The sequence below is a fragment of the Acinetobacter sp. 226 genome (genome assembly GCF_048147925.1).
Classification (GTDB): Bacteria; Pseudomonadota; Gammaproteobacteria; order Pseudomonadales; family Moraxellaceae; genus Acinetobacter; species Acinetobacter pecorum.
The window spans coordinates 57,672-115,187 of the sequence record NZ_JAYWYX010000002.1 but is presented as its reverse complement, the minus strand read 5'-3'; the positions used below and the strand labels follow the sequence as shown (position 1 = coordinate 115,187).

Annotated in this window: 55 protein-coding genes, 8 tRNA genes and 1 pseudogene (1 of these 64 cut by a window edge); 26 read left to right on the top strand and 38 right to left on the bottom strand. The window is 41.8% G+C overall.

Annotated elements, in window-relative coordinates:
- From cysS to VXP95_RS01325, 4 genes are all read left to right on the top strand, one after another.
- On the top strand, positions 1-117 hold the end of the coding sequence (gene cysS, locus VXP95_RS01340; protein ID WP_416681053.1) for a cysteine--tRNA ligase. Its footprint begins 1,305 nt before the window's first position; only the last 117 of its 1,422 coding nucleotides appear in the window; its start codon lies beyond the left edge, outside the window; the stop codon is at positions 115-117.
- A gap of 62 nt (positions 118-179) precedes the next feature.
- Positions 180-255: transfer RNA gene (locus tag VXP95_RS01335), tRNA-Gly, on the top strand.
- A gap of 190 nt (positions 256-445) precedes the next feature.
- On the top strand, positions 446-1,234 hold the full coding sequence (locus tag VXP95_RS01330; RefSeq protein WP_416681052.1) for a hypothetical protein: 789 nt from the start codon (positions 446-448) through the stop codon (positions 1,232-1,234).
- Positions 1,235-1,327: 93 nt separating this feature from the next.
- On the top strand, positions 1,328-2,305 hold the full coding sequence (locus VXP95_RS01325; RefSeq protein ID WP_416681051.1) for a fatty acid desaturase family protein: 978 nt from the start codon (positions 1,328-1,330) through the stop codon (positions 2,303-2,305).
- Positions 2,306-2,336: 31 nt separating this feature from the next.
- Here VXP95_RS01325 and VXP95_RS01320 read toward each other — a convergent pair whose 3' ends face one another.
- Entirely contained in the window at positions 2,337-3,278 is a 942-nt protein-coding gene (locus VXP95_RS01320; RefSeq protein WP_064095962.1) for a cation diffusion facilitator family transporter, read from the bottom strand.
- A gap of 131 nt (positions 3,279-3,409) precedes the next feature.
- Positions 3,410-4,051, bottom strand: coding sequence for a glutathione transferase (gene yfcF, locus VXP95_RS01315; RefSeq protein WP_416711233.1), 642 nt, complete (start codon positions 4,049-4,051; stop codon positions 3,410-3,412).
- Positions 4,052-4,291: 240 nt separating this feature from the next.
- Between yfcF and VXP95_RS01310 the strand changes: the two genes are divergently transcribed.
- Positions 4,292-5,011, top strand: a complete 720-nt coding sequence (locus VXP95_RS01310) for a glutamine amidotransferase (RefSeq protein ID WP_064095960.1) — start codon at positions 4,292-4,294, stop codon at positions 5,009-5,011.
- Positions 5,012-5,058: 47 nt separating this feature from the next.
- Positions 5,059-5,691: a LysE family transporter gene (locus VXP95_RS01305; protein ID WP_064096168.1), complete on the top strand. Its 633-nt coding sequence runs from the start codon at positions 5,059-5,061 to the stop codon at positions 5,689-5,691.
- A gap of 59 nt (positions 5,692-5,750) precedes the next feature.
- Here VXP95_RS01305 and VXP95_RS01300 read toward each other — a convergent pair whose 3' ends face one another.
- From VXP95_RS01300 to VXP95_RS01280, 5 genes are all read right to left on the bottom strand, one after another.
- On the bottom strand, positions 5,751-6,341 hold the full coding sequence (locus tag VXP95_RS01300; protein ID WP_064095959.1) for a YceI family protein: 591 nt from the start codon (positions 6,339-6,341) through the stop codon (positions 5,751-5,753).
- Positions 6,342-6,470: 129 nt separating this feature from the next.
- Positions 6,471-6,926 carry a GNAT family N-acetyltransferase gene (locus VXP95_RS01295; RefSeq protein WP_144723929.1) on the bottom strand — a complete coding sequence of 152 codons (456 nt, stop codon included), beginning with the start codon at positions 6,924-6,926 and terminating at the stop codon, positions 6,471-6,473.
- A gap of 174 nt (positions 6,927-7,100) precedes the next feature.
- Positions 7,101-7,316 (bottom strand): hypothetical protein, encoded by a 216-nt coding sequence (locus VXP95_RS01290; protein ID WP_064095957.1) that lies wholly within the window; start codon positions 7,314-7,316, stop codon positions 7,101-7,103.
- A 134-nt stretch (positions 7,317-7,450) separates the two neighbouring features.
- Positions 7,451-9,439, bottom strand: a complete 1,989-nt coding sequence (gene tkt, locus VXP95_RS01285) for a transketolase (RefSeq protein WP_064102010.1) — start codon at positions 9,437-9,439, stop codon at positions 7,451-7,453.
- Positions 9,440-9,882: 443 nt separating this feature from the next.
- The gene (locus VXP95_RS01280; RefSeq protein WP_064095955.1) at positions 9,883-10,266 is read right to left on the bottom strand and encodes a prepilin-type N-terminal cleavage/methylation domain-containing protein; all 384 of its coding nucleotides are present in this window, start codon (positions 10,264-10,266) and stop codon (positions 9,883-9,885) included.
- Between the two features lie 469 nt (positions 10,267-10,735).
- Between VXP95_RS01280 and metK the strand changes: the two genes are divergently transcribed.
- The 3 genes from metK to VXP95_RS01265 all read left to right on the top strand — a co-directional run bounded on the left by metK (position 10,736) and on the right by VXP95_RS01265 (position 13,962).
- Entirely contained in the window at positions 10,736-11,902 is a 1,167-nt protein-coding gene (gene metK, locus VXP95_RS01275) for a methionine adenosyltransferase (protein ID WP_005246700.1), read from the top strand.
- A 228-nt stretch (positions 11,903-12,130) separates the two neighbouring features.
- On the top strand, positions 12,131-12,475 hold the full coding sequence (locus tag VXP95_RS01270) for a hypothetical protein (RefSeq protein ID WP_144723927.1): 345 nt from the start codon (positions 12,131-12,133) through the stop codon (positions 12,473-12,475).
- A gap of 275 nt (positions 12,476-12,750) precedes the next feature.
- Positions 12,751-13,962: a YeeE/YedE family protein gene (locus tag VXP95_RS01265; RefSeq protein WP_416711231.1), complete on the top strand. Its 1,212-nt coding sequence runs from the start codon at positions 12,751-12,753 to the stop codon at positions 13,960-13,962.
- Between the two features lie 56 nt (positions 13,963-14,018).
- Here the strand turns inward: VXP95_RS01265 and VXP95_RS01260 are convergent, their stop codons facing one another.
- From VXP95_RS01260 to VXP95_RS01250, 3 genes are all read right to left on the bottom strand, one after another.
- Positions 14,019-14,528, bottom strand: a complete 510-nt coding sequence (locus tag VXP95_RS01260; protein ID WP_064102008.1) for a hypothetical protein — start codon at positions 14,526-14,528, stop codon at positions 14,019-14,021.
- Between the two features lie 63 nt (positions 14,529-14,591).
- Positions 14,592-15,371, bottom strand: a complete 780-nt coding sequence (locus VXP95_RS01255) for a TIGR03915 family putative DNA repair protein (RefSeq protein ID WP_416682276.1) — start codon at positions 15,369-15,371, stop codon at positions 14,592-14,594.
- The gene (locus tag VXP95_RS01250) at positions 15,371-16,630 is read right to left on the bottom strand and encodes a putative DNA modification/repair radical SAM protein (protein WP_416711230.1); all 1,260 of its coding nucleotides are present in this window, start codon (positions 16,628-16,630) and stop codon (positions 15,371-15,373) included. The genes VXP95_RS01255 and VXP95_RS01250 overlap by 1 nt, the downstream gene beginning before the upstream one ends.
- A 207-nt stretch (positions 16,631-16,837) precedes the next feature.
- Here VXP95_RS01250 and VXP95_RS01245 point away from each other — a divergent pair, with 207 nt between their 5' ends.
- Positions 16,838-17,881 carry an NAD(P)H-dependent flavin oxidoreductase gene (locus VXP95_RS01245; RefSeq protein WP_064095949.1) on the top strand — a complete coding sequence of 348 codons (1,044 nt, stop codon included), beginning with the start codon at positions 16,838-16,840 and terminating at the stop codon, positions 17,879-17,881.
- Positions 17,882-17,940: 59 nt separating this feature from the next.
- Here the strand turns inward: VXP95_RS01245 and VXP95_RS01240 are convergent, their stop codons facing one another.
- Both VXP95_RS01240 and dusB read right to left on the bottom strand, forming a co-directional pair.
- Positions 17,941-18,618 carry a hypothetical protein gene (locus tag VXP95_RS01240; RefSeq protein ID WP_064095948.1) on the bottom strand — a complete coding sequence of 226 codons (678 nt, stop codon included), beginning with the start codon at positions 18,616-18,618 and terminating at the stop codon, positions 17,941-17,943.
- A gap of 251 nt (positions 18,619-18,869) precedes the next feature.
- Positions 18,870-19,895 carry a tRNA dihydrouridine synthase DusB gene (dusB, locus tag VXP95_RS01235; protein WP_416711229.1) on the bottom strand — a complete coding sequence of 342 codons (1,026 nt, stop codon included), beginning with the start codon at positions 19,893-19,895 and terminating at the stop codon, positions 18,870-18,872.
- Between the two features lie 80 nt (positions 19,896-19,975).
- Here dusB and VXP95_RS01230 point away from each other — a divergent pair, with 80 nt between their 5' ends.
- Positions 19,976-21,184, top strand: coding sequence for a DUF1615 family protein (locus VXP95_RS01230; protein WP_416711227.1), 1,209 nt, complete (start codon positions 19,976-19,978; stop codon positions 21,182-21,184).
- Complete coding sequence (locus VXP95_RS01225) at positions 21,151-21,804, top strand: HAD family hydrolase (protein WP_416711226.1); 654 nt, start codon at positions 21,151-21,153, stop codon at positions 21,802-21,804. The genes VXP95_RS01230 and VXP95_RS01225 overlap by 34 nt, the downstream gene beginning before the upstream one ends.
- A gap of 194 nt (positions 21,805-21,998) precedes the next feature.
- Here VXP95_RS01225 and VXP95_RS01220 read toward each other — a convergent pair whose 3' ends face one another.
- Both VXP95_RS01220 and VXP95_RS01215 read right to left on the bottom strand, forming a co-directional pair.
- On the bottom strand, positions 21,999-23,093 hold the full coding sequence (locus tag VXP95_RS01220; protein ID WP_004646650.1) for a fatty acid desaturase family protein: 1,095 nt from the start codon (positions 23,091-23,093) through the stop codon (positions 21,999-22,001).
- A 14-nt stretch (positions 23,094-23,107) separates the two neighbouring features.
- Positions 23,108-24,172 carry a flavin reductase family protein gene (locus VXP95_RS01215; protein WP_416711224.1) on the bottom strand — a complete coding sequence of 355 codons (1,065 nt, stop codon included), beginning with the start codon at positions 24,170-24,172 and terminating at the stop codon, positions 23,108-23,110.
- Positions 24,173-24,322: 150 nt separating this feature from the next.
- On the opposite strand from VXP95_RS01215, the gene fabR reads away from it, so the two are divergent.
- Positions 24,323-25,003 (top strand): HTH-type transcriptional repressor FabR, encoded by a 681-nt coding sequence (gene fabR / locus VXP95_RS01210; RefSeq protein ID WP_144723920.1) that lies wholly within the window; start codon positions 24,323-24,325, stop codon positions 25,001-25,003.
- A 60-nt stretch (positions 25,004-25,063) separates the two neighbouring features.
- On the opposite strand, the gene VXP95_RS01205 is transcribed toward fabR, so the two are convergent.
- From VXP95_RS01205 to VXP95_RS01185, 5 genes are all read right to left on the bottom strand, one after another.
- On the bottom strand, positions 25,064-25,864 hold the full coding sequence (locus tag VXP95_RS01205) for an alpha/beta fold hydrolase (protein ID WP_416682265.1): 801 nt from the start codon (positions 25,862-25,864) through the stop codon (positions 25,064-25,066).
- A 137-nt stretch (positions 25,865-26,001) separates the two neighbouring features.
- Positions 26,002-26,268 (bottom strand): PAAR domain-containing protein, encoded by a 267-nt coding sequence (locus VXP95_RS01200; RefSeq protein WP_064101962.1) that lies wholly within the window; start codon positions 26,266-26,268, stop codon positions 26,002-26,004.
- A gap of 140 nt (positions 26,269-26,408) precedes the next feature.
- Positions 26,409-29,246, bottom strand: a complete 2,838-nt coding sequence (rapA, locus tag VXP95_RS01195; RefSeq protein ID WP_416711223.1) for an RNA polymerase-associated protein RapA — start codon at positions 29,244-29,246, stop codon at positions 26,409-26,411.
- 143 nt (positions 29,247-29,389) lie between these two features.
- Positions 29,390-30,034, bottom strand: coding sequence for an RluA family pseudouridine synthase (locus VXP95_RS01190; RefSeq protein ID WP_416682261.1), 645 nt, complete (start codon positions 30,032-30,034; stop codon positions 29,390-29,392).
- 133 nt (positions 30,035-30,167) lie between these two features.
- Complete coding sequence (locus tag VXP95_RS01185) at positions 30,168-30,875, bottom strand: phosphopantetheine-binding protein (RefSeq protein WP_416682260.1); 708 nt, start codon at positions 30,873-30,875, stop codon at positions 30,168-30,170.
- 161 nt (positions 30,876-31,036) lie between these two features.
- Between VXP95_RS01185 and VXP95_RS01180 the strand changes: the two genes are divergently transcribed.
- Both VXP95_RS01180 and VXP95_RS01175 read left to right on the top strand, forming a co-directional pair.
- On the top strand, positions 31,037-31,654 hold the full coding sequence (locus tag VXP95_RS01180; RefSeq protein ID WP_416682258.1) for a trimeric intracellular cation channel family protein: 618 nt from the start codon (positions 31,037-31,039) through the stop codon (positions 31,652-31,654).
- A 439-nt stretch (positions 31,655-32,093) separates the two neighbouring features.
- Positions 32,094-32,822 carry an N-acetyltransferase gene (locus tag VXP95_RS01175; RefSeq protein ID WP_416682256.1) on the top strand — a complete coding sequence of 243 codons (729 nt, stop codon included), beginning with the start codon at positions 32,094-32,096 and terminating at the stop codon, positions 32,820-32,822.
- 268 nt (positions 32,823-33,090) lie between these two features.
- Here the strand turns inward: VXP95_RS01175 and VXP95_RS01170 are convergent, their stop codons facing one another.
- The 4 genes from VXP95_RS01170 to VXP95_RS01155 form a co-directional block, all read right to left on the bottom strand.
- Positions 33,091-33,507 (bottom strand): GlcG/HbpS family heme-binding protein, encoded by a 417-nt coding sequence (locus VXP95_RS01170; protein WP_144724420.1) that lies wholly within the window; start codon positions 33,505-33,507, stop codon positions 33,091-33,093.
- Positions 33,508-33,637: 130 nt separating this feature from the next.
- Positions 33,638-34,939 (bottom strand): glutamate-1-semialdehyde 2,1-aminomutase, encoded by a 1,302-nt coding sequence (gene hemL, locus VXP95_RS01165; protein WP_416682254.1) that lies wholly within the window; start codon positions 34,937-34,939, stop codon positions 33,638-33,640.
- A gap of 38 nt (positions 34,940-34,977) precedes the next feature.
- On the bottom strand, positions 34,978-35,598 hold the full coding sequence (thiE, locus tag VXP95_RS01160; RefSeq protein ID WP_064095883.1) for a thiamine phosphate synthase: 621 nt from the start codon (positions 35,596-35,598) through the stop codon (positions 34,978-34,980).
- Between the two features lie 573 nt (positions 35,599-36,171).
- On the bottom strand, positions 36,172-36,555 hold the full coding sequence (locus VXP95_RS01155; protein WP_416682252.1) for an Mpo1-like protein: 384 nt from the start codon (positions 36,553-36,555) through the stop codon (positions 36,172-36,174).
- Between the two features lie 327 nt (positions 36,556-36,882).
- On the opposite strand from VXP95_RS01155, the gene VXP95_RS01150 reads away from it, so the two are divergent.
- Together VXP95_RS01150 and VXP95_RS01145 are read left to right on the top strand one after the other, a co-directional pair.
- Positions 36,883-38,340 (top strand): CYTH domain-containing protein, encoded by a 1,458-nt coding sequence (locus tag VXP95_RS01150; RefSeq protein ID WP_416705287.1) that lies wholly within the window; start codon positions 36,883-36,885, stop codon positions 38,338-38,340.
- Positions 38,341-38,481: 141 nt separating this feature from the next.
- Entirely contained in the window at positions 38,482-39,936 is a 1,455-nt protein-coding gene (locus tag VXP95_RS01145; protein ID WP_416682250.1) for a CHAD domain-containing protein, read from the top strand.
- Between the two features lie 19 nt (positions 39,937-39,955).
- Here VXP95_RS01145 and VXP95_RS01140 read toward each other — a convergent pair whose 3' ends face one another.
- Positions 39,956-40,588, bottom strand: a complete 633-nt coding sequence (locus VXP95_RS01140; protein WP_064102159.1) for a hypothetical protein — start codon at positions 40,586-40,588, stop codon at positions 39,956-39,958.
- Between the two features lie 111 nt (positions 40,589-40,699).
- On the opposite strand from VXP95_RS01140, the gene VXP95_RS01135 reads away from it, so the two are divergent.
- From VXP95_RS01135 to VXP95_RS01125, 3 genes are all read left to right on the top strand, one after another.
- Entirely contained in the window at positions 40,700-41,089 is a 390-nt protein-coding gene (locus tag VXP95_RS01135; RefSeq protein ID WP_064101958.1) for a DUF3144 domain-containing protein, read from the top strand.
- A 118-nt stretch (positions 41,090-41,207) separates the two neighbouring features.
- Positions 41,208-42,272: an amidohydrolase family protein gene (locus VXP95_RS01130; protein WP_416711222.1), complete on the top strand. Its 1,065-nt coding sequence runs from the start codon at positions 41,208-41,210 to the stop codon at positions 42,270-42,272.
- Between the two features lie 12 nt (positions 42,273-42,284).
- Entirely contained in the window at positions 42,285-42,551 is a 267-nt protein-coding gene (locus VXP95_RS01125; protein WP_416682247.1) for a hypothetical protein, read from the top strand.
- Positions 42,552-42,609: 58 nt separating this feature from the next.
- Here the strand turns inward: VXP95_RS01125 and VXP95_RS01120 are convergent, their stop codons facing one another.
- Together VXP95_RS01120 and VXP95_RS01115 are read right to left on the bottom strand one after the other, a co-directional pair.
- On the bottom strand, positions 42,610-45,381 hold the full coding sequence (locus VXP95_RS01120; RefSeq protein WP_416682245.1) for a M16 family metallopeptidase: 2,772 nt from the start codon (positions 45,379-45,381) through the stop codon (positions 42,610-42,612).
- A 135-nt stretch (positions 45,382-45,516) separates the two neighbouring features.
- Positions 45,517-46,338, bottom strand: a complete 822-nt coding sequence (locus VXP95_RS01115) for a PhzF family phenazine biosynthesis protein (protein ID WP_416711221.1) — start codon at positions 46,336-46,338, stop codon at positions 45,517-45,519.
- A gap of 118 nt (positions 46,339-46,456) precedes the next feature.
- On the opposite strand from VXP95_RS01115, the gene VXP95_RS01110 reads away from it, so the two are divergent.
- The 3 genes from VXP95_RS01110 (at position 46,457) to VXP95_RS01100 (ending at position 48,598) form a co-directional block, all read left to right on the top strand.
- Entirely contained in the window at positions 46,457-47,044 is a 588-nt protein-coding gene (locus VXP95_RS01110) for a flavin reductase family protein (RefSeq protein ID WP_416682242.1), read from the top strand.
- A gap of 125 nt (positions 47,045-47,169) precedes the next feature.
- Positions 47,170-47,904 (top strand): hydroxyacylglutathione hydrolase, encoded by a 735-nt coding sequence (gloB, locus tag VXP95_RS01105; protein ID WP_416682240.1) that lies wholly within the window; start codon positions 47,170-47,172, stop codon positions 47,902-47,904.
- Between the two features lie 250 nt (positions 47,905-48,154).
- Positions 48,155-48,598, top strand: a complete 444-nt coding sequence (locus VXP95_RS01100; protein WP_416711220.1) for a GNAT family N-acetyltransferase — start codon at positions 48,155-48,157, stop codon at positions 48,596-48,598.
- Between the two features lie 125 nt (positions 48,599-48,723).
- On the opposite strand, the gene VXP95_RS01095 is transcribed toward VXP95_RS01100, so the two are convergent.
- Together VXP95_RS01095 and VXP95_RS01090 are read right to left on the bottom strand one after the other, a co-directional pair.
- Positions 48,724-49,107 carry a VOC family protein gene (locus VXP95_RS01095; RefSeq protein WP_416682236.1) on the bottom strand — a complete coding sequence of 128 codons (384 nt, stop codon included), beginning with the start codon at positions 49,105-49,107 and terminating at the stop codon, positions 48,724-48,726.
- 343 nt (positions 49,108-49,450) lie between these two features.
- The gene (locus tag VXP95_RS01090; protein ID WP_416682235.1) at positions 49,451-49,723 is read right to left on the bottom strand and encodes a hypothetical protein; all 273 of its coding nucleotides are present in this window, start codon (positions 49,721-49,723) and stop codon (positions 49,451-49,453) included.
- Between the two features lie 433 nt (positions 49,724-50,156).
- Between VXP95_RS01090 and VXP95_RS01085 the strand changes: the two genes are divergently transcribed.
- Positions 50,157-50,360, top strand: a complete 204-nt coding sequence (locus tag VXP95_RS01085; RefSeq protein ID WP_004280022.1) for a hypothetical protein — start codon at positions 50,157-50,159, stop codon at positions 50,358-50,360.
- A 151-nt stretch (positions 50,361-50,511) separates the two neighbouring features.
- Here the strand turns inward: VXP95_RS01085 and VXP95_RS01080 are convergent.
- The 9 genes from VXP95_RS01080 to VXP95_RS01040 form a co-directional block, all read right to left on the bottom strand.
- A tRNA-Leu gene (locus VXP95_RS01080) sits at positions 50,512-50,596 on the bottom strand.
- A gap of 39 nt (positions 50,597-50,635) precedes the next feature.
- A tRNA-Trp gene (locus VXP95_RS01075) sits at positions 50,636-50,709 on the bottom strand.
- Between the two features lie 35 nt (positions 50,710-50,744).
- Positions 50,745-50,829, bottom strand: a tRNA-Leu gene (locus VXP95_RS01070).
- A 387-nt stretch (positions 50,830-51,216) separates the two neighbouring features.
- Positions 51,217-51,302, bottom strand: a tRNA-Leu gene (locus VXP95_RS01065).
- A gap of 395 nt (positions 51,303-51,697) precedes the next feature.
- A tRNA-Leu gene (locus VXP95_RS01060) sits at positions 51,698-51,782 on the bottom strand.
- A 39-nt stretch (positions 51,783-51,821) separates the two neighbouring features.
- Positions 51,822-51,895, bottom strand: a tRNA-Trp gene (locus tag VXP95_RS01055).
- A 35-nt stretch (positions 51,896-51,930) separates the two neighbouring features.
- A tRNA-Leu gene (locus VXP95_RS01050) sits at positions 51,931-52,015 on the bottom strand.
- Positions 52,016-52,122: 107 nt separating this feature from the next.
- Positions 52,123-52,944: a protein kinase domain-containing protein gene (locus tag VXP95_RS01045; protein WP_416681865.1), complete on the bottom strand. Its 822-nt coding sequence runs from the start codon at positions 52,942-52,944 to the stop codon at positions 52,123-52,125.
- The gene (locus VXP95_RS01040; RefSeq protein ID WP_064101782.1) at positions 52,931-54,442 is read right to left on the bottom strand and encodes a DUF3336 domain-containing protein; all 1,512 of its coding nucleotides are present in this window, start codon (positions 54,440-54,442) and stop codon (positions 52,931-52,933) included. Before VXP95_RS01040 ends, VXP95_RS01045 begins: the two co-directional genes overlap by 14 nt.
- A gap of 189 nt (positions 54,443-54,631) precedes the next feature.
- Here VXP95_RS01040 and VXP95_RS01035 point away from each other — a divergent pair, with 189 nt between their 5' ends.
- Together VXP95_RS01035 and VXP95_RS01030 are read left to right on the top strand one after the other, a co-directional pair.
- Entirely contained in the window at positions 54,632-55,504 is an 873-nt protein-coding gene (locus VXP95_RS01035; protein ID WP_064095869.1) for an ATP-binding protein, read from the top strand.
- Positions 55,494-55,906 (top strand): annotated as a pseudogene (locus VXP95_RS01030) (DUF6176 family protein). The gene VXP95_RS01035 and the pseudogene VXP95_RS01030 overlap by 11 nt, the downstream one beginning before the upstream one ends.
- Positions 55,907-56,002: 96 nt before the next feature.
- Here the strand turns inward: VXP95_RS01030 and VXP95_RS01025 are convergent.
- Complete coding sequence (locus tag VXP95_RS01025; protein ID WP_416711217.1) at positions 56,003-57,040, bottom strand: hypothetical protein; 1,038 nt, start codon at positions 57,038-57,040, stop codon at positions 56,003-56,005.
- Positions 57,041-57,516 lie beyond the last annotated feature (476 nt).

Here is a 57,516-nt window from a genome sequence, read left to right as displayed (position 1 = left end):
GATGCCAAGAAAGCCAAAGAATTCGCCCGTGCGGATGAGATTCGTCAATCTTTACTTGATCAAGGTGTTGTTCTTGAGGATACCCGTCAAGGTACGGTCTGGCGACGTGCTGATTAATTAATCAAACAGATTTATAGAGAGTTGACACTGCTGTGGAATTCTCTATAATTCACCTCATTGCGGGAATAGCTCAGTTGGTAGAGCATAACCTTGCCAAGGTTGGGGTCGGGAGTTCGAGTCTCCTTTCCCGCTCCAGAATACGAAAAACCCTTATCGAAAGATAAGGGTTTTTTTATTAAATTCTAAAAATTTTGATTGATAAAAAGTATCTCTAAAAATCACGTCTTAGCTACTTTCACCCCGACATTTTTTGGGTAATTCACAACAAAGTGCTATTGTAAATAAACTTCAAAACTTTCAATTCTTTTAATTACGATATCGTTTCATGACTTATAAACTGAATGCACGTCATCTTGTTTTAGACCTTCTCTACGCTTCGAAAGACTCAGCCCTCTCTATTAGGCGGATATTAACGGCTGCTGAATTATTAGGCATATCTGAGAATGGCATACGCGTCGCTGTGGCCCGATTAAATCAGGAAAATGTCATTCAATCTGTAGAGCGCGGTGTGTATCAGTTGCTAGAAAAAAAGTTCGATACTTCTTTTATCAGTTTAAACAAACAACCCTATATACAAACTGTGACCACATGGAATGGAAAATATGTACTGGTCTATACGGGTACTTTAGGGCGCGTAGATCGTACGTCATTATCTAGAAGGGAAAAAGCGCTGCATTATTATGGTTTTCAGGAATTGGAACAAAATGTTTTTATTCGTCCAGATAATTTAACACTGAGTCTAAGCACATTAAAAACAGCTGTAATCCGGTTTGGATTAGATGCTGATGCACGTTTTTTCCAAGTCAGTCAGCTGGAAAGTGAAACTGAAGTTCGTGATTTATGGGATATCGAAGCGCTACATCAGACCTATCATGTAGTACAGCATGATATCAACGCCTGGTTTGAGAATTACCAAAATCTGACTTTAGCAGAGGCTGCAAAAAGTGCCTTTTATCTAGGTAAGTCTGCCCTATTTAGTTTACGTGCTGACCCTTTGCTTCCTGCAGAATGGATAGATACCGAGGCTCGACAACAATTTGAGCTCGCAGTCCGCAAAATAGAAAAACAGGGACAACTTTTATGGCAACACTATTTTAAAGACCAAGGGCTCTAAATTATTTCTTTTTTATACACAAAAATAAATTGACTGTAATATTTCATCCAAATATATTGAATATAGTAATAAGAACTAAATATAGGCAGAAGAATGAACAGCAAGGTCAGTGTCACAGAACTTTTTAGTCGTGATGAAATTAAAGAACTCACCACGACCTCAGACTTGCACGGTGTCTGGGCAGTAGGTTCGACATGGACCGTAATTGTCATGACCTTTGGCACGGTCGCCTATAGCTGGGAATATTTACCTACGTGGGGGAAAGTCCTGATGTGCGCGCTGGCATTGGCCATTCTTGCGGGACGCCAGCTTGCGATGGCTATTTTGATGCATGATGCCTCACATCATAGCCTGTTCAAAACCAAATGGTTGAACACTCATTTGACCGACTGGCTCTGTGCACGCCCGATCTGGAATGATGTCAGCAAGTATCGTCCTTATCATCTGAAACATCATGCTAAAACCTCGCAGCCAGATGATCCTGACTTGGGGTTGGTAAAAAATTTCCCCATTACTCAAAGCTCACTATTCAGGAAATTCTTTCGTGACCTGAATGGGCAATCTGGACTTAAGTTCCTTACAGGTCGAGTATTAATGGATCTTGAATTACTGGAATGGAGTGTTTCCAATGACCCCAAGCCAATTCCGCGTGGTGATCGCAGCAATTTAGAGTTAGCAAAGAATCTGTTTAAGAATAGTTCCGGTATGCTCATCTCAAATGCAGCAATTTTTTCTGCACTGTGGGTCAGTGGCCATCCTAAACTGTATTTATTATGGCCTCTCGCCTATATCACTCCATTTCCTTTGTTCATCCGCATCCGCGCCATGGCTGAACATGCCGGATTAGAAACCAGTCATTCTGCCCTTAGCAATACCCGAACTACTCGTGCAGGCTGGTTGGCACGTGCTTTGGTTGCCCCGATTCATGTGAACTATCATATTGAACATCATTTAATGGCCTCTGTTCCGCATCAAAAGCTGGCGAGAATGCACCAGATGTTAAGGGAGCGTGAGTATGTCGATGCTCCGCCAAGTTATCTGGATGTGATTCGCTCACTTTTAAAAAAATAAAAAATATTTCTGCTGTTAAGACTATTCAATTTCAATGCTGATGGCTTTCGGCATGTGAGTGCTGATGTGAGGATTGTCCCCGATGTTCCGGCGGACAATCTTCCGCTTCAATCTGCAAGGTCATCTCGGTAATATGATGCTCATGGTGGAGCATCTCAAAGGCCTGATGACGCAGTTTCTGATAATCCACATTCGGCGCAACCAGATGCACAGTCAGCATGACTTTTTTGGAAGTAATCGCCCAGACCTTGAGCTGATGAATATCCTCGACCCCGTCAAGCGCCAAAAGATCGTGACGTAATTTTTCAATATCAATTTCCTCCGGCACACCTTCAAGCAGAATATTGATGCTCTGTTTCAGCAAAACCCAGGTTCTTGGCAATACCCAAAATCCGATTAATACTGCAATGAGTGTATCAATCCACATCCAGCCGGTGAAATAAATCACTAACGCTCCAATAATCACGCCTACAGATCCCAGTGCATCACTCAGCACTTCCAGATATGCACCTTTGACATTGAGACTTTCCTGACTGCTGGACACCAGAATTTTCATGGAAATCAGGTTAATGATCAGCCCCAAAACAGCAACAATCATCATGCCAAGGCTTTGAATTTCTGGTGGATGACTCAAACGCTGATAAGCTTCAAACAAGATATAAATCGCAACCACAAACAGCATCAAGGCGTTAAACAGGGCAGCCAGAATTTCAAAACGCTGATAACCAAAAGTCCGTTTATTGTCTGCCGGTTTTTGTCCGATCTTGATAGCCACCAGTGCAATAGCCAGTGCGGCAGCATCGGTAAACATATGTGCAGCATCAGAGAGCAAAGCCAGACTTTGGGTCAGAAAACCGGCAATTACTTCCACAATTAAAAAAGTGGTGGTTAATCCCAGCGCTATCGATAATTTTCTGGCATTGTCTGCAGTCACGTTGACATGACTATGCTCATGATGATGTGAATTCCCCACCGGCTACTCCTTCCTTCTTATTCAACGAGGACATGCATCCTCAGCATCATTCAAGTCTTGTTCTGATTCATATTACGCTTGAATTTTATCTATTTAAGTAGGTTTTTTATGAACTGTTTTATCAGTCGGCATTAAATTAAAGTTTTGGCTTTTTCATGTTCTGCCAGCCACGCCTGTACCGAAGCACGCTTAAAATTACGCTCGACATATCCTATTATTTTCACAGGAAGATTCACCTGATGGCTCAACAAACGATGCAACATAAAGGCCAAATCGAAGTCTGCAATTGACCAGTGTTCAGTCAACCATATGTCCTTCAGCATATGTTCTGCCACATTCACCAAGCGCTGAATTTCTTCAGTTATCGGAGCTGTAAGAGGTGTAGATATTTTTGCTGGATGAAATACCGAATCAGAAGGCATCTGCTGACGGATTTGCATAAAATCGGTTTTGACCAAGGCTTGTAGGGCGCGACATTTGGCTCTGGCTTGAATTTCCTTAGGATATAAAGCTGGATAATTAGGTGCTGAAAAGACATCCTCCAAGTATTCAGTGATTGCCCATGATTCAAACAGACTAAAATGATCTAGCGTTAAACACGGAACTTTAGCACTTGGACAAATGGCTTGATAAGCCGCAGATTTCTGTTGCTGCTGATCTAAATCAATCACGATTTCCTGAAAATCTAAACCCTTTTCTTTTAAGGCAACATAGACCGACATAGCATAAGGGCTGATTCTATTTTGATCGACATATAAACGTATATTTTGCATATCCTTGTTCCTGATGACCTTATTGTTTTTATTCAGTACGGCAGCCTTACTCTACTCCCTTTCTTATACAAAAGAAAAAATGAAATGCTTGATGTAGCGATCACACGAAAATTTTTACTTACTTGCTGATAGTGCACCGATACCCATTATTTTCTATTTTGCACAGGATCGGTAGATAAAGCCTTTTATTTTGCTTTTGATTCACGTTAAATTAAATCATTCTCTTGATATCAAAAAACTATGCTGAACTTAGCCCACCTCCCCGATACTGTATATGCCATTCAACATCTGGCTTTTGAAGACTTAGGCGCTTGGGAAGATGTTTTTTATCAGCTCGGCTTACGCGTCCGCTATTTTGAAGCCGGCATTGATGTTCTTAACAAAGCTTTTGAGCATCCTGGCTTAGTAGTCATTCTTGGAGGCCCTATTGGAGTCTATGAAACTCAAGACTACCCGTTCCTACAAGAGGAAATAAACTTACTTAAAGTTCGTTTAGAGAGAAATCTACCGACTTTAGGTATCTGTTTAGGGGCTCAATTAATTGCTGCTGCGTTGGGTGGCAAAGTCTATTCCGGGCATACCAAAGAAATCGGCTGGTCTAAACTCAACCTTGCTTCTGTTGAAAATAATCCGCTGCAAGCTCTGGAAGATATTCAAGTCCTGCATTGGCACGGTGATACTTTTGATTTACCTGCACAGGCTGAATTACTGGCCAGCTCTAAACTTTATCCGCATCAGGCTTTCCGTGTGGGTAATCATATTCTGGCCCTGCAATTTCATCCCGAAATAGCCAGTGACAGTCTGGAAAAATGGCTGATTGGCCATACTGGTGAATTACGACAGGCTAATATTGCTATACCTACACTTCGCGCAGCCAATCTTCAATTTGCACCTTTGCTGGAAATGACTTCAAAAACTGTCTTGGAACAATATCTGGCTCAATTAAATATGGCATCTTGATTCAGCGCATTTTAAACTTGACTCCAATTCTTGATATTAAAAATTTTATGAGCGCATTATTCGGTATCGCTGTTATTCATTTTTTCGCCCTGATCAGCCCGGGACCAGACTTTTTCTTTGTAACACAAAGTGCGATAAGACAGTCCAGAAAACATGCGCTCTTTGCAGCTATCGGGATTTCGTTGAGTATTCTGCTCTGGTCAATCTGTGCGCTCAGTGGTTTACATTTCCTGTTTCAGAAAGTGGCCTGGTTGCAGCAGGTGTTAATGATCTTGGGTGGCATATATCTACTTTATTTAGGCTACCTGATGTTAAAGTCAAGTTTAAAAAAACCACTATCCTTAATTGAACCAAAACATGAATCTGTCCCGGTAGCACAAGCATCATATTTTAAATTATTGCTTCAGGGGTTTTTGACTAATATGGCCAACCCTAAAGCCCTGATTTACTTTAGCAGTGTCTTTTCTCTGGCCATCAGTTCCAATGCAAGCTTATCAGAGCAATCTTCCTTGTTATTCTTGGTATTTATAGAAAGCCTGCTCTGGTTTGCAGTTGTTGCTGTTATTTTTTCAATGCGCAAGATGAATACCTATTATCAAAAATTTGCCAAATGGATTGACGGGATCACCGGTGGAATTTTTATCAGTTTTGGCTGTTTACTTATTTTTAACCGGAATTAAACTTGTTGATTCAATTAAAAAAGCACCTGAATATAGGTGCTTTTTTAATCAAGTTGTGCTTATTTCGCTTTGGCTGTTGGCACACTTGCTTCAGTGGTAATCTGTACGGTAATTTTATCACCTACATTAGGTACATAGTTTGCAATACCAAATGCAGAACGGTTGAATGATGTAGTGGCATTAAAACCGACTGTTTCTGCTTTGGTCATTGGATGTGGGCCTTTCTTGTTCAAGACGGCATCCAATACAACCGGCTTAGTAACGCCTTTAATGGTCAAATCACCAGTAATTTTAAATTTCTTTTTGTCCTGAGTTTCAACTTTGGTACTTTTAAAAGTGATGTTTGGGTATTTCGCTGCATCAAACCAGTCTGCCGCCACTAAATGCTCATCCAAAGCTTTCACGTTAGTATTGATACTCGACAGTGGAATTGTCACATTCACAGAAGAGTTCGCAGGTTTTTGCTCATCAACATTAATGGTACCCTGAATATTTGAGAAGTTACCTGATGGTGTAGAAAAACCAAAATGATCCCAGCTAAATACGGTGGCTGTATGGGTTGGGTCAATGGTATAAGCCACTGGTTTAGCCATAGAAACAGTTGCCACGGACGCAACCGCCAAGCCTAATGCTAATGTTTTGAAATTCATGTTTTTATCTCTCGTTTTGGATGTCATCAAGTGTATAGAAACTGGCAACGTTTGCAGCCCTAAAGATAAAACGTTTTGTTGCAGCTATGAAACGATAAATTTGTAAGTTATTTTTCTAACTTTTGATGGTCAATCCATACGGTATTGGATGAATCCGGTTTTCTTGGCGACTTTGTTATATAACGCTTGTGCCTGATGGTTTGATTCCTGAGTCAGCCAGTACACCCGGTCGCAATTACGCTGCTGCGCGACCTGATAGATATGTTCAATCAACTTACGCGCCACGCCCCGGCCACGATAATCTGGATGGACAAATAAATCCTGCAAATAGGCATACGGTCTTATTGTCCAGCTACTGTTATGCTCAATGACATGTACAATTCCCACAACCTTTCCATCCATCATTGCAGCAAAACCGTACATTGAATCTAATTCATAATTGGTTAATTTATCCCAGGTATTTTCACTCACCTCATCCGAAATTTGCGCCTGATAAAAGCGTTGATAGTCTTGCCATAAAAATAGCCATTCCGGCTGTGATATTTGCTCTAGAGCTTTGATCTGGATCTGGGGCTGTATATTCATGTTTAACTGCTTCTTTGGCTTATTTCTTTCATTTAAGTCGTTTCGATAGTGGTCGCTGAATTATTATAGCGGCCTAAACCTAGCTTTATCTCATCTCGTGTTCATAAGCAACCCATCAGATGAAAATCATCCGGCATAAAAAAGCCCCAATCAGGGACTTTTCACGCTTTATGTTTAAAGTTTTTCAACCAGAATACGATCAACCTGTTTTAGGCCAGTCGTCTTTTCATGATTTTTACGACGCACTTTAATGACCTTTTCTTCGGCTAATTCTTGCAGCATTAAATCAACTGCAACCATCGCGTCAAGAGGTAACTCCTGTCCGATCCACTTGAGTTCGCCTGCATCCATTAAAGTAATTTCATCGTTAATTTGTTCATACAAGCTCATGTTCATCTCACTCTTTCATTTCGACTATGGAAGAACTTTCTAACGGTTGCCACATGAAAACAGCGCTAAAAAGCGAAAAAACAAAAGACGCCCCAAAACTGGAGCGCCTTTTAAAAAACCACCTAATCAGTTGATTATGCAGTAATCTCTTTTACAGCTGCTACAACTGCTTCAGTAGTAATACCGAAGAACTGGAACAGATCTTTTGCAGGTGCAGATTCGCCATACGTTGTCATACCGATTACGCGACCATCAAGACCCACAAATTTCCACCAGTAATCTACATGTGCAGCTTCAACCGCAACACGTGCACGAATATTCGATGGAAGAACCGCTTCACGATAAGCTGCATCTTGCTTCATGAATTCTTCAGCACATGGCATAGATACCACACGCACGCCTTCAAGCTGTGCATAAGCGTCCATTGCCAGAGATACTTCTGAACCAGTTGCAATAATAATTGCTTTTAATTCCCCTTTTTCTTCAGCCAGTACATAACCACCTTTTGCCACGTTCTCGATTTGTGCTTGAGTACGGGTCTGGAATGGCAAGTTCTGACGAGAGAAGATTAATGCTGTCGGACCATCAGCACGCATGAGTGCAGATTTCCAGGAAATTGCTGCTTCAACCGTGTCACATGGACGCCATGTATTCAGGTTTGGCGTAGTACGAAGCGATGCGATCTGCTCAACAGGTTGATGCGTTGGACCATCTTCACCCAGACCAATTGAGTCATGCGTATAAACATGAATCACGCGCTGTTTCATTAATGCAGACATACGTACTGCATTACGTGCATACTCCATAAACATCAGGAATGTAGCGACATAAGGGATAAAACCGCCATGTAGCGCCACGCCATTGGCAATTGCAGTCATACCGAATTCACGTACACCGTAGTGTACATAGTTACCCGCAGGATTATCCTGCACGCCTTGCGCACCTTTCCAAAGGGTCAGGTTAGAACCTGCAAGATCAGCAGAACCACCTAGAACTTCTGGCAATAATGGAACAAGTGCTTGCAATGCATTTTGGCTAGCTTTACGCGTCGCAATTGTTTCAGCTTTGGCATTCACTTCTGCAATGTAGGCATCCGCTTTTGCCGCGAAGTCAGCCGGCAATTCACCCGATAAACGACGTTTAAGCTCAGCAGCTTCTGCTGGATATTTTGCAGCATAGGCAGCAAATGTTTCGTTCCAGGCTGCTTCTGCTTCTGCACCTTTAGCTTTCGCATCCCAAGCTGCATACACATCTTCAGGAATCACAAATGCTTCATCAGTCCAGCCCAAAGCTTCACGAGTCAGGACGATTTCGTCATGACCGAGTGGTGCACCGTGACTGTCTTCTTTACCTTGTTTATTTGGTGAACCCAGACCAATTACTGTTTTACAGATAATGATCGTTGGTCGGGCAGTTTCAGCTTTTGCTGCTAAAGTTGCAGCACGTAAAGCATCAGCATCGTGACCATCAACTCTAATGACTTGCCAGCCGTATGCCAGGAAGCGTTGTTCTGTATCGTCAGAGAACCAGCCTTCCACTTCGCCATCAATCGAGATGCCATTGTCATCGTAGTAAGCAATCAGCTTGCCTAGACCCAATGTACCCGCCAAAGAACATGCTTCGTGAGAAACACCTTCCATTAAACAGCCATCGCCCAGGAAGCAGTAAGTGAAGTGATCTACAACCTGAATGTCATCTTTGTTAAATTGTGCAGCTAAAGTTTTTTCAGCCAGTGCAAAACCCACGGCATTCGCGATACCTTGACCTAAAGGACCAGTTGTCGTTTCAATCCCTGGCGCATAACCCAATTCCGGGTGACCAGGTGTTTTAGAATGAAGTTGACGGAATGCTTTTAGATCTTCAATTGAAAGATCGTAGCCCGTTAAATGAAGAAGCGCATATTGAAGCATAGAGCCATGGCCATTTGATAATACAAAACGGTCACGGTTTGCCCAATTCGGGTTGGTCGGGTTATGGTTCATGAATTCACGCCAAACCACATCAGCGATATCTGCCATCCCCATTGGAGCACCTGGATGTCCTGAGTTTGCTTTTTGCACAGCATCCATTGCCAATACACGAATTGCGTTTGCAATACGACGTTCATTAAGCGGGGTTGTCATAAATCAGAGTCCAAAATATTCAGAAATAGGAAATGATGAAAAGACTTTCAAAACTGCTGCCTATTGTCTTAAAAAAACAGCGAGGGGTAAAGACTAACCAACAATATTTATCAGTTTATTGAGTGTCTCTTGCCTTATCGTACAATTATTCCACATTTCTTCTTCAACTTTGATTGGCTTGACTGATTTACAGGTTGAATTTTCCTGCATCTCGACATTGACTTCATTTTCTGACGTTAAATTTTAAGCTGGCAAACAGGATTGAATTTATGTTAGTTTTGCCTCTATTTCATACTTTTTAAATCAGTCTCTCTAAAGAAAATTAATAGATTCGATTGAGCCTTATATAATGTAATTTTTCTTATTTTTAATTATAAAATATTTATAAATCCATATAAAAATCTAATTAGCTTAGGTTAAATTTTAATATTTATAGACTTTGATTATTGACCCTGACAATCGTTGGGCAAATAGCGCTGCTGAATATTGGTTGAATAACATTTCCCACTATAAACATCAAAGGCAATTGATTTCCCGCGAATCGCGGCATCTACACCTTGTTGCCGCATCTTAAATTCAATCCGGCACGCAGCGTTAATGATCACTTTTTCGATATATTGGCTACCGCCACCAATCTGCCGTCCGGCATCACACTGTTGATCCGAGGCAATAAAATGGCTTCGATATACCCCAGCCTGCTGAAACACATCAGCCAATTGAGAACGTACGATATAGCCTTGATAACTCATAAAAGCCATCGTAGCTAAAATCGCAACAATTATCGTTACAATCAGCCCCTCAATCAGGGTAAATGCCTTTTGATACATCATCTCTGATCTCCGTATAGTCTTGCTCCAAAAGTCCATACAAAAAGATGTCGCTATTCCTAAGCGACAAATATTGAAGACTGAGGCTAATATGAAGATATACCCGGACACCCACAAGACAGCTAGTCGCACGGCATACCCGCTTGCTTTGCTTTATTGATGTAATGATCACTTGCTTAAAACAAGGTTTGAATTTTTAGCTTTATATTCTTTGCACGTTTATTTTTTTAAATTCAATTTGAAATCTAATAATTTAATTTTTTGTCAGTTTGGGGTGTTAAATATTATTAATGTATGTTCTCTCACGAATAATGCTGATTTAATAGGCATATCAATTTTTTTAATTCTATTAATCAATTAAAAACACAATATTTTGAAACAATTTCGTCCAATTTTGTTGCGTTAAGCTAGTCCTAGAGCGCAACTCGATGTAACATATCGGGTCTTTAAAATTAACTGTGATAGGACTATGCGCGAGTACGCTGTATTTACTTCGGAATCTGTAAGCGAAGGCCATCCAGATAAAATGGCTGACCAAATCAGTGACGCTATTTTGGATGCAATCTTAAAAGAAGACCCATATGCACGGGTTGCTTGTGAAACGCTTGTAAAAACAGGTGCGGTTGTACTTGCCGGTGAAATCACCACTACGGCAAATGTTGATTTTGAGGCAATTGTACGTCATACCGTGAACGGAATTGGTTATCACCATTCTGATCTGGGTTTTGATGGCTCAACCTGTGCTGTAATCAACATGATTGGCAAACAGTCACCTGAAATTGCTCAGGGTGTCGACCGCCAAAAACCTGAAGATCAGGGTGCCGGTGACCAAGGACTGATGTTCGGTTATGCAAGCCGTGAAACTGATGTACTGATGCCTGCCCCGATTTCATATGCACATCGTCTTATGGAAAAACAGGCTGAATTACGTCGTGATGGTACGTTGCCATGGTTACGCCCAGATGCCAAAAGTCAGGTAACTTTTGCTTATGAAAATGGTGTGCCAGTACGTTTAGATGCCGTAGTCCTTTCGACTCAACATGATCCTGAAATCACTCAAGCGAACCTGAAAGAAGCTGTGATTGAAGAAATCGTGAAAAAAATCATTCCTGCTGACATGTTCCATGCCGACACCAAATTCCATATCAACCCGACTGGTATGTTCGTGATCGGTGGTCCTGTGGGTGACTGTGGTTTGACTGGCCGTAAAATTATCGTAGACACCTACGGCGGTATGGCGCGTCATGGTGGTGGTGCTTTCTCCGGTAAAGACCCATCTAAAGTTGACCGCTCTGCTGCTTATGCAGGTCGTTATGTTGCGAAAAACATCGTGGCTGCTGGCCTGGCAGACAAGTGTGAAATTCAGGTGTCTTATGCGATCGGTGTTGCCGAGCCAACTTCAATTTCAATCAATACTTTCAATACTGCAAAAGTATCTGAAGAATTGATTATTGCATTGGTGCGTGAACACTTCGACCTACGCCCATATGGTATTACCCGTATGCTTGACCTGATCCAGCCTATGTACAAGCAAACTGCTGCTTATGGTCACTTTGGTCGTGAAGGTTCGGATACAGCCTTTACCTGGGAAAAAACAGACAAAGTGGAAGCGCTTAAAGCCTCTGCCGGCCTGTAATTTATTCCTGAGAAAAGCCCGCTTTATGCGGGCTTTTTTTATGCTTTAATATCGATTCAATGAAACTTCGACTTACTTATCATCAAAACCTCAAGTAGCTCCTAACCTTTCTCAAATCTATAAAAGTTACATTTGACAAACAATTTTTGATCTATTTTCTAGCATAAATTCAAATAAATAGTTGATAGATTAAACTCCAGCTCTACAACAACAAAAGGATATTACCCGATGAAAAAACTACTTATTGCTTTAGGTTTAGTTACAACTGTTGCCCTGGTAGGCTGTAATAAAGAAAAAGCGCCTGAAACAGGTGCCACCACAGGTGAACATCTAGAAAATGCAGCAGATCAAGCCGGGCATGATATTAAAAATGATACACGTGAAGCTGAAGTCAAAACTGAACAGGCTCTGGATAAGGCAGCAGAAGAAACTGCTAAAGCTGCCGATGATGCAGCTGCTGCAGCTTCCCGCGCCGCGGATGCCACTGCTGAAGCAGCACGAAAAGCAACTGCTTCTACCGCTGCAGCAGTTGAAGAAGGCGCTCAAGATGTACGTGAAAAAGCTGAGAACTAATTTTAGGATTCAGTCTGATATTGAAAAGCCTGCAAATTGCAGGCTTTTTTATCCATGATAGTTCTGGTTATTAATATCTATAAATTTAAAGTGGGTTTATTACCAGATAAAATCTGCACTTTATCTAAACCGCCCAATAAGATCAGATAAGCTGATAAATCTTATCAACAATTAGAATGACTTAATAATGATTAATGCCCTAAAACAAGCTGCATTAAAGCTGAAATTCAGTAGAATACCAGCCTTTATTTATTATTTTTAAGATTTTCACTCCCATGTCAGTCATTGTTGCTGCTTCCCAAAGGTCGAATATTTCGGTTTGGGCAGCTTTTATCTTGCTTATCATAGGTACAATCGGTGCCTATCAAATCGTTGGCTTAAATCAAGCCCTGTTATTCTTGATTGGTGGTGCACTGGGCATGACCCTGTACCATGCATCTTTTGGTTTTACCTCAAGCTGGCGTGTGTTTATCAAGGAACGTCGCGGTCGTGGTTTACGCGCGCAGATGATTATGCTCGCTCTGGCCGTCTTGCTGTTCTTCCCCGCCTTAGGTGCGGGTGAGTTATTTGGTAACCCAGTTAAAGGCAATGTTAACCCCGTTTCCATGTCAGTCATGATTGGTGCCTTTATTTTCGGTATCGGCATGCAACTTGGTGGCGGCTGTGCATCCGGTACCCTGTATACCGTAGGTGGTGGTAGCGCACGCATGCTGGTGACGCTCTTGTTTTTCTGTATTGGGTCAGTGATTGCGACCTCGCATCTTGACTGGTGGTTTGCCCTTCCGCATCTTGAACCGATTTCTCTAGTAGAAAGTTTAGGGGTGATCCCTGGATTACTGTTGAGCTTTATCATTTTTGCCATTATTGCTGCAGCAACAGTTTATTTCGAAAAGAAACGTCACGGTAGTCTCGAAATTGAGTCTAGTAGTAAACACCAAGGCTGGAAGCGCTTTATCCGTGGTCCATGGCCTCTGATTTGGGGTGGTATTATCCTGACCTTACTCAACTTTGCGACTCTGGCATTGGCAGGTCGTCCTTGGGGCGTGACCTCTGCACTGGCTGTGTGGGGTGCCAAAGGTGCAAGTCTTGTAGGTATAGACGTTGCATCCTGGGATTATTGGCAACAGGCGGGTAATGCAAAAGCGCTGGCCAACTCACTCTGGTATGACATTACTTCCATGATGAACTTCGGTATCATGCTGGGTGCTTTGTTGGCGGCGAGTTTGGCAGGTAAATTTGCGCCGAATTTCAATATTCCAAAACGTTCACTGATTGCTGCTGTTTTAGGGGGCATAATGCTGGGCTACGGCGCACGCTTAGCTTATGGTTGTAATATCGGTGCATATTTCAGTGGAATTGCGTCAGGTAGTTTGCATGGCTGGTTGTGGCTGGTATTTGCCTTTATCGGTAATGGCCTTGGGGTAAAACTTCGTCCGATTTTCTTCCCGGATGAAAAACCGCAGCCTGAAAAACTGACCGGTTGCTAATGCTTAAAATCAAAAAAGTCCATCAAAATTGATGGGCTTTTTTCTTTCTTTAGGATTTACAGCGCAGCTTTTAAATTACAGCCATAACCCATGGTTTGCTGAACCTGACGATAAGTCGTATAACGATCCAGAATAAAGGTATAAAAATGATCAGCGTCAGAGAAATTGGCTTTTAGATTTTCATTCTTGGCATTAGGCAATTTAATGTCATCGACCAATTCCAGATTGTAATGTCCCAAGCGGTACATATCGGCAAAATAACTATTCATCATATCGCAATAGGCGATTTTACTGGGTTTTAATGCGGTACTGCTAACGAGATGCTGGTTCAAGCTTTGCAGATTATTGACATCTAAAGGAAACTGGTGCGCGAAAGCAATACTTTCGACTTTCTTAAATTTCTGAAAGTCCTGGGCTAACTGGACATTGAGGGCATCAAAACGTTGCTGCAGTTCTTGTGCGGTCTGAACCTGATATTTGACTGGATCTACGACCGGTTTTTGTGGTTGTTCCGAACATGCAGTTAATCCAGTGAGCAGCGCTAATGACGTTAGCCATACCTTCATGTTTATACACTCAATTTAAATATACCAATGCTTATTATGCCTGAAAACAGCCTGATGTACTGTTTAAAGTAATTTCTCATTCATATAACGCCAGTAACGCTTTGGCACATATTGAATATGCAATTTCATGTTCTTGCGCGCCTGAATATTCACACTATTGAAATAATCTTTCCAGAGCTGATCATATAGCAGCTCTTGATCATCCAGTTCAATACTGAATGACTGACTATGACCAATCCGGATTTGTGGATCGATTATTTCCGCGTTCATCTCGACCTGATGCATCTGCTTTAAATCATAATAAATACCGTAATTACGCTGCTCATCATAAATCAGCCAGCTTTGATCCTGATAACGCTCCTGAAAATGTCGGGAAATAATCGGCAAGACATTAAAGTCCGGTCTGACCAGACTCAGAAACAAGCCATCTTTGGCTTTTTTAAAGCGTACAAAAGCCTCCATGCGATGCTTTTCCCGACCCACTTGCTTGGCCCATTGCGACATGCCGATTACCGCAGCATGACCATAATCTTTATCGACTGGACGCTGGTTTTGAAAGACATAAACTGCAAAATCAAAAAGACTCTGAAACGCTGCTTCCTGCTCTGACAGAAAGGTATAGTAAAAAGCACGCAAACTGCTGGAAGATACTTTCTGCTTTAATCCCTGCCACACCCGCTGCCCATGTTGATCATTAGAGGCCACATGGATAAATTCATCAAATAAACCTGTTTGTGCTTGAGGATTGGCCGTCACTATCACATTAAATTCTTTAAACTCGAAAGCACGAAATACACAACTGAGCAGACCAGTCATGCTGCCATCAAAACAGTAACTTGCCACTAAAAACCCAATCCTAATTGAGGTGAAAGTTGCTGCTGATATTTAGATTGCCCTGACATCAAAATTTGCTGGCGGATCTGATGGGCGTGCTGATCTTTCCTGAATTTCGGTGTATCCGCACAGCGGATAAAATGCTGCGCCCGGTTATAAGCCACGCCCATGCGTTTTAGCTGGTCAATATGGATCTGTCCAAAACGGCGGGCCTGTACAATTTTCTGGGCAGAACGCACGCCTATGCCGGGTACACGCAGAATCATTTTATAGTCGGCACGGTTAATATCGACCGGAAAGGCTTCAGGATGACGCAAGGCCCAACTGAGTTTGGGATCAATCTCCAGTTCCAGATTCGGATGCTGATCATCGACAATTTCATCAGCAGCAAAGCCGTAAAAACGCATCAGCCAATCGGATTGATACAGGCGGTTTTCTCTTAATAATGGCGGTGCTGAACCGATGGCGGGTAAGGTTTTCTCTTCAGGATTAATCGGGATATAACCAGAGAAATACACCCTTTTCAGCTTGAATTCCTTGTAATGCCGGTCAGCCATCAAAATAATGTCCTGATCGGTTTCACTATGCGCACCCACCACCATTTGTGTAGTTTGTCCGGCAGGTACAAATTTTGGAACGGACTTTATCAGCTTGCGTTCATCTTTGAGCTGGATCAACCGGTCACGCACAATGCCCAAGTCTTTTTGTACTTCAGCATGGGTTTTCTCAGGCGCAAATTTTTGCAGTCCCGCTTCCGTCGGCATTTCCAAATTAATACTCATACGGTCGACATACAGTCCGGCTTCGGTAATGATTTCCTGTGATGCACCCGGAATAGTTTTTAGATGGATATAGCCATTAAAGTTTTCTTCGAGTCTAAGTTTTTTGACGACTTGCAGCATCCGCTCCATGGTGTGATCGGCTGATTTAAAAATCCCCGAACTGAGAAACAGCCCCTCAATATAGTTACGCCGATAAAAGTTCATGGTCAGATCGACGACTTCCTGCACGGTAAATGCTGCACGCTGAACGTCATTGGAACGGCGCGAAACACAATAGGAACAGTCAAAAATACAGACATTAGAGAACAGAATTTTCAGCAAGGAAACACAGCGGCCATCTTCGGTATAGCTATGACAGATGCCATTCCCTGTATTGCCCACACCCTTGTCTTTATTTTTACGGTTGCTACCGCTGGATGAGCACGACACATCATACTTGGCAGCATCGGCTAAAATTCGCAGTTTTTCACGGATACGATCAGACATGGGCTCAGAGGATATTTGACCAAAAAGCTATTATAAAGTCTTACTTTCCAGACCTATAAACAACCCGTCCCAATTGCGACATAGTGTGTCGTAACAAATGTAAATGGCACGTAACCCATGCTGCAGTATTTCAAAATAAAATAACCAATATGATTTGCTTAATTTGGTGCTCAAAGGCAAAGTAAAAGCATAACAAGGAGCAAATCTATGTCTTTATTAGAAAATCTTGGAATTAAACATCCTATTTTCTTGGCACCGATGGCAGGTGTCTCTACACCTGAGCTTGCTGCCGAAGTGTCCAATCAGGGCGGCTTGGGTTCACTGGGTCTGGGAGCCAGCAGTATCGAGGCTGCCCGACAACAGATTTTAAAGACCCAGGAACTGACTGATTGCCCTTTTCAGGTCAATTTTTTCTGTCATGACAGTGTGTCTGTAGATGAAGCTGTAGCACAGGCATGGATTGCACAATTTAAAGATAAATTTGCCGAATATGGCGCTCAGGCACCGGATCATTTGGAATGCATTTATCCGAGTTTTAAAGACAATGATGACTTCCTGAATCTGATACTGGAAACCAAACCGCGAGCGGTCAGCTTTCATTTTGGTATTCCGCATCCACATCAGATTCAAGCCCTCAAAAAGGCCGGAATTCTGACTATGGTATCTGCCACCAACTTTGCCGAAGCCAAGGCTATTGAAGCAGCGGGAATCGATATTATTGTCGCACAGGGTATTGAGGCTGGCGGACACCGGGGAGTTTTCTCAACCAAATTTGATGCCTCAGTTAAAACCTCGAATCTGGTCAAGCTGATTAGACAGCATTCGTCCTTGCCCGTTGTAGCGGCAGGCGGAATTATGGATGGTCAACAGGCCAGACTGATGCTGGATTTCGGTGCAGAGGCAGTACAACTCGGAACTGCATTTGTACAATGCAAATCTTCCAATGCCAATGAGGACTATCGTAAAGCTCTACTTTCCAAGCCACTCACTCAAGTCAGTGCCAGCATTTCCGGTCGTCCTGCACGCGGCATCATCAATCACTGGCATATGGAAGTCGATACCCCAGACCGTTTGGACGTGCCAGCCTATCCATATACTTATGATCTTGCTAAACAGCTAAATGCTGCTGCTGCCAAACATGGAGATAAAGGTTATGGTGCATTCTGGGCGGGTTCAAATGTAGCACAGATTCGTGAAATGGAAGCCTCCGATCTGATTAACCAGCTCGTACTGGAAATGTCGCACCCTTAATCATTGAAATCATAAAAAAACCTCTCTATATAGAGAGGTTTTTTAATTCAGCCAGATTACTAGCGTGTAACACGATGCCAGGCATCTTTAACCGCGAATTTCGCTTCTTCCCAATTTAGGCGTGATTCACCTTTCAGTTTTTCCCACTTGGTACGCAGTTCAGGTTCGGCACGATCAAAATCTGTATCACGATCATACATTGAGCGGTTTTCATAACCGACTCGGTAGGCATCGCGATAGTCGCGATCATAATCCAGATCGATATAAGTGGTCCGCATTTCACTGAAATACGGGCGGTTTTGATACTCATCTCTCCAGTATTTATCTTCTGCAATCAGATGATCCGGATGTCGATAGTTATCGGCCTCTGGGTGATTTTCAGGATGCTGATAGTTATCGGTCTGTTTTTGATGATCTGGCGTAGCGATATCATTACCTGCAATTCCGCCTACAATTCCACCGATAATACCACCTACCACTGCACCTGGAGGACCACCTACCAGACCTGCAACTGCTCCCACAGCAGCACCACCTAAAGTACCAGCGCTGGTCGCAGCCAGATTATCCTTACCTTCATTCATGTCAGGAACATGAGGATTATCTTTTACGGGGGTATTCAAATCCGGGCGTGCATTAGTGTCAGCAGGATTGACATTCAGACCTTCACTACGTTCTTGTGGCAATTCCGTTGACGTTTTATGACTAAATTCTGTAACTGGACGATTGGTATTTGTCATATATATAGATCTCCCTCAATCATGACTACAAGCCAGAAAGTTCACATCTGGGTTATATATGGATGAATCTATCTTAGAGGAAGCCTGAGTAAGCAATGTCCAAATCCTGTCCAGTTTAAGTGAACAAAATGTACTGGTATGTATTAGATGCACTCAAGTGTAAACAGAGTGCTAAAATTTGTCTGCTCAAGATAAAAAAGGTTGGTATTTAACACAAAAAATATTACCTAAATCGGTCAGTTGTCCTGACTTTATTGGGTCTGCAGTAAATTCACCGCTTCAACCTGTACATCATTCATTGTAAGGCCATGTTCTAGCAGGGTATTAAAATAATCTTCTACCACACGATACTGGTCAGCGGTATTTTCTACCTGATACATGCTTTGACGAAACTCGTTACTAGATCGCAGTCCTTTGGTGTACCAGGCAATATGTTTACGGGAAATTCGGCAGCCGGAATATTCGCCATAGAACTCGTATAATTCTGTCAGATGTCCCAATAAAACTTCTTTGACTTCTGCAATACTCGGTGCATGCAGATGTTGACCAGTTTTTAGATAATGTGCAATTTCACGAAAAATCCAGGGCCGGCCTTGTGCTGCACGTCCAATCATAATTGCATCTGCACCGGTATAATCCAGCACATATTGGGCTTTTTCAGGACTGTCGATATCACCGTTAGCAATCACAGGAATATTCAACATTTCCTTTACATCTTTAATAAGTGTGTAACGCGCGGTATTCAAATACATGTCTTCACGGGTACGGCCATGCAAAGCCAATGCTGCAATTCCCGCTTCTTCCGCGCGTTTCGCGACCCGCATAATATTTTCCTGTCCATTCAAATAACCAAGACGGGTTTTTAAGGTTACCGGCACGTCAACTGCAGCAACAACTGCATCTAAAATACGCGCAACCAAATCTTCATCCTGCAACAAAGCTGAACCGGCAAGTCGGTTACAGACCTTTTTGGCTGGACAGCCCATATTAATATCAACAATTTGTGCGCCATTGGCCACCTGATAACGTGCCGCTTCAGCCAGATCATGCGGGTCTGAACCAGCAATCTGCGCCGAAATCGGTGCCAGTTCTCCATCAAAATTGGCACGATATAAGCTTTTTTTACTCATTCGCAAAGTTTTGTCGGACGTCATCATTTCACTCACCGCATGACCTGCGCCAAAATATTTGCACAAGGTTCTAAACGGGCGGTCGGTTACACCTGCCATGGGAGCGACAATCAAATTGTTTGACAGTTGATAAGGACCAATATACATATAAATTCATCACTTTTTTGGTGAGCATAGTATACTGCATCTGTCTTATTCACTCATCTTTTCAGTTAATTTACCGCACCATGAATAAAACTTTTACCTCTTGTTTTTCTCTTAAGTCATTGTCTGTGCTCGCACTTTCTTTAAGTCTTGCTGGCTGTGGCAACGGTTCATGGTGGTCAAAAGATGATGAACCAACACTTGAAGTTGAACATATTCGCAAAGCTATTCCAAGCCGTGTCAATCAACGTGAAGCTTGGGCACAAGATATTTACGATATTACTGAACAGCTTGGCATTCCTCAAACCAAGGAAAATGTCTGCACCATTGTGGCAGTAGTTGATCAGGAATCTAACTTTGTTGCAGATCCTACTGTTCCGGGTTTGGGTGAAAAAGCGGTTAAGGAAGTTCAAGGCCGTCTTGATGAAAAATTCAAAGACAAACTTGGTGATGCAATTGGTGGAACAGTTGCTGGATATTTTCAGGAAGTTCTTAAAAATCATCCAAGTCCTGAAGACAACTTCCTGAGTCAGATGCGCCGGGTCAAAACTGAACGGGAACTGGATGAGCTATATCGTGAAATATTTGACTATATGTCGAAGCATTATCATGTCAGCGCACTCACTGGTGCTGCCAAACTGGTCGGGCAGAATATTGCTGAGAAAATGAATCCGATTACCACCTTGGGCTCAATGCAAGTGCATATCAGCTATGCCAAAGAGCATAAACGTCAAGGTGGCAATATTGCAGAACTGCGTACCGATCTCTATAGTCAATATGGGGGATTGTATTATGGGATTCATCGCCTGATGATGTATCCGGCAGATTATGACAAGCCGATTTACCGTTTTGCGGACTACAATTCCGGTATGTATTCCAGTCGAAATGCAGCTTTTCAGAGCATGTTAAATGATTTAACTGAAGCCGAACTCGATCTGGATGGCGATTTATTGCTATATACGAAAGATGGAGCAACCCGCTCACAAAAGAGCCAGTCCGAGCGCGAGTTGATCAGTGTCTTTGCCAAAAATAATTTTATTATTACTGAACGTCAAATCCGTGCCGATTTAAAAAAGGAAAAAGAGAAAGATTTTGAAGACACCATGACCTATCGTGGCGTTAGCAAGCTCTATCAGGAAAAGACAGGTAAAGATCCAATCTATGCCATTATGCCTGAAGTGGTCATTTCCGGACCAAAATTAAGTCGTGATTATAATACTAACTGGTTTGCTACCCGCGTCGATGGCCGATATCAAACATGCATGCGCAAAATCAAGAATCTAAAACTCTAGCCTTATTTGATTTTGATGGAACCCTGTATCTGCATGATAGCTTTACCGGGTTCATTTTCCATGCCTTAAGAAAACGGCATATTGTGAAACGCGGCATGCAAATTTTGCCATGGATTCAGGCCTATTATTTAAATTTCTATCCGGCACATCGCATGCGACCCAAATTGTATGCCAGCATGTTTAAAAACAGTGATGCAGGGGAAATTCTGCAATTAGCTCAGGATTATGCGCAACAACTAATATTCAAGTTAAATCCGAAATTATTAGAACAGCTTAGGCAACATCAAGAATTAGGCCATGAAGTGGTGCTAGTTTCCGCATCTCTGGATTTATATTTAAAACCGGTCTGCAGCTATTTAAATATCGATTTAATCTGTAGCGAAGTTGAAATCAAAGCTGGGAAAATGACAGGGTTTTATCAAACTCCTGACTGTAGTAATCAGCAAAAGAAATCCAGAATTTTAGAAAAATATAAACTGCAAGATTATGCGGAAATTTATGCTTATGGGAATAGTGAGGAGGATGAAGAAATGTTGAGTCTAGCGCATCAACGTTATCTCGAAGGGCATGATAAACAGCTTCCAAAAATTAATATTTCAGCTCATTCGATGCCATATTAGTCCTTTCCATTCTATCGGGTTAACCAACTAAACGCCTTTAAACAACGCTATAAATGACAGATTAACTTTTTTACTTTATGCCTTGAAATCATCTTAAATAGCTTCGCAATCAGGGCTTTTACTTTCTGTAAGTATTAGCCTCCTAAATAAAAAAAACCACTTCATTTGAAGTGGTTTTTTAGCTTTAAGAAAAATTACTTCTTAAATGGAAATGCATATTTCACAATACGTTTAATCACGCTACCGTACTGCTTAACTAGACTAGCATTGTTGTAGTTCAAACCATATTTTTCACAAACCGCCTGAACTTTTGGCGCCATTTGACGATAGCGGCGTGCAGGTACATCAGGATACAGATGATGTTCAATCTGATGACTTAAATGACCCGTCAAGATATGAAATGCTTCAGAACCAGTCAGGTTGGATGAACCACGGATCTGACGCATATACCAGTGACCACGACTTTCATTTTGCAGCACCGATTTCGGGAATACTTCCACATCTTTGGTAAAGTGACCACAGAAAATAATACTAAAGGTCCAGATATTACGCAGACCATTGGCCACCATATTGCCAGTCAAAACCGGTAAAGCCGCAGGACCTGCTATCAATGGAAAGAATACATAATCCTTAAACAACTGTTTACCAATTTTGCTCTGCATTGGACGCCATTCTTCTTTGGTCTGCTCTTTGCTTTTACGGCCTTTGAAGTATTTACCCAATTCAAGATTCTGAATTGCAACGCCCCACTGGAACAATAAACAGAATGGCACTGCATAAATCGGTTGCAATAAATAGCCCGGTTTCCAGCGCTGTTCGGGGAACAGGCGTAATAGGCCATAACCGATATCATCATCCATACCCTTAATATTGGTATAGGTATGATGCTTAAAGTTATGGGTTTGACGCCAGTTGTCTGAAGTCCCTACGATATCCCATTCATAGGTCTGACCATTGAGTTTAGGATCATTCATCCAGTCATATTGACCGTGCATGACGTTATGACCCAGTTCCATATTTTCCATAATTTTGGCAAAGCCTAACAGGCCTGTACCCAATAACCATGCTGGCGGGAACCATCCTGCAAATAACAAGGCACGACCGGCAATCGATGAATAACGAATGGTTGAATAGACACGACGGATATATTTGGCGTCTTTTTCACCCAGATCATCTAGCACTTCTTGCTTAATCGCATCGAGTTCACGTGCAAGTTCATCAAGTTCAAACTGGGTTAATTCACGGTTTTTAGGATTTTTAAAATACTGTAATTTTACTGGCATATTCATAGGATAAAACTCGCTTATAAGTCGATGACAAGGTCAGTCTGCGCTGAGTTAATACAAATTTTGAGCAGGTTGCCGGGCTCGGTATTTTGCGAACCGTTGACCAAATTCTTGGTCGAACCCTCTACTTTATTGCAGGCACATTTATTACAAATGCCCATACGGCAACCATGGGTCGGTTTAATATTTTGCTGTTCCAGGCTCACCAGAATGGACTGGCCTTTTGGAATGCTGACCGTTTTTTTCGACTGGGTCAGGGTGACATTAATAAAGCCGGTATCCGATAGATCCGCCAAACTCATACTGAAGGCTTCACCTTTAAACTGTTTTGCCTGAGTAAAAAGCTGTTCTGCTTTAGATACAAAACCTGAAGGACCACAGCAATATACGATGCTATTTTCCAGATTTTGCAGATCGGTCAGATAGGTTTCATCCAGACGCGCAGCAGCTGGCTGTTCTTGAGTGGCATACACATGAAATGAGAAATTTGCATGTTTCTGAGCAAGTTCTTCAAACCGTACTTTAAATGCGGCATCTTGATCTTTTTTAACCCAGTACCAGAGAGTGACCGGTGCAGATAGTTCACCTTTTTTGCTCAAGCTTTCCAGCATACTGAGCATTGGAGTAATACCACTCCCTGCAGCAAGCAGAATCAATGGACTCGTCTGCGCAGGCAACGTCATATCACCATAAGGCTGACCAAATTCGATCACATCACCTACTTGTGCCTGTTCTGCCAACCAAGTACTGACTTTACCGGCATTGACTTTTTTCACGGTCAATAAAACATGTTGCGCATCTACACGGGTCAAACTATAGCTACGTTCATAACGGATACCGTTTACCACCACATAAACCGGATGATGCTGCCCTGCTTCACCAAACTTAAATAAGCGATTCACCTGAATTTTCAGACTCAGCATATCCTGTGCTGCATTTTCTATATGCACGATCTTGCCTAATGGCTGATTCAACGACCACACAGGATTGAGTTTCTGAATCCAGAAATTAATTGCATGCTGATCAATCACACTATCAGACAGTGTATTCAATGGCATTTTAAGTTTTTGCAGTACATGCATCGTTTGTGACATCACCTTGGGGTTTTAATTATTATACACATGTATATATATTTGTATATACAATCGTATTGTTTCTAATCGTTTCACAAGCTTGACTAGCTCGGTTATAATAAAATGTCATGCATGAACCTATCGATGAACGAGCCTTCAATGAAAATAAGCAGTGATGCATCTTTACTACAATCGAAAAGCATTGATGAGCCGATTATCGTACGGAGTGTCGGTCGCAAGGCTACCATTACCAAGGAAGAGCTGTTTCAGGCTGCCTTGAATCTGATTGGACCACAAAAAAGCATCGCTTCTTTAAGTTTACGTGAAGTAGCACGTGAAGCCGGTATTGCCCCAAACAGTTTCTATCGTCATTTTAAAGATATTGATGAACTGGCCATTGAGCTGATAGATCGTGCGGGGATTGTATTGCGTCAGATTTTGAATGAGGCACGGCTGCAAGCTTCCCGCCAGAACAGCATCATCCGTAGTTCTGTAGAAATTTTTATTGCCCAGCTCGATGCCGATGAAGGCAATCTAAGCCTGTTATTGCGTGAAGGTTATACCGGCTCCAAGTCTTATAAACAGGCGGTAGAGCGTCAATTGAATTATTTCCAGCAAGAACTGCAAGATGACCTGATCCGTCTGGAACGTCTGAATAATAAAAAGCTGCTACATGCTGACATTGCCGCCAAAGCGATTACACAGCTGGTGTTCAACATGGGTGCCAATGTGATTGATATACCCGCTGAAGACCGCAAAGAAATTGCCGAACAGACTATGATCATGATTCGGATGATTCTTGAAGGTGCACGCCATCTGGAAGACTCTCAGTTACGTTAATTTTTCATGGCGTAAAAGGATATAAAAGAGACGTAATCAATGTCTCTTTTTTTGTGCCGATCATAAAAGTGCAAGTTGGGCTTTGACTACCTTTGCAGTAGCTTCTGGATGCTCAAGAGGGAACATATGTCCACCTTCGACCACTGAATAATCAATCTGGTAAATCTTGTGCATCCCTTGTGGCAAACCCTGCTGATAAAACTGGCTCTGCTCGGCAGTAATCAGATGCATCGGCACTTCAGGCGCTCGGCGTGGCGTTCTCCACCACCATGCGGGTACAGTCCGGAAAATTTCAGCTTCTACCTGTTTGGGAATGGTTAACGTCACCCCACCGCGTTCAGATTCTGGCTGAATACCGCTCTCGATATAATCAGCAAAACACTGCTCATCGAAATTTTTAAACAGACGGTTAGATCGCAAAGCTTCAATCGCGACCTGTTTCGATGGCCAATGATCCTTGCGTTTTAGTGTAATTCCTGCGGGTGTATAACGATCGATACTTTTCAGATTCAGCTTTTTAATCAGTTCAAATATGGCGCTGTTTTTTCCAATCACAAACGGTGGATCCATGATGACCAGTTTGGAAAACAGTTCTGGACGTCGATACGCTGCCATCAGGGTTACCAGACCACCAAAGGAATGCCCTAGACCAATCACCTGTTGCTGAGAAAACTGCTGCTCGATATCTGCAATGACTTCATCGACCAGATAACGCCAGTCTCGCGTAATCGGATATTGCGGATTCATGCCGATAAATGGAATCGCTTTGACTTCATAGTCTTGCTGAAAATAATCCAGAAACTTCTGGTAAGTTGCCGCAGGGATACCATTGGCATGAGTAAAATGTAGGGCTTGCTTCATTATTTTTTAAACGCAGTGCGTATTCATCCTGAAATCGTAGGCCAAGCTTAATGCGCTGCGTATTAATTTGGCAGTACAAAAATGCTCAACGCATGACCTCAAAGTCACTTCTCGCTATCTCTAGAAAAATAACAGACTTATTTCTGCGATACAGTCAAATGCTGCATGGGTAGAAAAATCGCCCCGCAACTGGCCTTATCTCCTGCAATGACAACGGCTCGTCCTTGAACAGTAACAGACAATTCACTAGCGATCGCGCTAACGGTAGTTAGACATTTGGGACAATAATGCTTCATGCCATTTAAATGTACGGCAACACCATGAATCAAAAAAGAGGGTTCACATTCAGTCACCATGCCGCCATGACTGGTCTTTGTGCCCAGTGTAATCAGTGCTTTTGACATGCTTTTTAGTTCTTATTTAGTGGGCCAATTTTAAACAGGAGAAAAATAACAGGCCAGCATTCTCCGACAAAGAATAATAAAACTGGATTTTGCCCATAAAAAAAGCAGCCCGAAAGCTGCATTTTTTAATGATTTAAAGCTTAAGGCTTAACCACAACCATCACCTGAATGGCTTCAGGCGTAACCGATAGACCATCCAGTAAGCTTAAACCTTCTTTCTGCAATTTCTGTAAACGTGCAATTTCATCTTCACGGATACCTGGATTGAACTGTTTCAGATAGGTCAGGCGATCAATTTCATATTGCCATTTATTGCCATACACTTCTTTGGCTTGCTGCTTGAAGCCTGGCAAAGCACTGCGTGCCAGTTCAAGTGCCTGCTGATAACGCGCTTCAATCACATCACGACGTGCTTTCACCACCTGACGACAGCTATTGCCATCCAAATGATGTAGATAAGGCTTCAGGATTTCTGGTGCAATCTTCTGGGAGAGATCCTGACCTTTTTCACTGAGCAAGACACGGATTAACTGTTGCGGCAGGCTAGATGGCAAGTTCAATGCTTTCGGTGCAACCACATCGACCTTGAACCAGACTTCTAGCAATACCGAACCTTGTGGCAACGCCGCAGATTTTAGTACTGCTACATTGGTACTACCAAAGCCTTGGGTATTGATCATTTCCATCACGCTTTCAGTGAATGGATGTTCCAGTGTCAGATATTGCGCATCTTCACGGATTTGTGCCTGATCACGATAGAAGGTGGCTGTCATGCCCTCCTCGTCCAGAGTCAAACCTTGAACCTGCATCTGATCGGTTGGCTTGATGATCACGGTCCCATTGCTTTGTTCATCAAAGTCGATATTGGTCGATGCCATGAAGCGCTTCATGAACATTGGCAAAGTGGTATTATCATCATAATCTTCAAGCGCGTTGACAATTTCCTGTGCCACCACCGGACGGCATGAATTGTACTCCAGTAAACGGTCACGGCCTTGCTGCAATTCCGCTTCCAAAGCCTCACGTTGCACGCTGACTTCTTCCAGCAGGTCTTCAAATTCCTGACCTTTGTCAGCAAGCAGACAGTCTTTCAAGGCAACAATAAAGTTTTCTTGCAGAGTTTGCGCAGTTGGTGAAATATTGCTGAAAATATTCAAGGCTTCATTATACCAGCGGAACATACGCTCTTGCGCGGTACCCACCAGATAAGGCACATGAATCTGGATACGGTTTTCCTGGCCAATACGGTCCAGACGACCAATACGCTGTTCCAGCACATCCGGATTCGCGGGCAAGTCAAACAGAATCAGATCAGAAGCAAACTGGAAGTTACGCCCTTCTGAACCAATTTCCGAACACAGGAGAATCTGTGCGCCATACGAATCTTCAGCGAAATAAGCCGCCGCTTGGTCACGTTCCAGCAGACTCATGCCTTCATGGAACATCGCAGTACGAATACCTGCATGTAAACGCAACACATTTTCCAGCGCTTCAACCACTGGACCGCTTCGGGCAATCAGTAATACTTTCTTGTGTTTCAGGTCTGTACGCAGCTTTTCCATCAACCACATCACGCGTGGATCAGTTTCCATCCACGAGCCATCCAGCTGGGCTTCTTCAGGCCACATTTGCTCACGTAGTTTTCCGTCTTTTGACCAGTGTTCTGGTGCCGGCAATGGTGCGGGCTGACAGTCACGTCCCGGGAAGCCTTGAATTGCTTCACGCGTATTACGGAACAGAATACGGCCTGTTCCATGACGGTCTAAAAGCTCATGAATCGCACGGAAACGCTGCTCGGGAAGATCCTCAATCGGATGTCCTAATAAGGTCTCAATCGCAGCGAAATGCTCAGCTTCTAGCGGCATGTCTGACATTAACACTTCTGCAATTTTAGCCGTATGCTGATATTGCGCTTCTTCATCTAGGAAACGATCCAGCGAGTTAAAACGTTGCGGATCGAGCAAACGCAGGCGTGCAAAATGACTTTCCACACCGAGCTGTTCAGGTGTCGCTGTCAATAACAATACACCTGGCGTATGTTCAGCCAGCTCTTCGACCAGATCATAACGGTCGTTGCCGCCTTCTTCTTCACTCCACATCAAATGATGCGCTTCATCAACTACCAGCAAATCAAAACCGGCTTCAAGTGCCTGCTCCCGAAGATCTTCATGGTCAACCATCAAATCAACAGAAGCAATAATCTTTTGTTCGGTCAGGAACGGATTCAGATCAGGATCATGTTCTTTGATCGAAGCAGTACGGGTCAAATCAAACAGCGAGAATTCAAGATTGAAACGACGGCGCATCTCAATCATCCACTGGTACTGCAGTGAATCTGGCACCAAGATCAGGATACGTTCAGACCGGCCGGTTTTGAGTTGTTGATGGATGATCAGGCCAGCTTCAATGGTTTTACCCAGACCCACTTCATCTGCCAGCAATACACGGGGTGCAAAACGCTGACCGACTTCATGGGCAATATAGAGTTGGTGGGGAATCAGGCCGACACGCGAACCGACCAAACCACGCAGCGGACTGCTCTGCATATTGGCCTGCATCAGCAATGCTTCAATACGCAGGTCATACCATTCTTTATAATCAATCTGACTAGCCAATAAACGATCTAAAGGCCTAGACAGCTGGATAGTCGCCCCAAGACGGGTTTCATTCAGTGCCTTACGTTCTTCTGTGCCATCTTCAAGAGTGCGTACTACCTGATAACGCACCACGCCGTTACGGTCTTCTACTGATTCAACAGTCCAGGTAACACCTTCCTGATCCTGTAATTCATCATTCACATTAAATATGATACGAGATAAGGGGGCATTGCTGCGTGCATAGACGCGGGTTTCATCGCTTTTTGGGAATAAAATGCTGACCGACCGCTCATCAACATCAATAAGAACGCCTAAACCGAGTTCTGTTTCAGTATCTGATAACCAACGTTGACCAATAGCAAATTGCTGCAATTTTTCCACCTTTATCTTAAGTACAAGATTATGAATATTAGGCTCAATCACGGAACGTCATTGGAGCAAAATTCCACACCTTCAAGCAATGTATTTTGACATAAAGCTCACTAAAAAGTGAGCATAATTCACGTCGAATAAATAAGTATTTCCTAGAATGGCGCCGGACAATAAAATTCGACCAGCTGCTCTGTTTGAGGATGATAAAAACTCAAACGTTCAGCATGTAAACATAGACGTGAGCTAAGCTGTTGATGTTCAGGCGATGCATATAAAGTATCGCCAATAATCGGATGTCCGAGATATTGCATATGCACACGTAACTGATGCGAACGACCGGTAACTGGCGTCAGTTTCACCCGGGTCACGGGTTGCCCCTGAATTTCAAAATGTTCAACTGCCTGCCAATGTGTAATGGCCGGTTTATGATGTGCGGGATCTGCGATATGTAAAGGCGGACGGCTTGGATCATACACAACGGGCACCTCAACAGTACCTTCGCCTGCTAATGTACCTGCCACGACTGCCTGATAGGTTTTATCGGTCTGGCGTTCCTGAAACTGGCGGGAAATGGTTTTTTGTCCCCACTTGCTCAGACCAAAGATTAAAATACCGGAAGTGTCGCGGTCCAGCCGATGGATCAGTAAAGTTTTAGGTTCTAGTTTGATCAGACGATTGATCAGGCAATCTTGTAAATCTTCTGTTTTACCGGGAACTGTGAGTAAACCTGCAGGTTTGTGGATGACCATGAAATCGTCATCACGATGTATCAGATGTTCGGTTAGAAAATTACTCAAAGTTCAATCCCAGGCTGATCGCGAAAAACAAGGCGGCAATGATAGAAAGCTTAGCCAATAATTACAATGCGCATTTGTGTAAATGGTGATGAAATTTCCGATTTAGCGCATAAAAATGCTCAATCATAGTCCATCAAGCGGAGGATTGTAGAATGAAGCCTACCAACGCATGCAAAGATGGATACTGTAGTACATCTTCATAACGGATATTTGCACCATTGGCACGCCATATACCAACCAGACTGACCACTGCAACCGAATCCAGTCCATACTGTCTGAGGTCGACATGGGGATCAATATCCAGTGCATCCATATCTAGCTGTTCAGCCACTGCTAGCATGATGCCTTTGCTGGACAATATATATTCTGACGGCGCACTCAAGTTCCATAATCGCGTCAGGCTATAGCTGTTCATGTGATGCAAGCCTTGTGCCGAGATATTCTCGATCCACTGGATATGCTGCTCCTGACTGGACATCAACATGGCATCATCGATAATACATATTTGCTCAGTCACGCTTTGCAGATGCGGTAATATCTGTTTCAGCATCGGCGTCACTTGCCCGGCAAAAATCAGCTGCGAATGAGTTGAGGCATATTCGCCGAGTTGCTGCATGCCCTGTATCAGGTCATCGCCATAGAGATCGACAACAGGAATGTCCAGTGCTTTGGCTTTATTGCTGGTCTGGATCAGGTTGGCCATAAGATCGCTGCTCTCTATGCCTGACATCATCCTTATATTTTGTAGTCCCACCAGCACCAGCACCGATTGTGTCGATGATAGCTGCCATTTGGCTTGAGATGGCGCAAGTTGGATTTTTTTGGGCATTGGGTATAGCATGAGAGAACTTCTATTTAGCTTCGTACAACATTGCTGTATGCTAGCCTAAATTATATAAATTAATAAATTTTTGATTAACACTATAAGATCAAAAATATTCTAAAAACGCTAGCCACATAAAAAAACCGTCAATTACCGACATATAGTAAATCTTAAAGCCTATGGATATTTTACTTCACTATATTGATTTAGCTGGAACTTTTGTTTTTGCCTTAAGTGGAGCAATGCTAGGTATACAAAAAAAATATGATATTTTTGGGATATTCTCTTTAACTGCTATTACTGCAATTGGTGGAGGCGTTCTTCGAGATTTATGCCTTTCCGCCACACCTCCCTCAGGCCTCATTAATGAAGAATATTTCATTGCAATATTTCTGGCATTCCTACTCAGTATTTTATTTCAAAATATAGTTTATTCTTTAGATAAAGCGTCTTTATTATTTGATGCCTTGGGATTGGGATTTTTTGCAGCCTTTGGGGCAAATAAGACTTATGCTCATACCGGTAGCGTACAACTTTCAATTATCATGGGCTGCATAAGTGCGGTGGGTGGAGGATGCCTGCGGGATATTTTATGCAGACGTACACCGATTATATTTACGAAAGAAATCTATGCAAGTGCTGCGATGATAGGTGCTGCAATTGAAGTTTTAGGTTCAAGTGGTGTTATTTCATCTACTTATAGTATTTGGATTGCTATAATTACCTGCACTTTAATCCGTTTATTTTCATTGTATTACGGTTTAAATTTACCAAAAATAAAGTTAAAGCCAAAATAGTTTCTAGAAATTCTAAAGTGCACTCTCCTGATTTTTATTACAGGTGAGTTATTTAAGTTAAACAATCTACCCTAACCCGCATACTGCTTAAGCCGATAAGTCTCTTACTCGAATAACCGGCTGGTTTTGATGGCATTATTGGCAAGCGCACAGGCAGAAAGCATAGACTGTGTGGTAATAATCTCATGGTTATTAGTATTCCTTTTTTTTAAATTAATTTCGCATAAAATTTTTTTCTATTAAATGAAAATAGAGTTTTGTAGATATATAAAAGTAGATGATTATTTACCCTTAAATACCTACTATTTTAAAGGAAGTCAAAAACTAGAAAATATTGAGTATGAAATATAAGAATTATAGCGATCATTTTTGTTAATTACTCAATTCGCAAATTTAGTTTTTTAATATGTGCTGCTTATTAGTTGAGATTTTATTAATTATGAATAATTCAATACATCCAACAGCCATTATTTCAGAGAAAGCTATTTTGGGTAAGAACATTACGATAGGTGCCAATACTATAATTTATGACAATGTTGAAATTGGTGATGATTCTTTTATCGGTGCCTTTTGTGAATTAGGAGTGGATAATCACTTATCAGAAGGTCAAAAACTAGTCTTAGGTAAAAATTCACACATTAGATCCCATAGTATATTTTATGAAGGGTCTGTATTTGGTGATGGACTCATAACAGGTCACAGAGTAACTGTCAGAGAAAAAGTTTTAGCTGGTAAGAACCTGCAAATAGGAACTTTGTGTGATTTACAGGGACATTGTGAAATTGGTGATTATGTCCGTTTTCATAGCAATGTGCATATTGGACAACATAGTAAAATTGGAAATTTTGTCTGGATCTTCCCCTACGTGGTTTTAACAAATGATCCCTACCCACCAAGTGAGATACAGATGGGAGTAACTGTTGAAGACTTTGTATCTATATGCACGATGAGTGTTATTTTACCAGGTGCCATAATATCTGAAGGTTGCTTAATAGGTGCTCACAGTTGTGTAAAAGGTATCACTGAAAAAGATTCAATTTATGTTGGGAGTCCAGCGAAGAATCTGGGTTCAACATCACGCATAAAACTAGAAGATGGATCGACAGCTTATCCATGGAGACATCATTTTAAACGAGGTTATCCGGAAGAAGTGACTAAAGATTGGTAAAATAATAAAAGGTTCTTTATTTGAATACTTTTATCCTGACTGGAATTAAATGATTATTTAACAATCTATTTTAAAATTTTCTAAAAAACATCATACAAGAAATACAAAACTCTATTTTTTCATCCAATGTAAGTCAAACCCTTAATTTATATTAAAAACCCAAGCCTACTGACTTAGGTTTTTTAATATCTTTTTTTGCGTTCCATTCTTATCTATATACCAATCAAAATTAATTTATTTTATTTAACTGGTAAAGGTTTATTAAAAATTAGGAAAACTTCACCAAAAACCTCTCAATCGCTACCTGCGCAATTTCTGCATCCTGAAATGACTTTACACCTGACACGCCCATCGCACCGACCAACTGCCCTTGGTACAGAATTGGTTCACCGCCTTCTAGCATCCCCGAGAAAGTCTCCATGGTCAGAAAACCCATCTGTCCGCCTTTGATAATATCTTCAAACAGCTTGGATGGACGGCGACTCATGGCAGAGCATTTGGCTTTTTCAATCGCCAGATTTGCAGTCATTGGTGCTGCGCCATCCATACGCTTCATTACCAGCAAATTACCGGTTTCATCCACTACAGTAATGCTGACATTAAAGCTATTCTGCATCGCATATTGGTGCGCTGCATCTAATAAAAATTCCGCATCACTTAAAGTCAAATAATGTTTGGTTTTCATGAAAAATAGTCTCGAATTTTAAATGTAATCTCCCCTAACCCCTCTTTAGTAAAGAGGGGAACTTTATTTATTCAGTTGAGGTTCCCTCCTTTTTAAAAGGAGGGTTAGGGAGGATTTAAAAAATTAAAATTTATCCTTTCATCTCAGCAAAAGTTTCTTTTGCGGCCTGAATGGTAAATTCGATATCTTCATCAGAATGTGCTGCTGACATAAAGCCGGCTTCAAATGCTGAAGGTGCAAGGTTTACGCCACGATCGAGCATACCATGGAAGAATTTACGGAAAGCATCGACATCACATTTCAACATCGAATCAAAGCTGGTGATGTCTTCCTGGTCGGTAAAGTACAGACCAAACATTCCACCAACCTGTTGTGTCTTGAATGGAATGCCTGCGTCATCCGCAGCAGCTTGCAAGCCAACCAGCAGCTTCTCAAGTTGAGCAGACAGTTTCTCGTAGAAACCTGGTTCACGCAGATGTTTAAACATCTCAATCCCGGCACGCATCGCCAGCGGATTACCCGACAACGTACCTGCTTGGTATACTTTACCCAGTGGTGCAATACATTCCATCACTTCACGCTTACCACCGAAAGCGCCCACTGGCAGACCTGCACCAATAATTTTACCCAATGTGGTTAAATCCGGAGTTACGCCGTAATATGCTTGCGCACCACCCAGCCCAACACGGAAACCTGTCATCACTTCATCAATAATAAACACTGAACCATGTTCATCACAGACATCACGAATCGCTTGCAGGAAACCATCAATTGGTTTCACCAGGTTCATGTTGCCTGCGACTGGCTCAACAATCACGCCAGCAATTTCTGAACCAAATTTGGCAAAGCATTCTTTTAAAGTGGCGATGTCATTATATGGAAGGGTTAAGGTGTGTTTGGCAAAATCCGCCGGAACACCTGCAGACGTCGCTTCCCCTTCTCCACTGGTCAACAAGCCTGAACCGGCTTTTACCAATAATGAATCGGAGTGACCGTGATAACAGCCTTCAAATTTTACAATCTTGTCACGGCCAGTATAGCCACGCGCCAGACGGATCGCAGTCATGGTCGCTTCTGTACCTGAGTTGGTCATGCGAACCAGCTCAATCGATGGCATGATCTCGCAGATAATGTCTGCCAGTGTGGTTTCATGAACTGTGGGCGCACCAAAACTCAAACCGTCTACTGCAGCATCCTGAACCGCTTTAATAATCGCCGGATGCGCATGGCCGAGAATCATCGGCCCCCATGAACCTACATAGTCCACATAACGCTTGCCATCTACATCATAGAGATACGCACCTTGGGCTTTTTCGATAAAGACCGGTGTACCACCGACTCCATTAAATGCACGTACAGGTGAATTGACACCACCCGGGATGTGTTTATTGGCTTGTTTGAACAGTTGTTCTTGCTTTGGAGATAAGCTCATGAAGGCACTCGACTCAAAATTAAATCAATCAAAAAATTTTATGCTGTAGCTTGAAAAAGCGCAGACCATTCATCTAAACGTTCAGGAATGGCATTCATAGGTAGTCCCAATATATCACTAATCACCGCGCAATAATCCGCACCTGACTCAATGACTTCTTTAGAATTTTCAACCGTTAAACCGCCGATGGCACATAAAGGTACATTTAATTTCTCTTTGGCCAGTTTTAAGGTTTCCAGACCAATATTACCGGCTTCTGGCTTACTGTCAGTAGCATAGATTGCGCCGAATGCCACATAATTTGCACCATCAGCAATGGCCTGTTCAGCCAGCTCAAGTGAGTTATTACAACTACGGCCAATCAACACGCCTTTAGGCAAACGTGCTACAGCATCGACAATAGAACCATCATCCTGGCCCAAATGCACACCCACGCCGTATTTAACCGCCATTTCAAGATCATCATTAATCACGAAAGGTACACCATATTCAGCACACATGGCTTTCATATACTCGATTTCGTAAATTTGATCTTCTTTCGCCACTTTTTTACGACGATATTGCAAGACCGCAACACCACCATTGGCCATGGCACCTTCTAACTTTGCCAACAAAAGCTCTAAGGGATCATCATTGGTAATTAAATATAAACCGCGCATCTTGCTCGCCACTTGCTAGGATGGCTCTATTATAGGCATAACTGGGTTTGATTTCCGCAGTCCTGCTATTTTCAAGCCTGAACAGCAACAAATTTACAGGTATTTAGAACACTTGATCCGTTAAATTTCAAATGTCCCTATATCTTCAGAGATAGCCCGATCGGCAGAAATTAGCTTAAAAAGCTTAGAAATAAAAATAAGCAAAAAATAATTAACTGTGTTACTCACATTCGCTACCTTGCATTTTTAAGTATTGATTTATAAAAAAGAGATGTTTCAAAGCCAGATGGGTTCTTTTACTTTCGGTTCAAGTCCACACGTTTTCGTCTACAACCATTGAGGCAAAATTTTAATTAAGTATTTGTAATTTAATTATTATTAAAGAAATATAAAAAAAGCCTGGAGAAGGTCGCTCCAGGCTTGGAAAACTGATGTATTCATTAAAATATAACGTTTGATCAAAAAGCTGTATCAGCAATAACACAATTATTAGAATAATAAATCTAGACTTGCAAGTCTTTTATCGAAATTTCATGCTTTAAACGCACACATTCCGATGAACGTATGTCTCGCTCAACTGGAAATCTTATCGTGTTTTTGGTCAAGCAGACTGATATTGCCACGTAGAACATCTGCAAACATCCTCCAGTCCGAGATAAAACTATATAGCGGTTGTTTAAAACTGGCCGGTTTATTGCGCTCAAAAATAAAATGACCAACCCAGGCACAGGCATAACCAGACAGCAGCCCATAGGCAAAATATCTAGGCTTGCCTTGGCGAATGGCTTTGGCAAAACAGTATAGTCCAATGCTACTGCCTGCCACATGCAGACGGCGACTGACAATATGTCGATGCTCGGTCAAATAGAAGCGATAAAATTCATGATAATTTGTAATTGGCATCTGTGGCTGAACCGCGACCACGTTATTTCTTTCTGGTTGTACTTGTACATTCATTGCTCATCATCCTGACGTTTTTGTTTTACCTTAGCGTATATTTTAGCCAAATAACAGTTTTTTAAATCTGTACTTCTCTGCTTTTCGAATGTCCTCGGGACACCCTGATCACTATTATTTGAGGCCCATACGAACCAATAAAAATGAATCTTAAAACTTCTGTTCAAAATTTTTATGTTCAGGTCAAGTCTTACATGTATTTTGATTTTGGTTACAATCTGCTACGCGCACATCAAAACTATAAGTACGGCTGCTGTCCGCCTTTTCATAACCTTATTCAAGTGAAGATTCAGTGCATGCTTATACTGAACAGATAGGATGATTCTCATGGTTGAAGTTGAACTCAAGTTCCAGATTCCTGCGGCACGACGCACTGCGCTGCTCAAGGCACTTGATCCGAAAAAGTCTCAACAGATCCAGCTTCAAGCGAAATATTATGATACTGCCGACCGCCAACTGGCCCGGCACGGAGTAGCACTGCGTCAACGTCTGGAAGGCACATGTTGGGTGCAAACGTTGAAAGCGGTCGGCAAAAGCCATATCGAGCGTTTTGAACATAATCATAACTTAGGAGAACTCGCTACACCTCCAGAATTGAATCTAGATATTTACAATGAATATCCCGAAGCTTGGGCAATTCTCAGCAATGCGCTTGGCGACCAGTTTGATGATCTGCAGCTACAGTTCGAAACTGACATTTCCCGTACTTTAAGGGTGATTGAATATGAAGACACGCAGGTTGAAGTTAGTCTGGATATTGGACAGATTCGCACACAGCATGCCGAGCAACAGGTACATGAAGTCGAGTTCGAGCTAAAGAATGGTTCCATTCAGCATCTGCTGGCTTTTAGTTTTGAATGGGTCAAGAAATACCAGCTCTGGCTCGATGTCCGCAGCAAGGCCGAAATAGGTAATTTATTGGCTGCTTCACAGCGGGTTAGTCCTGCGACTCTCAGCAAAGAATTCCAGATCAGTAAAAAAGACAGTGCCAGTAAAACCATGTGCAGTCTGATTGCACAGCAGATGCAGCATTTATTACCAAATATTGCGGCAATCGCGGATCAGATTGCAGAGCAGGAACATATTGATCAGGCACAACTGGCACTGGATCAGCTGCATCTGACCCTGCTGCTGTTCAAAGACTGGCATCCTCAGCTTTCCGACAAATGGGCACATCAGCTGGCGGCTTTTAAGCAGCAATTTGAGCACCTGCAACATTTACAGCATATGCAAAATAGCCTGGCGGGCTTCCTGCAAAATCCCACTACCACAGAAAACCTGACTAAAGATATTCTTTATGCTCAGGAGAAACTGGGCAATCTGGTCAAGTCCACCCAGAATGTGCATCATTATCTGGAATTGCTGATGTTCAGTTTAAGTGAAAATGAGCATGCTTCTCCGGATTTAAAAACTGCGGCACAAACCACCTTGCAACAGCAATATAAGGCTTTACAGGAACAGATGAACCAGACGGACATCACGGATTTTGATAGTCTGGATCAATTGGCTGGCCGGATTCAGGAGCTTAAATTCAGCTTTCCGATTTTAACCACAATCTATGACGTCAAAAATTTGCAAAAATACAGCAAAGCACTGAATGATGCACAACTGGCAGCCGATGAATATCAAACCTTGGCATCTTCGGCGGTCTATATTCAGCAAACTGAGCTGGAAGCGAGTGACTGGTTTGTTCTGGGGTGGTTGACTGCCAAACAGGAGGTTTATGCCCAGAAACTGCTTGAAGCGACCGAACAGTTCCTGGTGAGCCGTAAATTTTTAAAATAATTATATTGAAATAAATTTCACGAGAAATAGCTTAAGCACACCTTCTGTAGTGTGCTTTTTTTGTTGCAGAAGCACATCACAACCTTGCTAATCTTTGGGCTATATTAATCTGTAAACCCAACATCGCGGAGGAATAACCCGATGGCAGAAATAGAGCTCAAATTTCAGATCCCACCCCAGTCCCGGGTACAATTTGAGCAGGACATTCAGAAACTTCAGCCGACTCGGCATCGCTTGTGTGCCAGATACTTTGACACTGAGACACAGCAATTACAACAACATCAGATTGCACTCCGACAACGTCTGGAAGACCAGCAATGGATTCAGACACTGAAAGCAGCGACTGAACACCACTTTGAACGTTTTGAACTTGAACATGAGTTAAAAAGCCCTCCTGAACATTGTGACTTTCAGTTATACCGCAAACATAAACCGGCCAAAAAAATCCTAAAACAGGCGCTTGGTGATTTGGAGACGCCCCTCATTCTGCAATTTGAAACAGATGTCGCGCGATATGTACTCACCGAAAGCCATCTGGACAGCCAGATTGAAATTGCTTTTGATGTCGGTGAAATTCGCCACAATAATCAAACCATTGATATTTATGAGGTTGAATTTGAGCTTAAATCCGGTCAATTGAGTGAATTAATTGATTTCATTCAGCCTTGGGTACAACGTTATGCTTTATGGCTAGATACCCGGAGCAAATCGGAACGCGGCTATACCTTGTTACAGGAGGAAGAGAATCTTCCGGTTCAGTATCAACTTCCCTTAGTGCTTGAACAGAAAGACCAAATCAGCACGATTTTGCAAAAGATTGTTGCCAATTGCCTGGCTCATCTTTTCCCCAATGCTACTGCAATTGCAGCCGAGACTTATAATAGTGATCATGTGCATCAGGCACGTGTCGCGATTCGGCGTTTGCGCAGCGCATTTAAAATTTTCCAGTCCGTGACCGAGCATGTGCAGCCTGAATGGCAGGAACAGCTGCGGGATATTTTCCAGCAGCTCGGTTCTACCCGAGATCGAGATGCTCTGACAGAAAGTCTGATTCCACAACTGGAAAAAGCAGGTTCCCCCCTATTGAAATTGCCGCCACACTCACAAAAACCGCCTGATATTAGTGCGTTGTTCAGAAGTCCTGCTACCGTAACATTAATGCTGCAACTGCTCTGTTTTAGCCTGGAGGAAATGCAGGACAAGACCCGGTCTTCTCATAAGATATTACGTAAAGGTCTGAGCAAGCTGCATCAGCAAATCTGTGAGGATGCCAAGAACTATCAGGAACTGGATATTGAATCCCGGCATCGGACACGCAAACGGGTCAAGCGCTTACGCTATAATGTAGAATTCCTGCAAAGCTTATTTCCCGAAAAAGAGGTGAAAGCTTATTTGAAAGCCTTAAAGCCCTTACAGGAAAGTCTGGGGCATTATAATGACGTATTTGTAGCCCAAGAGCTATTCAGACCTTACGTCAAACAACAGGGCAAGGCCTGGTTTGTGCTGGGCTGGATAAGCGCGGAGCAACAGCGTTTGTCGAGCGAAGCAGCAGAACGTTTACAGCAGTTTGCCGAAAATACCAAGCCCTTCTGGTAAGACGGGCTCGGTCACTGCTCTACCGATATTTGCCGAATACTTTCCAGATATGGTTGTCTGCCAGAGGATCGTTATAACTGTCACTACGCTGCTTGCGTGGCTTATCGCGTGCATCGATCAGCTCAAAATGTGGCTCGACACTCAGTACAATCCCATTGACGTAAAAACGGGTGCGCGTATATTCACTTTGACCATGCTGAAATACATAAGTGCGCAGATCAACAAATTCACGGTGTGCCACTAATGCTGCGGTATCGTCACTATCCAGCCACTGCCGCATGGCAGTAACCTGCTCGGGTTCGAACTGGCCGCATTTTTCGATCAGGCTGGTGACCCCACGAAAAGTTTTGGATTCTTTGGCACGGGTTTTATTGATCCGGATCCGGTCAACATGAAAGTAAAATAGCGGCAGGTTTAAATGGCTCGGCAAATGGATCGCATCCAAGATTTCATCTTCCATAAAAGGCTGAAACAGATCCTGTGCCCTTTCAATCAGACCGAGCCACTGACTATAGTATTCATCTACCTGTGACTGGCTGCCATAATAAATCGGCAAGCCTTCAACATTGGCCAGATTTGCCGGTGGCCAGATATTCTGGCGCAATAAGGCAATATCACTTTTTAAACTTTGTACCGCAATCGCATCCTGCATGGCATTCACTTTTATATGCTTAGGCTATTTTTTAGATTAAGGCAAAGGTTTAGTTTCTGCAAGGCTTTGCCTATAATTAGCGATTGAGATTTTAGTGTTAGGAACAAATTCATGGTTCAAAAGATTGAAGCAACCGATGTAACCGAAGAAGAAGCGTTAAATGCGGCATTCTTTGAACGTGCTGATGAATTTATTCAACAAGCCAACGAGTTTTGTCGCGTAGAAAAAGGCTCACAGGAAAAACCAAGCGATAAGCGCGGTCAAGTCAGTGCAGCGATGTTATTTGGTACTGCCCGTTTCAATACCTGGGTGGCAGCAAATAATTTTAAAGATGGCAACGAGATGCGTGATGCCAAAGATCAGGTCATGTCTTATATCTTGCAGCAATTTCAAATGATGCTGGAAGATAACTATGATGAATACTGTGAACAGTTCGAAAACTATTTACGTTTCCGTCACAATGAAGAGTTTCATGCTAACAAGCACAAGCATGATCATTGATTAAAATACGAAAAGCCCTACGGGGCTTTTTTTATTTGCTGTAATTTATCATATTGACTTTAAAGTGATTTAAGCACCATATAAATTGAATAATAAATAAACTAAAACAAGGTATAGCATGCAGCAACTTCCCTTCCCGATCATTGACCCGCATATTCACCAATGGGATCCGTACAACACCCCACATGCAGCAGCACTCGCGGTCAAGCTGTTTGACAAACATCCTAGATTGCTGGACAAGATGGTTCGACTGTTAAAACCCAAAGATGTCATTGAGACCATTGGCCTGACCCAGCACCTGACTGCACCCTACCTGCCTGCAAATTACAAGAGAGATGCAGGACATTATGAAGTAGAGCAAGTTGTGCATGTTGAAGCCAGCTGGCATGACCATAAAGGCACAGGCGTGGTGGATGAAACCCGTTTCATCGCTGGACTTCCTTTTGATCAGTATAATATCCGGTTAGGTGGAATCGTCGCCACGGCAGATCCACGGCAGAAAAATTTCAAACAGTTAATTGAATTGCATCGCGAAGCTTCTCCCAAATTTTGCGGCATCCGTAAAATGGCTGCGGTACATCCAGATAAAGGGATTCATGCCTGGACCGATGAACCGCATCTATATCGCAACACAGATTTCCTGAAGGGCTTTGAAGAACTGGCCACGCAAGATTTAAGCTTTGATGCCTGGGTGTACTCTACCCAGATTTCAGATGTTACTGCGCTAGCCAAAGCCTTTCCTGAAACGCCCATCGTGCTAGATCATCTTGGTACGCCCGCAGGTTTATTTGGCAAGGTGGGCAAAGCTACAGGTAAGACCAAACAAGATCACACCCAGATATTTGCAGACTGGAAATATCAGTTGGCAGAACTGGCCGAATGCAAAAATGTATCGACCAAAATGTCTGGTCTGTTTATGCCAGTCTTGGGACATGATTTTCACACGCAAAAACGGCTGGCAACTAAACAGGAATTAGTCGAATGTGCCGCACCCCTGATCCAGCATGCTTTATACTGCTTTGGGTCTAGGCGCGTGATGTTTGCATCCAACTTCCCAATGGACAGTGTCAGCAGCTCACTCACCAACATTATTGATGCCTTTAGCGATATTGTTCAGGACTATGATGAAAACGCGTTAAAGCCGATCTTTTATGAAAATGCTAAACGTTTTTATCGACTTTGAGTGAATGAGGACATGTTAAGTTGGATAACAGATCCCAGTCTAAATACGCCTTCAGGCAAAGGACTTTGTATTTTACTCAATATTATTTCAAGCTGGATAACGTCTTATTATTATCAAATGGTGATCCATCATTCTTTTGATCGAGATATTGCTTTCTGTTCAGCTTTGATTGGTGGTGGAATATTGATTTTTCTTCTTATTGCATCTGATTGGAGTCTGCCCCTATCTATCCTTGCAAGCATAACTGAAGGGATTGTTTTTAGCCATAGAGCAATCTAGAACATAAAGCTCAAATAAATAAAAAATCCCCTCACTTGAGGAGATTTTTTGATTAACACTATGATTTTTTAACTTCCTTCCCATATTGATCGGCCATCACTTCAACCAGCTGGTCCGGCTTGATGTATTTTTTAATCATGGCATCAATATCAGCTTTATTCAGTTTAGCAATCGCCTGATCACGTTTTTCCCGGTAAACCAGATTACGGTCTTTTTCCAGCTGTGGGATAAGCATAGTATGAATACGACGATCATCTTCAAGTGCAGTTAAACGCTGTTTTAAGATACTGGCTTTTGCCGCTTCGACTTCCTGTTCAGTCACGCCACGTGTCAGCAGTTCATTGAGTACCTTATGCACTGCTTGGGAAACCTGTGCGGATTTTCCAGCCGTATAATTGGCACTAATCATCATGGCGCCCACATCTGCCCATTCATCGAGTTGCACATCCGCACTAAAACCATAGACTAGTGCATTTTTCTCACGTAGCTCTTGTGCCAGTCGTGACGATAACTGTGAATCACCCAGAATATAACGAAGTACCTGTAATGCAGGTGCATCGGCATGATCTGCGCCGACCGGCATGCTCATGAATGCCTCATAACTCCCGAATTCACGCTGCTCGGACAAAGCATGAATTTTCTGGGCTGGATAGCTTCGATATTCCGATTTCAGACGCTCATAAGGCTGTGTAGCTTTCCAGTCTGAAAAACTGTTTTTCAGTACATTTTGCATCGATTTCGGATTAAATTCGCCTGTAACCGCAATTTGCGCATGCTGGGTTTTTAAAAACTGCTGATACAGTGCCACAACCTGTTCGCGAGTCGCTTTCTGATACTGTTTTTTGGCCAGTTCCGGCTCGAAATGGAAACGCAGATCGCCAGGCTGATAGATCTCGATCGTTCGGGCCATCGTCAAGCTCGACACCGTATCTGGTTCGGTATAAGGACGATCTAGGCTGGATAAAATTTGCCCCTTGATCAAGTCAAACTGGCTTTGCTCAAATGTAGGGGTTTTCAGCACATCAACGACATACTGGAAAAACTCTTCAAACTTTTCTTTTTTAGCGCTGATTTGCAAGGTCAGGCCATTACTGGATGCACTGGCAGTCGCAGAACCACCTACCTCAATAATTTTATCGGCAATCTGCTGCAGACTCTGGTCTTTTGATGCGCGTAACAATAAGTAAGCCGTCAGATCCAGAATCTCGCCTTTATTCATCAGGCTTTGTGCAGTACCAAAATCTAGAGAAATTGTGGCATAGACTTTATCATCGCGTGTAGTGGTCGGAAACAGCGCATATTTAATGCCATTTTTTAACTTGCCACGCTGAATCTGTTTGTCTTTACTATGCAAATACTGTTTGGACTGCTGTATATATTTTTTTACTTCAGCCTGATAGACACTGACATCTTTCAGTGGCTCTTCTGCTTGCACCTGCTGATCCAGGGTTTTTGCCGGTGCTTCTGTTTGTGCAAGTTCTTGTGCTTTCTTCTGATCTTCCGGTGTAGGTAAGATATTGCCAGAAATACGGTATTCAGGTTTAAAGAAGTTCTTAAAGTCCTGATTGACCTGATTCACACTCAGGCTTTGAATTGCATTCAGATCTTTAAAATACTTGCTCCAGTCACCCGAATACGTCACAGCATAATCACTTAAACGTGAACCCAAAGCAGTCGCACTACTTTTAATATTATCTGCCTGATTCCGGGTCAGATTTTTAGCCCGATCCAGTTCTGCCTGAGTAAAAGGCTGGTTCTTTTCTACTCCCTGAATCAGCCCCTGTTCAATATCCTGTGGCTGATGATTCGGGGCATAGATTGCCCCCATAAACACCAGATTGAAGTCTTTATCAAGCCAGGTACTGGATTGCACCGCTGTTGACTTCCCAGTTTCCACCATACTCTGATAGAGATGCCCACTTGGCTGCAAAGTATAGAGCGTTGGCGAAACAGCCAAAGCCGTTTTAATGTTTTCTTCTGATTGGTTTAAATAAATATTAAACCTTGCCAGATCACTACCTTTTCGCACGGTAAATTCACGCTGTTTGATCTGCTCGGGTTTAAGCGCCGGCACTTTCACTTGCGCCGGTACATTTCGGGACTGAATCGGACTGAAATGCGTATCCAGCTGTTTTAATACCTCTGCCTTGTCAAACTTGCCCGAAATCACCATAAAGGCATTATTCGGTGCATACCATTGACGGTAAAAACGGTTTAATTCCTGCATATTGATAGATTGCAGTTCATTCAGATCACCAATCGGCAAACGGCCTAAATACTGATTACCATAGGCCGATTTAAATACCTGATCGATCAATACCGAAAATGGCTGGTCCAGCCGGATTTCACGCTCACGTTTTACAATATCAATTTCAGTCGGTACATATTTTTCCTGAAGCACCAGCTTGTCCATGCGTTCGGCTTCCAGAAAAATGACTTCACTTAATGCTGTTTTTTCAGGACGGATCACATTGGTATATTTGGTCGAGTAATAGTCGGTACTGGCATTGGTCATCAAGGTGTATTGATCCAGTCGGCGCTGGAACTCATCCCCTTTGACATTTTCTGTACCTTTAAAGGCCAAATGTTCCAGCAGATGGGCCAGTCCGCCCTTACCTTGAGGATCGTTCAGGGAACCGGTCAGATAGACCGTATTCATAAAAATCTTATTTTCTTTATCATTCGGAGCCAGAATAATACGTAGTCCGTTATCTAGTCGATATTCTTCAACATTTTGTTCACTTTTCACTAACACAGGTTGTGCAAAACTCAGCACACTACAGCCAGACAATATGATAGCCAGACTTAAATTTTTATAACGTAGCAACATTATTCATCCAAATTATAAAGGTAAATTTTTATTCATGCTCATCTTGGGAAATGATTCTTTTACCAAATAGCCTATTCCAAGCCGAACCATCAAAATAACATGCCGCCTCACCTGACGACATGTATATCTATGTCATTAAATATAAATTTCTGCCTGCATATATAATTTTCCATAACCTGAAATTTCAATACGCTCCTGATCTTGCAAGGCACAATACAGTACGCCACCACGTGCTGATGCCTGATAGGCGACCAGTTCATTTTTACCCAGTTTTTCGGCCCACAGCGGGGCAATTCCGGTGTGAATCGAACCGGTTACCGGATCTTCATTGATGCCATTACTCGGTGCAAAATAACGTGAAATACAGTCGTATTGCGTATCTTGTGAAGTAATTGCGACATCTAAACAGGTATTTTGAGCAGTAATGGCTGTACGCTTACCATTCAACTGTTTAAGCAGTTCAAAATCAGGCGTTTCCTCCAGCACATCCTGTACCGATCCATATTCAACAATATAGCCCTGTGCATTCAGATAAACCTGTTTAAACGGTTTGCTCAAAGCATGTCTTAAAGCTTCAGGATATTCAGCAACTGGCTCTGCACGACGGATTGGAAAATTCATTCTGATCTTGCCATCTGCATCCTGACTGACCACAAAAATGCCTAAATCTTTCACATGAAAATAAATCTTTTTCCCTGTACCAAACTGATTGAATAATACAAAACTGCTGGCCAATGTCGCATGACCACAAAAATCCACTTCCCTGGTTGGGGTAAACCAGCGAATGGCATAATTCTCGTTATCCATCACTTTAACAAAAGCTGTTTCAGACAGATTATTTTCCAGTGCGATATTTTGCATCAGCTCATCTTCGAGCCAATCCTCCAGTACAATCACGGCGGCTGGATTGCCTTTAAACAATTCTGTAGTAAACGCATCGACTTGGTACATTTTCATTTTTTGAATTCCTGAATTCACGATCTCTAGTTTAAAAGCTTTTTTGCAAGAATAAACTTGAATATGTTAATGATCTCATTAATCTAGCCTATTAAATAAATAGAGCAAATGGTGCTGCATGACAAACTCCCATCTTCAAAGTGTTCCCTTAGAAAAAGCTTATCGTCTGATTACCCATGGCCCTACTGTACTGGTATCTGCTCAAGACCAGCAGGATACAGATGTCATGGCAGCGGCCTGGGCATGTGCACTGGAATTCAGTCCTGCCAAAGTGACCGTGGTGCTGGACAAAAGCACCAAAACCCGAAATATTATTGAAAATTCAGGTTATTTTGCTCTGCAAATTCCGACACTGAAACAGCTGAATATGGTCTATTATCTGGGCACACAGAGCCTGTATGATGTGCCGGACAAACTGGCACAATCCGGAGTAGAACTATTTCATTTTCCTGATGCAGATATTCCTGTAGTACAAGGCTGTGCGGCCTGGATACTTTGCGAACTGATTCCCGAGCCGCATAACCAGCAAATGCATGACCTGTTTATTGGCAAGGTGATTGCAGCCTATGCCGATGATCGGGTCTTCCGCGACGGCCACTGGCATTATCATGAAGTGGATGAAGAATGGAAAAGTATTCATCATGTAGCCGGTGGGCATTTTTATACTATTGGTAATGCGGTGAGCATTGATGCTCCTGAATCTTGATTTTTCTATATCTTTCTATTCAGCATACATGGAAGTCATTCTGGTTTAACAGATACTATCTAGCAACTCCAGAATACCTGAAATTATGCTACTTTATTCCTAATTTTGATTTGATGTGATGCGCTATGATGCCTTTTAAAATTCACTGTATTGATGTCCAGAATTCACTGCAAAATTATATCTGGTTACTTGAACATACCGTGTCACATCAGGTGGCCGTGATTGACCCAACTGAAGCAGACTTGGTACACGCCTATTGTGCCGAGCACGATTTGATCATAAGTCAAATCTGGCTGACGCACTGGCATAAAGACCATATTGGCGGTGTGCCGGGGTTAATCCAGGGGAAAAATCTGCCTGTGTATGGCCCACGGGCAGAACTAAGCAAAATTCCGTTTATCACCCATCCACTTGAGCATGAAGAACAGTTTAATTTTCATGGAATAGATATTCAGGTGATTGCTGTACCTGGGCATACACTCGGCCATATTGTCTATTTTATTGATGCAATTGATGTACTGTTCTGCGGCGATACTTTATTTGCTATGGGTTGTGGCCGGGTTTTTGAAGGAACGTTTGAACAGATGTATCATTCACTGTCTCGTCTGGCTGCCTTGCCGCCGCGCACGCAGGTGTATTGCACTCATGAATACACCTTGTCGAATGCACAGTTTGCCAAACACGTCGAACCAGATAATCCTGAAATTCTGGAACGCTTCGAGCAGATCGAGCGTTTACGTATGCTAGGCCAGTGTACGCTACCAAGCAGTATTGAAATTGAATTGCAAACCAATCCTTTTCTTCGTGCAGAGAGCGTGAAGGAATTTCAGCATTTAAGAACCTTAAAGGATGAATTTTAAATTCAATCCAAAGTTAAAAATTAATCTTTAGATCAATACTATTTAATCATTGGCACTGCATAATGTGTGCTTGAAGGGCTCGTATCACTTTTATATAAGGTGGAATCTATTGGACATTTACCTAAAAAGAGATTACTGAGCCATTTTCTTTCTTATGATTACCCCGGGGATATAAAATACTTGTCCTAGAAATAATCCTATAGAAATAATAAGTTTAACTATATTTATAAAATCAAAGGAAGGTAGCGAAATGGAATGTCCGGTTATGGAAAATATTAGAATAACAGATAATAAAAATGAGATTGATCTAGATAAAGTTCATCATTTCTTAAAAACCACCTATTGGTCTAAAGATATTCCAAAAGAAGTCGTTCAAAAAGCAATTAAAAACTCTTTAGTGGTTGGATTATTAGCGGAAGATCAGCTCATCGGCTTTGGTCGTTCCATTACAGACTATGCAACATTTGCTTATCTTGCGGATATTTATGTTAAACCTGAATTTCGTGGTAAAGGCTACTCTAAAGTAATCATAAAGACTCTTTTAGATAAAAGTGGCTCAGAGAATTTAAGACGCATTCTTTTAGCAACGGCTGATGCTCATGGCTTGTATCGTAAATTTGATTTCAAAGACTTGGGTAAACCCGAAGATTTTTTAGAGATCAACAAACCTCAAATATATCAGCAAGTCACTTAAAAATATTGCAGTAATATCAATAAGCGGATAAAAATTTAAAAATGAATGAACATTCAAATCATAGCTTCAAATGTTTGGATTTATATCAGGTGTATTATATTCATTTTAGTATTCTTAAATAAAAACTAGTCAAGGTAGTTAGCTATTTCTATTAAATTATCATCAGGATCTCTAATATATATAGACATGATATTTCCAATAGCACCTGTACGTTGAACCGGCCCCTCTTCAATATGAATATTAAGATCATTTAAATGCACAATAACCATAGCTAATGGGGTTTTCGCGATAAAGCATAAGTCAGCAGATCCTTTTGTGGGATGCCTCGCTTTAGGCTCAAATTCATTTCCAGCCTGATGTAAGTTTATTTTTTGCTGTCCAAACTTTAATGCTTTGCGATCATTTCCGAAAGAAACAACCTCAAAATTAAGAACCTGACTATAAAAATTACACGCTTTACCTATATCGGCAACAGTCAAAACCAAATGATCTAAATGTGAAATTTCCATATGAGTTCTCACAATCTTGCAAAGGATGTAGTTAATTACATCGTTTACTAAATTTAAGTTATTAAAATCCTCTATGCTGTTGGCGACTTGTTAAAAATGAAAATAAATTATTTCATTCAATGTACTGGTGATTCTCTTAAATTAAATTTATAAGCCACTAGTAGAAATATATGGTTGCTCCAAAATAAAAATATCCCCCTTTACATAATGACATACCAATAAAGTCGCCAAATTTTAAGAGTAACATTGGTTATGTCGCCCCTAATGATGCTATGCGAGAGCAGAAACTTAGTGCTTGAGTTCTATTTACCGGAACTGAGAGCTTATGTACCAATAAGTAAAATTAAAGAATCTGGTTGCTTTGTGCATAGGTATCCAGTTCCTCTTGATTAACCACACGCACCGCCTGCATTTCATCAATACGTACCAGCAGCAAACCACCTAAAGCAGGTTGATAACGACGGGCACTCCCAAAAGGCGTATAGGCCACTTTCGACTGAACACTAAAATTCAACCAGTCTTCATGTCCCAACATTACAGCAACCGGATCAATTCCTTGCTGCTGCATCAATTCAATTTGCTGTTTTACATACTGTTCAATGGTTACTTCAGTCATGGTGCGGGAACTCAGCCTAAGAATTATATTTATGCCAGTATAAAACATGTAAAACCGGACTAAAGGGCAGAAAATCATCAACCAGTATTTTTGAATGGATTGAATTAATGAGAAGAAATATTTTCATTTTATGGCTAATTTTTTATTTTGACCTTATAGGAAAAATTTAAAAAACAGATCATCTAAGATATAAACCATTGAATTATAAAATTAATTATATATTTCTATCTTATTTAAAAACTTAATATTTAGTTACAACATCTTCAATATTATAAAAATCATTTACTTAAAGCTTAAATTGATTTTTTCTTACTCACACAATGTTCACTATATATACAAATTCATTTAAATTAATTTAAATAAGGTTAAATGCCCTTTAAAACATTATTTTTCACCCTTATTTAACATTTAACAATGATGAAGGAGTGATCTCGTGAAAAAAGTGGTTAAAGCTAAAAATTTGATTGCATTTCGACTATGGTTAGAAAAATTGGGATATTCGGTACGTACGCTGGCAGATGATCGTGGTTTCAGTTTCAGCTTTAAGAAAGAATATGGCTTGGTCACCTGTGATCTGGCAGGCAATGCCTTGGCATTACAACTAGGTGAGGAATTTGAAGACCACTTGAAAGCCTGATTGCTTCTATTTAGGAGTAGAAAAATAAATTAATTTCTCCACTGATTCAGTAGCACTATTCTCCATTTATTCAGCCCATTTCGATGGGCTTTTCTTTTTTGAGAAATCTTGAGCAATAAAAAAGCAAGGCATTAGCCTTGCTTTAATATGATGGTGGGGACGGAGAGACTCGAACTCTCACACCTCGCGGCGCTGGAACCTAAATCCAGTGCGTCTACCAATTTCGCCACGTCCCCATCAGGGTACCAACTTAGTGTTGGATTTCTTTCAAACTTTGGCAGAGGATCAAGGATTCGAACCTTGACGAACGGTTTTGGAGACCGTCATGCTACCATTACACCAATCCTCTACTTCAATCAAATATTCAGATACCCGAATATCGATTGGTGGGGACGGAGAGACTCGAACTCTCACACCTCGCGGCGCTGGAACCTAAATCCAGTGCGTCTACCAATTTCGCCACGTCCCCGATGGCTGTGTATATTATAGAGATAGACCGTCATTGACAAGTGATTTTACAAGCAATAACAGTCTATTCCGCTATAAAATAAACAGTTAAGCTTATTTTTTATTTTTTTATAAAACTGATGTCGAAAATTTGCCTATTTTTAGGGTCAAGCTACAAGTCCGTTATTTCTTCAAAAGTTTTTATTTAATTCCTCTATCCCAAATAAAAACTCAAATGAATTTCTAATATTAATTAACATTATTAAACAGAACGCTGAAACTGCCTCTTTGATTGCAAATTAGATCTGAAGCAGTATATGGAACCAAAAATAGAAAACAGAATAAATAAAACTGGGCTTAGCAAATTGCAGGCAAAAAAAAACAAGGTAGATACCTTGTTTTTCATATTTGGTGGGGATAGAGAGACTCGAACTCTCACGCCCAGAAGGCGCTGCGACCTGAACACAGTGCGTCTACCAATTCCGCCATATCCCCATGGCTGTGTATATTATAGCGATTAGACCTGATTCACAAGTAGTTCTGTAAGAATCTAAATGCTTTTATATCAAAAATTAAGCAGTTAACTTTCAATTGAGCAAATATCATCCTACTTATATTCCTATTATTAAATTTATCCCCTTCTATATAAAAATGATGGGTATAACGAATGAAAGATCACTCCATTGAAATTTAAAAGCAGTGGGATCGCGCAGCTTATCATTTTTGATATTAGAATTTTTACAGTCATGCCCTGATAATAATCATTCACTTAAGAAGTAAAACCTGGAATGCATTAAAGTTCATTACTTATCACAGCAAATATCACACTAAAAATTAGACTTAAATTTCAGGCAATAAAAAAGCAAGGCATTAGCCTTGCTTTAATATGATGGTGGGGACGGAGAGACTCGAACTCTCACACCTCGCGGCGCTGGAACCTAAATCCAGTGCGTCTACCAATTTCGCCACGTCCCCATCAGGGTACCAACTTAGTGTTGGATTTCTTTCAAACTTTGGCAGAGGATCAAGGATTCGAACCTTGACGAACGGTTTTGGAGACCGTCATGCTACCATTACACCAATCCTCTACTTCAATTCAATATCCAGTTACCCGAATATCGATTGGTGGGGACGGAGAGACTCGAACTCTCACACCTCGCGGCGCTGGAACCTAAATCCAGTGCGTCTACCAATTTCGCCACGTCCCCGATGGCTGTGTATATTATAGAGATCATTTCCAGCTGACAAGCCGTTTATCATAAAAAAGCACCCGTTTGATTAAATAAGAAACAATCCCGGTCTTATTGTATTTTTCTCATTCAATTTCAGTCATTAAGTAGGATCTAACCGCTTTGAAATCTGTCAGTCGATGCGGTTGTTGCTTGCATAGCATATCTTCTAATAAGCCTTGAAAGACCTGTAAACTTTCCGGTAACCCAATCTTTAGACGCTGACAATGCAACAGCGCCCAATCCAGATAATCAGTCGCCTGTAAACGCTGCCCGCTTAACCATTCATAAAAAATCACGCCTAAAGCATAAACTTCACTTTGCAGGCTCTTGGCCTGACCTTGAAAAAGTTCTGGCGCCATATAACGTGGTGTTGCATTCAGCTCATAGGTATCATTCTGATAGATTGACTGCACATGTTCAAAATCAAGTAGGCATACCCTGCCCTGATCATTTACAAAGTGCTCCTGCTTTAAATCCGCATGTATATAGCCCAGCTCCTGCAAGCAGACTAAAGGCTCTACAGCTTGCAGCAAATGCTGTCGAATTTGTGTAATGGATTGCTGATGCGGCATGACTTGAAAATGCGCCCGTGCATCCACCAGAATCAAAGCATGCTCAAAGTGGTCATGACCGATCTTGAAAGGTTGTTGAATAATTTGATGGGGCAGGAAGAAATTTAGCTCACTTGATCGGGCATAAACCTGATAAAAATCCAGCTCACGCTGCCAGCCCATTTCAGCCTGCGTTGATAATTTTAAGCTATCAGAGATATTCGGTATTTGGGTTTTTAGCCAGAGCGCCTGCTTTTCAGCATAATACAAACGCCGCCCAAAGCCCAAGCTGCGGGCTTTAGTTCGCAGTTCAAAATTAGAAGTATCAAGATGATCTAAATTAAGTCGTGGCAATGTATTCAGGTTTTGGATCAGGTGCATGCTGATAATTTAACAGTTCCAGACAATGCTGAATAGTTTTCCCCACGCGTTCCTGAGTTTCGATGAGGGAAATTTTCGGCCATGTAGCCCGCTCCCCTTCACGCTGTAAAATTTTAAACAGATACGGCCTTGGATTCTGCAACATATAGCTATAGTGGCGCAGGCTATATTTACCGACAATATTCACATCACCATAATAACGCTGATCCACCACACCATAGCCATGATCCAAAAGACGGCGTACAGGAGGCAAACTTCCCGCATGTTCCCGGGCGAAATCCATCATACCTTTGGTAATCACCGCGCCCTGCCGGCGAACAATCCGTTGCGGCCAGCTCAAGGTACCTTTACGGAAACGTGAAATATCATCCTGCATAAATGGCACGATATGCGGGTTGGTCTGGCTGGCAATGGTATAATTGATATTATACAGGCGTGCCATTTTCTCCTGCGGAAAATCACTGCGCACACTGCCATCCACCCAACGGGTTGATCCCATATAAGGGGTATATTGACCGTCATAACGCTTGCTGGTCAAACGCACAGGTGGAAACAGAATTGGCACTGCACAAGAGGCCAGCACCGCACTCCAGACCAGCACATCCGGAGATGTATAGGCATTCATGATACGTGCGTCCTGTGCCCCATCATAAGGCGCAACTGCAATATTAATATGCAGGCCTGAGTTTTTCAAAGCCTCTTCAAAGGTCAGATCACCCAGATTTTCGATCAGAAATTTTTTCAGATATTTTACATCGGCCAGACCACCATTGCCTTTCAGCAATTCGCTCATTGTGCGGAAATGAAAAGCCTCATGAAAGAAATTATGCCCCTTGAGAATATCGACATATTGTGACGGTTTGGACACGCCTAACATGGCTGTCATAATTGCGCCCGCACTAGAACCCGACATGACTTTTGGTAATAAATCCTGCTCCATTAAGGCCTTGCATACACCCGTATGAAACAGGCCTAAAGTTGAACCACCAGAAAACATCAAGGCCGGTTGTCCATAAGCACGCTGACAATGCTGAAAATACTCTAATTTTTCTTCAATACTTAGGCAAGTACAGTCTATTGAAGCAATATAGGCTAAGCTCTGGCTGACTTCTTCGACATAATCTTCAATAATTTTTTTGGTACCGACGTAAGCTTCAGTGAATAACAGAGGATGGGCAATGTTGGCAATATCGTAACTTAGGCCTTCACGCAAAATATACATCAGGTCACGGGTACGCTTTTGTTGTCGATAGCGTCTTAATTTACCCAGACGATGTGCAATTACTTCTGCATCAAAATACGGGGAGCTGTTATCAAATTTCCATTCCTGCGCACCTGATTCTTCATCTATTTTCAGGGCAATATATTTCCATTCTTCATAGGACTCAGCCTGTTGCAGCTGCTGCTTGAGCTTTTTAATACGATAGGCCTGATGTGGATTAATGTCCTGAGTAAAATCTTTAAACAGCATCTGCCTTCTTCCCTATATTTATTCTTGATACAGCTCGTACTCAGAGCCAGAAAATTTGTCCAAACTTTCTATCCTCTACAATAACGAAGATTCTCTACTTTAAGCAAATTATCATACTTTTCCGGCTTTGACTGTGTATTTTGCAGTGATACTATCTTAGGCATAATTTTAAATCTGTATGCTTAGATCATGGCAAAAATTGAGTTACCTGACCATATTTTAAATACCCTTTCAACTGTGCTGCAGCAGCTGCAGCAAAGCCTGCCCGAACTGAAAAAAAATCCTGATTTTTCTGCGCTTGCCTATAAGTGGCAAAATGGTGAGCTCAAACCCATTCATCAGCTCAGACAGATAGAACTGGCCGATTTAAAAGGTATTGAGCGACAAAAAGAAAAAGTTATCCAGAATACTTTGCAGTTCTTAAAAGGCCTACCTGCTAATGATGTCTTGCTGACGGGTTCTCGTGGTACGGGTAAATCTTCTATTGTTCGCGCCCTGTTGACTGAATATGCAGAGCAAGGCTTGCGCCTGATTGAAATTGAACGGGATGATTTGTCTGATTTACCGCAAATCCAGCAACTCATTGCCGGACGTCCAGAGAAGTTTATTGTTTATTGTGACGATCTGGCTTTTAATGCCGAAGACGAAAATTATCGCAGTTTAAAAAGTGTTCTGGATGGTTCTTTACAATCCGGTTCCAGCAATTTTGTGATTTATGCGACCAGTAACCGTCGTCATTTATTACCCGAATTCATGCATGAAAATACGCCCGTTACCCGAGTTGATGTGCCGCAATATACCGAATTACATCCGCAAGAAGCGATTGAAGAAAAAATTTCGCTGTCTGACCGCTTTGGCTTATGGCTCTCTTTTTATCCAATGGATCAGAATCTGTATTTAGAAATTGTAGAACATTATCTGAAAAAGGCAGGCATGGAACTCACGCCAGAAACCCGTGCTGAAGCCCTACGCTGGTGTCAGGCACGCGGTCAACGTTCAGGACGTGCTGCCTATCAGTTTTCCAAGCACTGGATTGGTTCAACCCAACTCAATGCCTCTTAAAAGCTTAAAAGCGACCGGTTCAGGTCGCTTTTTTCATATAAATCATTTATATCATAATGATACTCAAAAGAAAATTAAAATTATGGATGTCGGCGCAGTTCTCATTCAACTTAAGCCCTTACACATGCAGCAAGTTCTGACTGGCAGCGTACTTTAAAAGCACGTCAAGACGAAGTAATTGAAACGCTTAAGGCTGAACAGGTTCATGTCGAGTCCTGGTTTTATCTGCAACTTCATGGTCAGGACTATTTGATTGCATATATGCGCGCCGACAACCTTCAAAAAGCGAAAAACATTGCGAAATTCAGTACTTTTCCGATTGACCAAGTGCACAAACAGTTTAAAGCATCATGGCAGGCTGTTTATCCCGCTGAATTATTATTGGATGCTACAGCTACCTGATTTATTAGCACGGCTATTTAAAGATTTTTTGTAATATAGATATCCCATCAAAAATAAAAAAGCCCCGGCAATACAGGGCTTTTTTGACCTCTCGAATTATTGTTTATTACCAATAATGGTAGACCACAGCAAGTCATCAATTTCACTGCCATTGAAATAAACAGTAGCCTTTAACGATTCAGGCTGGTTTTGTTTGACCTCAATTATCTGATTATAACTGTCGGTAATTCTAAGCACGCCCTCTTTTGGCAAATGCTTATAGTTATTTAATACGGTTTCATCCATTTTGAATGGTGTGCTGGTATTAAAATCAAAACTGTAACGATAATCTGCCAGATCAGGCTGACCGATAATCGTACCGCGACTGGTTAAGGTACGATTCCCATTACTGCCACTGCCATAATCATCGACCAGGCTGTAATTATAATTACGCACCTGCAGATATTCTTTGCTCTTTGTATCAAACGCGGTTCCAGAAGTACCCGCCTGACCGGTCTCGGCTATACGCTGAAATTCCAACTGATCGATTTGATAAGATTCGGATTGCCCCATGTTATTTTTGGTCTTTCGATGTACAATTGTGCCAGAAATCAGGTAGTCGTCCTTGAGATTAAAATCCACATTTGAACCATAACGGACATTGCTAAAGCTTAAAGTCGTCGTGTCACCATTCACTGTCTGAGTAATGGTGGAGCCTTTACGATAAGTCTTGTCCAGAATAATACAGTTCTCTCTATCCGTTTTTAATTTAAGAGTCTTGACTGCACCATTGGTATTTACTTCTGAGCAGATCAGATTTGGGTATTTAATACTATTGATGCCCAGATTATAAATCTTGATGATACGTGCAGTACGCCCATAAGGATAATCTGCAAATACTTCACCAATCATATGACCTAGAGCAACGTTGTAGTCTGTATCATTACTGGAATCTCCAGAAATTTTATCGCGAATTTTATCCACAATATCCTGATCTTCAAAAGGGACAAACTCTTCTGAAAGCTCAGGGGAAATACTTTCCTTCGGAACATTTGGAGGGGTAGAGACTGTGGGATTATCTGAGCCACTTCCACCACAAGCACTCAGTAAACCCGATACAAGAGCCACACCAAAGAGAGAAATCTGCTTTTTCATAAAATTTATTCCCTGAAATTTCTTTGCATTTTTATCTGGTTATCACTAAAGATGAGCCATCTTAAAATAAGCAGCCGAGTACTATGACTGCCGGTGATATTTATTTTTGACAGCTAGCTTTATCCTTCCTTAGTGTTTTATCTTTAAACAAAGAATTTTTTTGTTCTGTAATTTTAATGTATATTTCAAACAATAATGACCACAAGAAATGAGGCTCTTTTTTAATTACAACTCCTCACTACAACTGCTTTACAGCCAATTTATAGTGCTTTCAATCAGATCAATTTACTTTGCAACAAAGCTTATTAATTTTGTAATCATTAAGTTAATGATGTATTAATCTTTCTTTTTACACTGAATCAGGCTTATTTCTTCTTATTTTTTATACATGCGTCTAAAGAAGAATATTGAAAGATAGGATGATTTTAGACCAAAGAAAACGACCCTTCCGATATTATAAAATTCTTGCTTATTTA

What these genes read in the sequence shown, in the direction of transcription:
- VXP95_RS01200 (WP_064101962.1), bottom strand. Translation starts at nt 26,268, where the DNA reads ATGTCAAAAGCACTGATTACACTGGGCACAAAGACCAGTCATGGCGGC.
- VXP95_RS01265 (WP_416711231.1), top strand. Translation starts at nt 12,751, where the DNA reads ATGTCAGTCATTGTTGCTGCTTCCCAAAGGTCGAATATTTCGGTTTGG.
- VXP95_RS01130 (WP_416711222.1), top strand. Translation starts at nt 41,208, where the DNA reads ATGCAGCAACTTCCCTTCCCGATCATTGACCCGCATATTCACCAATGG.
- VXP95_RS01145 (WP_416682250.1), top strand. Translation starts at nt 38,482, where the DNA reads ATGGCAGAAATAGAGCTCAAATTTCAGATCCCACCCCAGTCCCGGGTA.
- fabR (WP_144723920.1), top strand. Translation starts at nt 24,323, where the DNA reads ATGAAAATAAGCAGTGATGCATCTTTACTACAATCGAAAAGCATTGAT.
- VXP95_RS01280 (WP_064095955.1), bottom strand. Translation starts at nt 10,266, where the DNA reads ATGTATCAAAAGGCATTTACCCTGATTGAGGGGCTGATTGTAACGATA.
- VXP95_RS01115 (WP_416711221.1), bottom strand. Translation starts at nt 46,338, where the DNA reads ATGAAAATGTACCAAGTCGATGCGTTTACTACAGAATTGTTTAAAGGC.
- VXP95_RS01325 (WP_416681051.1), top strand. Translation starts at nt 1,328, where the DNA reads ATGAACAGCAAGGTCAGTGTCACAGAACTTTTTAGTCGTGATGAAATT.
- hemL (WP_416682254.1), bottom strand. Translation starts at nt 34,939, where the DNA reads ATGAGCTTATCTCCAAAGCAAGAACAACTGTTCAAACAAGCCAATAAA.
- gloB (WP_416682240.1), top strand. Translation starts at nt 47,170, where the DNA reads ATGATGCCTTTTAAAATTCACTGTATTGATGTCCAGAATTCACTGCAA.
- VXP95_RS01185 (WP_416682260.1), bottom strand. Translation starts at nt 30,875, where the DNA reads ATGCTATACCCAATGCCCAAAAAAATCCAACTTGCGCCATCTCAAGCC.
- VXP95_RS01240 (WP_064095948.1), bottom strand. Translation starts at nt 18,618, where the DNA reads ATGACAAATACCAATCGTCCAGTTACAGAATTTAGTCATAAAACGTCA.
- VXP95_RS01215 (WP_416711224.1), bottom strand. Translation starts at nt 24,172, where the DNA reads ATGCATGTACTGCAAAAACTTAAAATGCCATTGAATACACTGTCTGAT.
- VXP95_RS01305 (WP_064096168.1), top strand. Translation starts at nt 5,059, where the DNA reads ATGAGCGCATTATTCGGTATCGCTGTTATTCATTTTTTCGCCCTGATC.
- VXP95_RS01100 (WP_416711220.1), top strand. Translation starts at nt 48,155, where the DNA reads ATGGAATGTCCGGTTATGGAAAATATTAGAATAACAGATAATAAAAAT.
- VXP95_RS01225 (WP_416711226.1), top strand. Translation starts at nt 21,151, where the DNA reads ATGCATGCGCAAAATCAAGAATCTAAAACTCTAGCCTTATTTGATTTT.
- thiE (WP_064095883.1), bottom strand. Translation starts at nt 35,598, where the DNA reads ATGCGCGGTTTATATTTAATTACCAATGATGATCCCTTAGAGCTTTTG.
- VXP95_RS01230 (WP_416711227.1), top strand. Translation starts at nt 19,976, where the DNA reads ATGAATAAAACTTTTACCTCTTGTTTTTCTCTTAAGTCATTGTCTGTG.
- VXP95_RS01110 (WP_416682242.1), top strand. Translation starts at nt 46,457, where the DNA reads ATGACAAACTCCCATCTTCAAAGTGTTCCCTTAGAAAAAGCTTATCGT.
- VXP95_RS01035 (WP_064095869.1), top strand. Translation starts at nt 54,632, where the DNA reads ATGGCAAAAATTGAGTTACCTGACCATATTTTAAATACCCTTTCAACT.
- VXP95_RS01310 (WP_064095960.1), top strand. Translation starts at nt 4,292, where the DNA reads ATGCTGAACTTAGCCCACCTCCCCGATACTGTATATGCCATTCAACAT.
- VXP95_RS01245 (WP_064095949.1), top strand. Translation starts at nt 16,838, where the DNA reads ATGTCTTTATTAGAAAATCTTGGAATTAAACATCCTATTTTCTTGGCA.
- yfcF (WP_416711233.1), bottom strand. Translation starts at nt 4,051, where the DNA reads ATGCAAAATATACGTTTATATGTCGATCAAAATAGAATCAGCCCTTAT.
- VXP95_RS01205 (WP_416682265.1), bottom strand. Translation starts at nt 25,864, where the DNA reads ATGAAGCAAGCCCTACATTTTACTCATGCCAATGGTATCCCTGCGGCA.
- VXP95_RS01125 (WP_416682247.1), top strand. Translation starts at nt 42,285, where the DNA reads ATGTTAAGTTGGATAACAGATCCCAGTCTAAATACGCCTTCAGGCAAA.
- VXP95_RS01090 (WP_416682235.1), bottom strand. Translation starts at nt 49,723, where the DNA reads ATGACTGAAGTAACCATTGAACAGTATGTAAAACAGCAAATTGAATTG.
- VXP95_RS01300 (WP_064095959.1), bottom strand. Translation starts at nt 6,341, where the DNA reads ATGAATTTCAAAACATTAGCATTAGGCTTGGCGGTTGCGTCCGTGGCA.
- VXP95_RS01220 (WP_004646650.1), bottom strand. Translation starts at nt 23,093, where the DNA reads ATGAATATGCCAGTAAAATTACAGTATTTTAAAAATCCTAAAAACCGT.
- VXP95_RS01330 (WP_416681052.1), top strand. Translation starts at nt 446, where the DNA reads ATGACTTATAAACTGAATGCACGTCATCTTGTTTTAGACCTTCTCTAC.
- tkt (WP_064102010.1), bottom strand. Translation starts at nt 9,439, where the DNA reads ATGACAACCCCGCTTAATGAACGTCGTATTGCAAACGCAATTCGTGTA.
- VXP95_RS01170 (WP_144724420.1), bottom strand. Translation starts at nt 33,507, where the DNA reads ATGAAAACCAAACATTATTTGACTTTAAGTGATGCGGAATTTTTATTA.
- VXP95_RS01180 (WP_416682258.1), top strand. Translation starts at nt 31,037, where the DNA reads ATGGATATTTTACTTCACTATATTGATTTAGCTGGAACTTTTGTTTTT.
- VXP95_RS01260 (WP_064102008.1), bottom strand. Translation starts at nt 14,528, where the DNA reads ATGAAGGTATGGCTAACGTCATTAGCGCTGCTCACTGGATTAACTGCA.
- metK (WP_005246700.1), top strand. Translation starts at nt 10,736, where the DNA reads ATGCGCGAGTACGCTGTATTTACTTCGGAATCTGTAAGCGAAGGCCAT.
- dusB (WP_416711229.1), bottom strand. Translation starts at nt 19,895, where the DNA reads ATGTATATTGGTCCTTATCAACTGTCAAACAATTTGATTGTCGCTCCC.
- VXP95_RS01250 (WP_416711230.1), bottom strand. Translation starts at nt 16,630, where the DNA reads ATGTCTGATCGTATCCGTGAAAAACTGCGAATTTTAGCCGATGCTGCC.
- VXP95_RS01290 (WP_064095957.1), bottom strand. Translation starts at nt 7,316, where the DNA reads ATGAGCTTGTATGAACAAATTAACGATGAAATTACTTTAATGGATGCA.
- VXP95_RS01155 (WP_416682252.1), bottom strand. Translation starts at nt 36,555, where the DNA reads ATGAATGTACAAGTACAACCAGAAAGAAATAACGTGGTCGCGGTTCAG.
- VXP95_RS01150 (WP_416705287.1), top strand. Translation starts at nt 36,883, where the DNA reads ATGGTTGAAGTTGAACTCAAGTTCCAGATTCCTGCGGCACGACGCACT.
- VXP95_RS01270 (WP_144723927.1), top strand. Translation starts at nt 12,131, where the DNA reads ATGAAAAAACTACTTATTGCTTTAGGTTTAGTTACAACTGTTGCCCTG.
- VXP95_RS01095 (WP_416682236.1), bottom strand. Translation starts at nt 49,107, where the DNA reads ATGGAAATTTCACATTTAGATCATTTGGTTTTGACTGTTGCCGATATA.
- VXP95_RS01175 (WP_416682256.1), top strand. Translation starts at nt 32,094, where the DNA reads ATGAATAATTCAATACATCCAACAGCCATTATTTCAGAGAAAGCTATT.
- VXP95_RS01025 (WP_416711217.1), bottom strand. Translation starts at nt 57,040, where the DNA reads ATGAAAAAGCAGATTTCTCTCTTTGGTGTGGCTCTTGTATCGGGTTTA.
- VXP95_RS01295 (WP_144723929.1), bottom strand. Translation starts at nt 6,926, where the DNA reads ATGAATATACAGCCCCAGATCCAGATCAAAGCTCTAGAGCAAATATCA.
- VXP95_RS01040 (WP_064101782.1), bottom strand. Translation starts at nt 54,442, where the DNA reads ATGCTGTTTAAAGATTTTACTCAGGACATTAATCCACATCAGGCCTAT.
- VXP95_RS01120 (WP_416682245.1), bottom strand. Translation starts at nt 45,381, where the DNA reads ATGTTGCTACGTTATAAAAATTTAAGTCTGGCTATCATATTGTCTGGC.
- VXP95_RS01140 (WP_064102159.1), bottom strand. Translation starts at nt 40,588, where the DNA reads ATGCAGGATGCGATTGCGGTACAAAGTTTAAAAAGTGATATTGCCTTA.
- VXP95_RS01135 (WP_064101958.1), top strand. Translation starts at nt 40,700, where the DNA reads ATGGTTCAAAAGATTGAAGCAACCGATGTAACCGAAGAAGAAGCGTTA.